Origin of the sequence: Pelagerythrobacter marinus, assembly GCF_009827515.1 — a bacterium.
GTDB lineage: Bacteria > Pseudomonadota > Alphaproteobacteria > Sphingomonadales > Sphingomonadaceae > Pelagerythrobacter > Pelagerythrobacter marinus.
Genome location: NZ_WTYO01000004.1, coordinates 166584 through 221293, shown reverse-complemented (window position 1 = coordinate 221293; position 54710 = coordinate 166584). Strand labels below are relative to the sequence as shown.

Sequence of the window (54710 nt, the reverse complement as noted above, 5' to 3'; positions counted from 1 at the left end):
CGCGCGCTCGATCTCGGCGCCCATCCGCTGCGCGATTTCGGCCTGCTGGCGGCGGACGGCCGGTTCGGCCGGCGTTTCGTCAGCCGTGTCTTCACCCGGTTGCGATTCTTCGCTGCGCGACTGCGGGGCGGGCGCTTCGGCCTGCCAGGCGGCCGCTTCGGGTTCGTCGGAGCCGACGCCGAGCTGGTCCTTCGCCTCGTGATCGATCTCGCGCGCCTCGGCCGCGGTGGCCGGGTTCGCGGGCGACGGGGTCAGTTGCAGGACATCGGCCTCGCGCGGGGGCTCGGGCTCCTCGCCCATGTCGTTCCAGCCCAGGTCCTCGATCCCCTCGGCCGGCATCTGCCCGCCGACCAGGGCCGACTGGGGGCGCATGGCCGGGCGCGCGCCGCCCTTGCGTGCGAGCAGCGAGGAATTGAGGGAGGCGAAGTTGGCGTCGCTCATGGCCGGTTCGCGGTCCTACTGCGCCACGCGGCGGCCGAAGCCGCCTGCCGGGCGATAGACCCCTGGGGCCGGAGAGACCGCGTTGGGCGCGGCAAAGACGGTGCGGCGGAAATTCTTCTCCAGCCGGTCGGCGACATAGTTCCACAGCGCCGTGACCTCGGCCGCGCTGCGGCTGTCGGGATCGACCTCCATCACCGTCCGGCCGTCGATCATCGAGGCGGCATAATCGGTTCGCTGGTGCAGGGTGATCGGGGCCACGGTGCCGTGCTGGCTCAGCGCGACGGCGGCCTCCGACGTGATCTTGGCCTTGGGTGTCGCCGCGTTGACGACGAAGACGAGAGGCTTGCCCGCCCGTTCGCACAAGTCGACGGTCGCGCCCACGGCGCGCAGGTCGTGCGGGCTGGGGCGGGTGGGGACGACGATCAGTTCCGCCACGCCGATCACCGACTGGATCGCCATGGTGATGGCCGGCGGGGTGTCGATCACCGCCAGCTTGAAGCCCTGCTGGCGCAGGATCTGCAGGTCGCTGGCCAGGCGGGCCACGGTGGTCTGGGCGAAGGCGGGATATTCAGCCTCGCGCTCGTTCCACCAGTCGGCGAGCGAACCTTGCGGGTCGATGTCGATAAGCACGACCGGCCCCGCGCCGGCGCGCTGGGCCTGCACGGCCAGGTGGCCCGAAAGCGTGGTCTTGCCCGAACCCCCTTTTTGTGACGCCAATGCCAATACTCGCACAGGCTGGTCCCCCTGCTGTTCCTGTCCTGTCCACCGCATGAAAGCGGGCCGGGTATGCAGATCGCAGGATACCCCTAATTTTGGGTTAACGAGCGGCCTGCGGAGGGCGGCGCGCCGGGGGCTGATCGTTAGAAACCCTTTGCTAACGGAGTGTTCACTATGTCAGGCTTCCGTCGAGGAAACCGAGGACGCGCCCGATCATGAGGTTCGCACGAAGATTGCCGCTGTTCACCGCGCTGGCCGCGCTTGTCGCAAGCCCCGCGCTCGCCGACGTCAAGGCGGGGGTCGATGCGTGGAGCCGCGGGGACTATGCCGCCGCCGTACGCGAATGGCGCGCCCCGGCCGAAGAGGGCGACCCCGACGCGCAGTTCAACATGGCCCAGGCCTATCGCCTCGGCCGCGGGGTCGAGCGCGATCCCGCCCGGGCGGAGGTGTTCTATGCCCGCGCCGCGGCGCAGGGGCACATCAAGGCGGCGGACAATTATGGCCTGATGCTGTTCCAGGCCGGGCGCCGCGAAGAGGCGCTGCCCTATGTCACCGCGGCCGCCGAACGCGGCGATCCGCGCGCGCAGTACCTGCTGGGCATTGCCCATTTCAACGGCGACCTGGTGGCGAAGGACTGGGTCCGCGCCTATGCGCTGCTGACGCTGGCCAATGCCGCCGGCCTGCCGCAGGCCGCGCCTGCGATCCGGCAGATGGACGATTACGTCCCGCTGGCCCAGAGGCAGGAGGCGCAAGTCATGGCGCAGTCGCTGAAGCGCGAGAGCGACGCGACGCGCGCGCAGCAACTCGCCGCGGCCGACCTCGCGCTGGGCGGGGGCACGGGGGCGGCCACCGCCCCGCCGCCCGCGGCCAGCGCGCCGCCGGCCGTTCCGGCGACTTCGGGCCGCGTGCCCGGCCCGATCGCCAGCGCCGGTATCTCCCCCTCGGTCGCCGCGGCGCGTGCCGCGATCGCGGAGGCAAGCCGCGTGACGGGCACGGGCAGCCCGGCCGAGGCAGGGGCCGACTATGCCCGCCCCGCCACGGCGAGCGCGCCGGCCGAGCCGCCGGCAGCTTCCACGCCGGCCGCCGCACGGCCTGCAGGCGCCGCGCCGCCCGCTGCGCCGGAACCGCCGCGCGAGGCCGGGGGCCCGTGGCGGGTGCAGTTGGGCGCGTTCTCGGTCCGCGGCAATGCCGACCGTCTCTGGCGCCGGCTGGGCGGGCTGCCGGCCCTCGCCGGGGCGTCGAAGATGCTCGTCCCCGCCGGCCGCCTGACAAAGCTCCAGGCGGGCGGATTTGCCACCCGGGCGGCGGCGCAGGAAGCCTGCAACCGGCTGAAGGCGGCCGGCCATGCCTGTCTCGTGACCCGCTAGCCCGCGCCCCCGCTGGCGTTGCCGCGCGGGCTAGTCGCCACCTGCGGGCTTTCCACCGCCCGCCGCGGTGCTATGACCGGAGCGGACGAAGGGGAACGGACATGACGGCGGCCAACGACGGGGCAGGCGCGGGGCATACTCCGGACCAGCCGGCGAGCGCGCCGGTGGGCCGGCAGGAGCGGATCGGCAGCCTCGATTTCATTCGCGGGATCGCCGTCCTGGGCATCCTGGCCGCGAACATCGTGGCCTTCGGCCAGCCCCTTGCCGCCTACATGTATCCGGGCGCCTTCACCGTGCCCCACGGGCCGGTGTCGGACTGGTCGTGGGTGGCCCAGTTCATCCTGGTCGACGGCAAGATGCGCGGGCTGTTCACGCTGCTTTTCGGTGCCGGGCTGGTCCTTTTCATGGACAGGGCCTGGGCCCGGGGGGCGAGCCGGTGGCTCCAGGTGCGGCGGCTGCTGTGGCTGGGCCTGTTCGGCCTCGCGCACTTCTTCCTCGTCTGGCGGGGGGATATCCTCTTTTCCTACGCCGTGTGCGGTCTGGTCGCGGTGCTGTGCCTGCGCTGGTCGGCCAAGGCGCAGCTCGTGACCGGCCTGCTCGGCTATGTCACCGGGGCCCTGCTCTATGCCGCGATGATCGGGCCCAGCTATTTCGTCGTCGACACGCCGATGGGCGAGCAGGCTCCCTATACCGAGATGCGCGAGGCGCTGAACGGCGAGATGGCCCGCGAACTGGCCGACGCCGAGGCCGAAACCGCGATCATCGCAGAGGGTTCCTACGGCGACTTCGTGGCCCACAACGTCGGCAGCCATGCCGGGGACCTGGGATTCTACGTCATGCTCTGGCTGCTGGAGACGCTTCCGCTGATGCTGGTGGGCATGGGGCTGTTCCGCCTCGGCCTGTTCAGCGGCGGCTTCGACCCGGCGCGGCAACGCAGGTGGGGCTGGATCGGCCTTCTCGGCGGCGGGCTGCTGACGGCGCTGATCGCACTCTGGGTGAAGGGGGCCGGGTTCACGTATTACGCCACGCTCACGGCTTTCCTCGGCCTTTCGCCCCTGCCGCGCCTCGCGATGACGCTCGGCCTCGCGGCGCTGCTCGCGCTCTGGGGCGCGCGGGCGAACGGATGGCTGGCGGCGCGCCTGTCCGCCGCCGGGCGGGCGGCCTTCACCAATTACCTCGGCACCTCGATCGTCATGCTGTTCGTGTTCCATGGCTGGGCGGGGGGATTGTTCGGCGAGCTGGGCCGTCCCGCGCTCTACGGGATCGTGCTTCTTGCCTGGATCGCCATGCTCGCCTGGTCGCAGCCCTGGCTCCGGCGGTATCGCTACGGCCCGCTCGAATGGCTGTGGCGCTGCCTGACCTACTGGCGGCTGTTTCCGATCGCCCGCTGACAGGACTTGCTATTGCGAAGACTTTGCATAAATTGGCGACTGCGAATCACTCGCAGGAGCTGAAATGTACGTCTGCATCTGCAATGCCATCAGGGAAAGCGACCTGCGCCGCACGGCGCGGCGGTGCCCCGGGGACGCGGAGGCGGTCTATGCCGCGCTGGGCAAGCGGCCCAACTGCGGCCAGTGCCTGGACGATGCCGAGGATATCCTGGCCGAAGAACGTGAAATGGCGTTCCTCCCGGCCTGTGCGGCCTGACTTTCGCGGCTAACGCTAATCGCTCGCAAATGGCGGAATTCCGCCATTTTTTAGCCCTCGTGCCCTTGCCAGCGCGGGTCTCGGGGCGCATATTCGCGGCCCTGTTCCCGACCCATGGAGGCGCCCGGTGAAAGGCGATGCGAAAGTCATAGAGTTCCTGAACAAGGCGCTCACCAACGAACTTACCGCCATCAACCAGTACTGGCTGCACTATCGCGTCCTCAAGGACTGGGGGGTCGAGCGGCTTGCCGAGTACGAGCGGCACGAATCGATCGACGAGATGAAGCACGCCGACATTCTGGCGGAGCGTATCCTGTTCCTGAACGGGCTTCCCAACTTCCAGGCGATCCACAAGCTCAAGGTCGGCGAGACGGTCGAGGAAATCCTCAAGGCCGACTTGGCGATGGAGCAGGAGGCGATTCCCCTGCTGCGCGACGCGATCGAACATTGCGAAAGCGTGCGCGACTATGTCAGCCGCGAGATCTTCGAACGCATCCTCGAAAGCGAGGAAGAGCACGTGGATTTCCTCGAAACCCAGTTCGACATGATCGAACGGATGGGTCTGCAGAACTACGTCCAATTGCAGAGCAAGCCCGCCGGCGAAGAGGACTGACCGCGGCCGGCTTCAAGTCGTTGGCCTCAGGTGCGGTGGTCGCGGGGGCCGCGCTTGGTGCCGCGCGCCGGGCGCACCCCCCTTGCCGCGAGGCGGGTTTCCAGCAGGAAGAAGCCCAGCCCGATAATCAGCAGCACCATCGTGAGGACCCAGGCGATCGCCGTGATCGTGCCGATCTGCGGTTCGATATAGGCGCTGATGAACAGCAGCGCGATGACCACGCTGATCACCGCGGCCGACGCGGTCGAGAACACGACCGCCTTCTGCGCGTGGCGGCGGCGCTGGCCGAGCCACGGCAGCTCGCGCACTTCGCCATCGCCGGCCTTGCCATCTTCGATTCGCCGTTCGATCCGCTCGATCCGTTCGGCGATCCAGATCATCCGCGCCATCATCACGTTCATGATCGCGCCGATGCCGCCCAGCAGGAAGGCGGGGGCGAGCGAAAGCTGCACCATCTGCTGCACGCGCGGGGTGCTGGCGGTGCGTTCCAGCATCTCGATGGCGAGGCTGCCGCCGGAAGAGAGCAAGTCGAACATCAGCCGGCCTTGTAAGGGTTCTTGGGGCTCTTGAGCACCACCCGCACGGGAACCGCCTCGAACCCCAGTTCGCGGCGGATGCCGTTGACGAGGTAGCGTTCATAGCTCTTGGGCAGCATGTCGAGCCGCGTCCCGAAGACGACGAACCGCGGCGGGCGGGTGCTCGACTGGGTGATGTAGCGCAGCTTGATCCGCTTGCCGCCGGGGGCGGGCGGCGGATTGGCCGCCAGGGCATCGTCGAACCAGCGGTTGAGCGCGGCGGTGGGGACTCGCTTCGACCAGGATTGGCGGATTTCGAAGGCGGCCCCCAGCATCGTGTCGAGGCCCTTGCCGGTGCGCGCGCTGACCGCGAACAGGGGCAGGCCCTTGACCTGCGAGAGCCCTTCGTCGAGCGCGGCGCGAATGCCGTTGAACAGCGAAGACGCGTTCTCGGCCACGTCCCACTTGTTGATCGCCACCATCAGCGCGCGGCCTTCCTGCAGCGCCATGTCGGCGATCTTCAGGTCCTGGTGTTCGAGCCCCTTCGTCGCATCGAGCAGCAGGACGACGACTTCGGCGAAATCGACCGCCCGGCGGGCGTCGGCGACGCTCAGCTTTTCCAGCTTCTCGGTCACGCGGGCCTTCTTGCGCATCCCGGCCGTGTCGATCAGGCGAATGTCGCGCACGGTGCCGCTGGACGGATCGGTCCACTGCCAGTCCACCGCGATCGAATCGCGCGTAATCCCCGCTTCGGGCCCGGTCAGCAGGCGGTCTTCGCCCAGGAGGCGGTTGATCAGGGTGGACTTGCCGGCGTTCGGTCGCCCGACGATCGCCAGCTTCAACGGGCCGAGGTCACCGTCCCCGTCTTCCTCGCCGTCCTTGCTATCCTCGGCATCGGGCACGGCAACGCCCTCGCTCACGCCTTCGGCCTTCTCGCCGATGATCGGCCAGAGCGCGCCGAACAGGTCGGCGATGCCTTCGCCGTGTTCGGCCGACAGGGGCACGGGCTCGCCGAAGCCCAGCGACCAGGCTTCCAGCACGCCGGCTTCGCCGGCCTTGCCTTCCGCCTTGTTGGCCACCGGCACGACCGGCACCGTCTGGCTCCGCAGCCAGCGGGCGATTTCCTCGTCCAGCGGGGTCAGGCCCGCGCGGGCATCGACGACGAACAGCGCCGCGTCGGCCCCTTCCAGGCTCACCTCGGTCTGGCGCCGCATGCGGCCGGGCAGGGTCTCGGGATCGTCGTCCTCCCACCCCGCGGTATCCACCACTGTGAATTCCAGCCCCGCGATCGTGGCATCGCCGAACCTCCGGTCGCGCGTGACGCCGGGCTGGTCGTCCACCAGCGCCAGCTTCTTGCCGACGAGGCGGTTGAACAGCGTCGACTTGCCGACGTTGGGCCGGCCGATGATGATGACGTTGGGCTTGCGGGTCATGGTCATGGCAGGTGGCCGCTATCGCCCCGCTTGGCAAGCGGCGCGCGCGATCCTTAACACGCGTTAACCATGACGGGCAGGGCCCCTTTAAGGACAAGGCGGCAAATCCTTGCCGCATGAGGACAATTGCCCTGATCGCCGCGGCTGCCGGCATTTGCGCGCTCCAGGCGCCGGCGCTCGCGGATGCAAGCGCCTCTTTCGATCCCGGTCGTGGGGCGCAGGCCGGCAACGAATTGCCGCCCTACCTGCAATGCGTTCCCTATGCGCGGCAGCTTTCGGGGGTGCAGATCTACGGCGATGCCCATACCTGGTGGGACCAGGCGGCCGGGCGGTACGAACGCGGGAACGAGCCGCGGGTGGGCGCGGTCATGGCCTTCATGCCCCACCGCTCCATGCGGCTGGGCCATGTGGCGACCGTGAGCCGCGTGATCGACAGCCGCACCGTCCTGCTCGATCATGCCAACTGGTCGCCGATCAACGGCCGGCGCGGGCAGATCGAACGCAACGTGAAGGCGGTGGACGTCTCCCCGGCCAACGACTGGAGCCAGGTGCGGGTCTGGTATCACCCGATCGGCGATCTCGGCACGACGCCGTGGCCGGTGCACGGTTTCATCTATTCCGAAAAGCCCAACCTGCCGCAGGTGCGCCTGGCCGATGCGCGCAGCGAGAGCCCGGCCAGCCGGCCGAGCGTGCCGCAGCGCCGTGCGAGCGGCCCCGATAGCCGCGTCGCCGACAGCGGCCCGTCGCGCGCCTTCCTCTCGGCATTCTCCGACATCGCGCCGGCACCGGGCGGCATGGCCGCCGGCCGGGGCGCGGTCCAGGCCGCGCCGCAGCGCAAGGCCCTGCCGCGCCGCAAGCAGGCCGCGGTTCGCGCGGGGAGCCCGGGCGATCCGATCGCTGCCGCGCTCGCCCGTTACGGAAGCTGATCGCCCTCAGGCGCGGGCGACGGGGGGATCTTCGCCCAGGTCTTCGTACCAGGCTTCGACCGGGCCGCTCAGCTTCAGCGTCAGCGGCTGGCCCTTGCGGTCCACCGTCTTGCCGGCCTGAACCCGCACCCAGCCGCCGGAGATCGAGTATTCCTCGATATCGGTGCGCACCCGCCCCTTGAAGCGGATACCGACGCCGCGCTGCAGCTTCTCGGCATCGAAGAACTCGCTGCGCGGGTTGACCGAGAGCCGGTCGGGCGGGGTGTCGGTGCTGGTCTCGTCGCTCATGCTGCGCGCCCTAGTGCGCGGCGCGGGGCCCTGCAATATCGAAATGCCGGCCCGAGGCGTCGGGCGGGCGGGTTTACGGTGACGGGCCGCGGGGCGGCCGGTGCAGGGGCGACTCAGTCGGGCGGGGGCGGCGTTTCCAGCGGGCTGCGGTCGGGCACGTCGGTATCCGGGCCGGGCGGATCGATCTCCCCCGGTTCGCGGATCGGCTGTTCGGGCACCGGCGTCTCGGGCGGGGCCTCGGGGGGCGCCCCGGGCTCGATCGTGTCGGGTGCCGGATCGGGTTGTGTCGCCATGGGATCGTTCCTTTCTGCTCGCCATCGAAACGCGGGCCGCCCCGCCGCCGTTCCGTCGCGGTGCTTCGGATGATCGCGGCGCTTGCCCTTTTCGGCCCGCCCTTCTAAGGGCGCTCCCCTGTTCGTGTGGGTTTCCACGCGCGGCTTCGTTCGGGTTGCGGGCGTGGCGGAACTGGTAGACGCGCTGGTTTTAGGTACCAGTATCGAAAGATGTGGGGGTTCGAGTCCCTTCGCCCGCACCAGTTCTCCGGCCCGGTGTCCCTTCGACAAAACGCGATTTCGAAAAGGCTTAAGTTCGCATCATGCAGATCAAAGAGACCACCAGCAAAGGCCTCAAGCGCGGTTACCAGGTGACCATTCCGGCCAAGGATATCGAGGCGCGGGTCGATGCCGAGGTGAAGAAGATCGCCCCGCAGGTGCGCATGCCCGGGTTCCGCCCCGGCAAGGTGCCGGCCAACCTGATCCGCAAGATGCACGGCGAAAGCGTCCATGCCCAGGTCGTCAACGACACGATCCGCGAATCGGTCGACGGGCTGATTCGCGACAAGAACCTGCGCCCGGCGATGCAGCCGAAGGTTGAACTGGGCGAAGGGTACGAGGAAGGCAAGGACGCCGTGCTCGACGTCGAGCTGGAAGTCCTGCCCGAGATCGAGGCGCCCGAAACCGACAACCTCGCGCTCGAACGCCTGACCGTGCCGGTCAGCGACGAGGCGGTGGACGAGGCGATGGAACGGATCGCCGGCCAGCAGAAGAGCTACAAGGACGCGGCCAAGACGAAGAAGGCGGCCGAGGGCGACCAGCTGATCATCGACTTCACCGGCTCGATCGACGGGGTCGAGTTCGAGGGCGGCAAGGCCGAAGACGCGCCGCTGGTGATCGGTTCGGGCCAGTTCATCCCCGGCTTCGAGGAACAGCTGACCGGTGCCAAGGCGGGCGACGAGAAGACCGTCACCGTCACGTTCCCCGAAGATTATCCGGCCGAGCACCTGGCGGGCAAGGAAGCGCAGTTCGCCGTCACCGTGAAGCAGGTGAAGGTCGAGGACGAGACGAAGATCGACGACGAGTTCGCCAAGAACCTCGGCCTCGAGAGCCTCGACAAGCTGAAGGAACTTCTGCGCGGCCAGCTCGAGCAGGAAACCGCCGGCCTGACGCGCACCCAGATGAAGCGCCAGCTGCTCGACCAGCTGGCTGCTGGCCACGATTTCGAGGTGCCCGAGGGCATGGTCGATGCCGAGTTCGAACAGATCTGGGCCCAGCTCCAGCAGGAAGCCTCGCGCGACGAGGACCCGGCCAAGGCGCTGAAGGAAATCGAGGGCGAGAAGGACGATTACCGCCGCATTGCCGAGCGCCGCGTGCGCCTGGGCCTGCTGCTTAGCGAAATCGGCCAGAAGAACGGCGTCGAGGTGAGCCAGCAGGAAATGAGCATGCTGATCCAGCAGGCCGCCCAGCAGTACCGCGCCGAGGACCGCGAGCGGTTCATGCAGTATATCCAGTCCGAGCCGATGGCCGCCGCCCAGCTGCGCGCGCCGCTCTACGAGGACAAGGTGGTCGATTTCCTGTTCGAGAAAGCGGAGATCACCGATCGCGAAGTGACTCGCGAGGAACTGGAGGCCGCGATCGAGGCCGAGGAAGACGAAGCGGCGGCGAAACCCGCGGCGAAGAAGAAGGCCCCGGCCAAGAAGGGCGCGACGAAGAAGGCGCCTGCCAAGAAGGCCGACGATGCCGAGGGCGAGGCGAAGAAGCCCGCCGCCAGGAAGGCGCCTGCGAAGAAAGCCCCGGCCAAGAAAGCCCCCGCGAAGAAGGCTGACGCGGACAAGGCCGCCGACGAGAAGCCGGCGGCGAAGAAGAAGGCTCCTGCCAAGAAGGCGCCGGCGAAGAAGGCACCGGCCAAGAAGGCGGCGACCAAGTCCTGACCGCGCCCCGGCGACGGTATCGAGAGGGCGGCGAACGACCGGGTTCGCCGCCCTTTTTCATGCCCGCTCGCCGGCCTGTGCGGTCAGGGCACCCGCGCGGGCGTGGATCAGTCGTCCGGGTCCTTCGTCGGCTCCTCGTCGTCGCGCGGGGGCGGCGAGAGGGCGAGCATCTCCGCCGCGCTGCCGACATGGATGTGGTCGCCGCGCCGCTCTATCAGGGTGATGATCGGGCCCGACACGACGCCGTGGACGAGGATCGAGACCAGGATCACGAAGCTGGCCGTGGCCCATAGCGTGCTGAGGCCGGTGAACGACGCGTGCGACTGGCCATAGGCCATGTAGTAGATCGAACCGATCCCCCGCACGCCGAGGAAGGCCACCGCGAGCTTGCCCGCCAGCGGCAGGCTGGACAGGCTTTCCGCGCAGAGCCCGGCCAGCGGGCGGATGACGAAGATCAGGGCCAGCCCGACGAGCGCCGCCGGCCAGGTCAGCGCGTCGAGCACGCCGCTGGCCAGCATGGCGCCGAAACCGAACAGGACGACGACCAGCACGATCTGTTCGATCTGGTCGATGAAATGGTGGCTGATCTTGTGATAGCGGCTGGCGTTTTCCCGCTGGCGCGCGGTCACCGCGCCGACGAACACGGCCAGGAACCCGTATCCGCCCACCAGTTCCGCGGCGCCATAGGCGAGCAGCAGCGTGCCGAGCACGATCAGCCCTTCGCTGGTCGAATAATAGGGCCGGTCGCTGTCGATATCGGCGAGCGGCGCGTCGGCTTCGCGTTCGAAGACGTACCAGGCGCCGCCGCGCCCGACCGCCCAGCCGACCGCGACCCCCGCCGCGATCCGCCAGACGAGATCGAGCGCGGCCCATTCCAGCGTCCAGCTGCCCAGCGCGGTCATCCCGACCGCGGCGATGGCGAGGTAGGTGAAGGGGAAGGCCAGCCCGTCGTTCAGCCCCGCCTCTGCCGTCAGGCTGAAGCGCAAGTCGTGCCGCTGGTTCTCGCCCGGCGGGCCGACCTGGACGCTGCGCGCCAGCACCGGGTCGGTCGGCGCCAGGGCCGCGCCGAGCAGGATCGCGCTGGCGGGGGCCAGGCCGAGGGCCCACCAGCCGAGGAAGGCGACCGCGGCGATCGTCAGCGGCATGGCAATGCCCAGCAGCGGCCAGATCTGGCGCCAGTTGATCCAGCTCACCGGCCTGTCGATCGCGATCCCCGCGGCCATCAGCGAGGCGATCACGATGAACTCGGTCACGTATTCCAGCGTCAGCGCGTCGAACCCGTCGCGCGCCGGATTGATCGCGGGCAGGCCGAGCGGGAGCGACCACAGGAGATAGCCGGCCGCGACGTAGACGATCGGCACCGAGAGCCAATATCGGCCCAGCTTGCGTTCAAGCGGGACCGCCGCGATCAGCGCCAGGCCGAACACCGCGAACAGGAAGATCCGCGGATCGAGCTCGATCATGCCGGGCGCGCTCCCGCCGCCGGGCGGGGGACTCGGCCCGCGCGGTGGCGGTGCATATGGGGGCCGTGGCTCATCCGCCCACCCTGCCACTGCGCCCGGGCAAAGCAAGCGGTAGCATGCATCGGCGGACAAATCGCGCCGCGAAGGTTAATCCCCTTGAACATCGCGCCCGCTATCGCGACATAGCCCGTCGCACTTCTGACGAGAGGAACTTTTGCATGATCGACCTGTTCGGCACTGATGCCCACGCTTCGCAGGGACAGTTCACCCGCGATCCGGTGACGGGCGCGCTGGTGCCGGTGGTGGTCGAGCAGACCAGCCGCGGCGAGCGCAGCTTCGACATTTTCAGCCGCCTCCTGCGCGAGCGGATCGTTTTCGTGACCGGCCAGGTGGAAGACAACATGGCCAGCCTGATCGTGGCCCAGCTGCTCTTCCTCGAAAGCGAGAACCCGTCCAAGCCGATCAGCATGTACATCAACTCGCCCGGCGGTGTGGTGACGGCGGGCATGGCGATCCACGACACCATGCAGTACATCAAGCCGCGCGTTTCGACCGTCTGCGTGGGGCAGGCGGCCTCGATGGGCAGCTTCCTCCTGGCCGCGGGCGAACCGGGCATGCGGATTGCGCTGCCGAACGCGCGGATCATGGTTCACCAGCCTTCGGGCGGCGCGCGCGGCATGGCGAGCGACATCGAGATCCAGGCGCGCGAGATCCTGCGCATCCGGCAGCGGATGAACGATCTTTACGTCAAGTATACCGGCCAGAGCCTTTCCGACATCGAGAAGGCAATGGACCGCGACACCTTCCTCGAGGCCGACGAGGCGATGAAGTTCGGCATCGTGGACAAGGTGTTCGAAACCCGGCCCGAGAACGAGGAGCCGGCCGAGGATTCGGGCTCCGGCGGCGCGCCGGAGTAACGCCCCGCGGGCAAGCCGCCCCGCCATGGGACGTTAACCGTAGCATTTGGGCAACCCTGCCGCTTCAGGCTGTGGCAACGTGCAAATGCTAGGACCCGATGTGTTGATTAATGACCAACCGGCTTTAGAGTCGGCCGAATCCGGCGCGGATTGCGCGCGGGGTTCGGGAACTACGGGAAATGACCAAGTTGAGCGGAACCGATAGCAAGTCCACGCTGTACTGCAGCTTCTGCGGCAAGTCGCAGCACGAGGTGAGGAAACTCATCGCCGGACCCACCGTGTTCATCTGCGACGAATGCGTCGAGCTGTGCAACGACATCATTCGCGAAGAGACGAAGGCCGGGCTGACCGGCCGCAAGGAAGGGGAAGTTCCGACCCCGAACGACATCTTCGAAACGCTGAACGATTACGTGATCGGACAGGACCGCGCCAAGCGCGTGCTCTCCGTCGCGGTGCACAACCACTACAAGCGGCTCAAGCATTCGGGCAAGGCCGGCGATGTCGAGCTGGCGAAATCGAACATCCTGCTGGTCGGCCCGACCGGTTCGGGCAAGACGCTGCTGGCCCAGACGCTGGCGCGCACGTTCGACGTGCCGTTCACGATGGCCGACGCGACCACCCTGACCGAGGCCGGCTATGTCGGCGAGGATGTCGAGAACATCATCCTCAAGCTGTTGCAGTCGAGCGATTACAACGTCGACAAGGCCCAGCACGGCATCGTCTACATCGACGAGATCGACAAGATCACGCGCAAGGCCGAAAACCCCTCGATCACCCGCGACGTCTCGGGCGAGGGGGTGCAGCAGGCGCTGCTGAAGCTGATGGAAGGCACGACCGCCAGCGTTCCCCCGCAGGGCGGGCGCAAGCATCCGCAGCAGGAATTCCTGCAGGTCGACACGACGAACATCCTGTTCATCTGCGGCGGGGCCTTCGCCGGGCTGGAAAAGGTCATCGCCGACCGCCTTCAGAAGCGCTCGATCGGTTTCGGCGCCCACGTCGCCGACCCGGACAAGCGCCGTGTCGGCGAGCTGCTGGAAAAGTGCGAGCCGGAAGACCTCCTGAAATTCGGGCTGATCCCCGAATTCGTCGGCCGCCTGCCGGTGATCGCCACGCTGCGCGATCTCGACATCGACGCGCTGGTGCAGATCCTCAGCGAGCCGAAGAACGCGCTGGTCAAGCAGTATCGCAAGCTGTTCGAGCTGGAAGAGGTCGAGCTGACCTTCACCGAGGACGCGCTGCGCACGATCGCCGAGAAGGCGATCCAGCGCAAGACCGGCGCCCGTGGGCTGCGCTCGATCGTGGAAGGCATCCTGCTCGACACGATGTTCGACCTGCCCGACATGGAAGGCGTCAGCGAGATCGTGATCGACCGCGAAGTGGTCGAAGGCCGCAAGGACCCGATCCGCGTCCTGGGCGGCGAGGAAAAGGAAGAAGCAGCCTGACGAACGGGCTGCCGGGCGCAGGCCAGGTGGCCTGGCGCCTGCATGGATCGGCCCACTGGCGGCCGACATAGCCTTTAGCAGAGGCGTTCGATGCGCGGCACACGGTCGCGCGACGGGCCGGGGGCATCATCCGCCGGCCCGCCTGTTGATGCGAATACGAGGAATTTCCACCCATGGCCACCAACGCACATCTCGCCGCGAAGCTTCTGCGCGACGCGAGCGGTTTCTTCCGCAACGTCGGCGAGCAGAATCCCCCGCTGCAGCAGCAGATGGAAGACAACGCCCAGGTCTACGACCAGGTCGCCGAACTGGTCGAGAGCGACCCGAACGGCGAACTGCCGACCCAGGACGAAGCTGCCGCGGGCGACGCCCAGCCGCAGTAACCGGCGCACCTGCCGCCACCCGGCCAGCGGGCAGCAAGCGCTGCCCGCGCGCACGGGTGGCGGTAAGGGGCGGCGCGGGCCGTCCCCGAAGGCGACGGAAGCGGACTCAGGTGCAGGTGGCGCAATGGGCGTCGGCGGCCTGCTCGATCTGCACCGTCGTGTGATCGATGCCGAACCGTTCGCGCAGGTCGCGCCCGATCTGCCGCAGCAGGGCATCGCCCGCGTGGCCGCCGGGCATGACGAGGTGAGCCGTCAGCGCGGTCTCGGTCGTGCTCATCGGCCAGATGTGCAGGTCGTGGACGGCCTCCACACCCGGCAGTCCGGCCAGGTAGGCCCGCACTTCCCCCTCGTCGATCTCCTCGGGGACGGCGAGCAGGCTCATTTTCACGCTGTCCTTCAGCAGGCCCCAGGTCCCCCACGCGATGACGGCCACGATCACCAGGCTGGTCAGGGGATCGATCCAGGTTGCCCCGGTCAGCAGGATCGCCGCGCCGGCGATCACCACCCCCAGCGAAACCAGCGCATCCGCCGCCATGTGCAGGTAGGCGCCGCGGATGTTCAGATCGTGGTGGCGGCCGCGCATGAACATCAGCGCGGTCGCGCTGTTGATGACGATGCCGATGCCGGCGATCACGATCATCGTCGCGCCTTCCACCACGACCGGATCGGCCAGGCGGCGGATCGTTTCGAACAGGATGGCCCCGATCGCGACCAGCAGCAGCCCGGCATTGCCGAGCGCGGCGAGAATCGTCGAGCTCTTGAAACCGTAGGTGAACCGCTCGGTCGCCGGGCGCCGGGCGGCGGTGGCCGCGGCCCAGGCGAGCAGCAGACTCAGCACGTCTGACAGGTTGTGCCCGGCGTCGGCGACGAGCGCCATCGACCCCGACAGGAAACCATACGCGGCCTCCACCACGACGAAGGCGGTATTGAGCGCGACCCCGATGGCAAAGGCGCGGCCGAAATCCGCCGGCGCATGGTGGTGGCCCCCGTGATGGTGGACCCCGTGATGGTGGACCCCGTGGTTACCGCTCACGATCCGCCTCCGCGCTCGCGGTGCATCGCGGTACCGGGCAGGCGCATCGGGGCGTCGAGGCGCGGCCGCCCGTCATGGATAGACGCAGGCGTCGAGCCCTTCGCGCCGCACGACCGCCATGCGCGCGGCGATCGTGTTGCCGTAGCGGCGGGTGAAACCCGTCGGGTTCACCACCGCGCGCCGCTTGGGCTGGGGGAGGGCGGCGGCCATGCGCGCGGCCTCGATGCGGGTGAGGCGCGCGGCCGAATGCTGGAAATAGCGCTGGGCACCGGCCTCGGCGCCGTAAGTGCCGATCCCCGTTTCCGCCACGTTCAGATAGACTTCCATGATCCGGCGCTTGCCCCAGACCTGCTCGATCAGGAAAGTGAACCAGGCCTCGAACCCCTTGCGAACATATCCGCCGCCCTGCCACAGGAACACGTTCTTGGCCGTCTGCTGGCTGATCGTCGAGCCGCCCCGAATGCGCCCCCCCTTGGCATTGTGGGCCATGGCGTCCTCGATCGCTTCGCGGTCGAACCCGTCGTGGCTGCAGAACTTGCCATCCTCCGCCGCGATCACCGCGGTCACCAGGTTGCGGTCGATACCCGCCAGCGGCTGCCAGTCCTTCGTATAGCCGTTCTCGTCCATCAGCATCGTCGCCGTGACCGGCGGCGGGACGAACTTGAACAGGAGGACGAGCGCGAGGCTGAGGGCCGCGAAACCCACGACGATCTTGGCCAGGAGCGTGAGAAGCCAGCGCATCGACCGTGCGGATAGGCGTCTGCGCGCCGCGGCGCAACGCCATGTCGCCAGGGCCGGTTCTGGCGCAGCGGGCAGGGGCGGCCAGGCGGAAACGACACGGGGCCGCCCGGTCCGTGACCGCGCGGCCCCGCATTCGGGTATCAGGCCTTCGCCGGGATCAGGCGACCCCGGGCAGCAGCCTTTCGCCGGCGATGCGCTGCATCGCCTTCTGCAGTTTCTCGAACGCGCGCACCTCGATCTGGCGGATACGCTCGCGGCTGACGTTGTAGACCTGGCTCAGCTCTTCCAGCGTCTGCGGGTTCTCGGTCAGCCGCCGTTCGGTGAGAATGTGCTTCTCACGCTCGTTCAGGCTGTCCATCGCCTCGACCAGCATTTCATGCCGGACGTCGGCTTCTTCCGCCTCGGCGACGGTTTCGTCCTGCAGCGGCCGCTCGTCGGTCAGCCAGTCCTGCCATTCGCCCGAACCTTCCTCGCCGCCGCGCATCGGGGAGTTGAGCGACCCGTCGCCGCCCATCATCATCCGGCGGTTCATGTTGATCACTTCCTGCTCGGGCACGCCGAGATCGGTTGCGATCTTCGCCACGTCGTCGGGATGAAGGTCCGAATCCTCGTAGGCGTCGAGGTTGCGCTTCATCCGCCGCAGGTTGAAGAACAGTTTCTTCTGGGCCGCGGTCGTGCCCATCTTCACCAGCGACCACGAGCGCAGGATGAATTCCTGGATCGAGGCCTTGATCCACCACATGGCGTAAGTCGCCAGGCGGAACCCGCGATCGGCCTCGAACTTCTTGACGCCCTGCATCAGCCCTACGTTGCCTTCGGAGATGAGGTCGCTGACCGGCAGGCCGTAGCCGCGGTATCCCATGGCGATCTTGGCCACCAGGCGCAGGTGGCTGGTCACCAGTTGCGCGGCTGCCTCGGGATCGTCGTGTTCCTCGTAACGCTTGGCGAGCATGTATTCCTGCTCGGCCGTCAGCACGGGGAATTTCTTGATTTCGGAAAGATAGCGGTTGAGGCTCTGCTCACCGCCGAGCGTCGGAACGCTCAATGCCTTGTTGTTGCTCACTTTACCCTGACCTTTCTCATGTCGACCGCGCGTGCCGGGACCCCTGCTGGGCACCCCGTGGTGCGGGCCACACGTTCACATATAGGACGCAAGGTGCGCGGGTTGAACCGCATTTCATCGATTTCAACGAGTGGTTTGGTCGATGAGTTCCCGCATGTCGGCGGGCAGTTCGGCCCGGAATTCCACCCGCTCGCCGGTGACCGGATGATCGAAACCGAGCGACGCGGCATGGAGCGCCTGCCGTGCAAAGCCGATCTGCCTGAGAAGCGGGCGCAGGGCCGCGGGTGTGCGTCCATAGACAGGATCACCCAATAGCGGATGGCCGATTGACGAACAATGAACGCGCACCTGGTGGGTCCGCCCCGTTTCGAGCCTGCATTCGATCAGCGCGCAGCCGTCCAGCAGCTTGACGGTGCGGTAATGGGTGACGGCGTGCTTGCCGCGCTGCGAATCGGGGGGGAGGACGGCCATCTTCTTGCGGTTCGCGTCCGACCGCCCGATGCGCCCGGACACGGTGCCGGCCGCCGGGTTCGGGTGCCCGGCGCAGACGGCGAGATAGCTGCGATCGATCGAATGGTCGGCGAACTGCCGGGCCAGCCCCTCGTGCGCGGTATCGGTCTTCGCCACGACCAGCAGGCCCGACGTGTCCTTGTCGATCCGGTGGACGATCCCGGGCCGCACGACCCCGTTGATGCCCGACAGGCGCCCGCGGCAATGATGCAGCAGGGCGTTGACGAGCGTGCCGTCGCGATTTCCCGCCGCCGGGTGCACGACCATGCCCGCCGGCTTGTCGACGATCACGAGGTGTTCGTCCTCGAACACGATGTCGAGAGGGATCGCCTGGGGTTCGGCGGCGAGCGGCTCGGGCGGCGGGACCTCGATCGCGAACGCGGCCCCCGCACCAACCCGCGCCGAGGCGCTGCGTACGACCGCGCCCGCCACGGCCACCTTTCCCTGCGCGATCAGGGTCTTGATCCGCTCGCGCGAGAGGCCGGAGGCCTTTGCCAGCGCCCGATCGGCCCGGTCGCTCTCGTCGAGCGTGCCCGTGAGTGTCCCGGGAACGCTTGTGCCGGTGAATTCGCTGCCAGCCATGCTAAGGGCCATGCGTGATGACGATCGAAGTCACAAGGGGCGTGCTCGCCCGGATACTGGACGAAGCCGCGCGGGCGCATCCGCGCGAATGCTGCGGCATCCTGCTGGGCGGGGGCGACGCGATCCGCGCGCTCGCGCCCGCCGCCAATGTCCATCCAGCGCCCGAACGCCATTTCGAGATCGACCCGCAGGCGCTGATCGACGCGCACCGCGCGGCGCGGGCCGGCGGGCCGGGGGTGACCGGTTATTACCACTCGCACCCCGCCGGACCCGCTTCGCCATCCGCGGTCGATCGCGCCCTGGCGGCCCACGACGGCCGCATCTGGGCGATCGCCGCCGATGGCGAGGTGCGCTTCTGGCGCGACCGGGAAGCCGGCTTCGAACCGCTTTCCCTGCGAGTCATAGAACGGTAAGGCTGCCCGCGACGGGAATTAACCACGCGAAACCGGCAGGGCCATTCAACCGATGAACAATTCCGACGCCATCGATCTTGCCAGCATGCTCTGTTCGCGGCTGTGCCACGACATGCTCAGCCCCGTCGGGGCGCTGTCCAACGGGCTCGAGCTGCTGGCGGAAGAGAAGGACCCGGAAATGCGCCAGCGGTGCTTCGAACTGCTGGAACAGAGCGCCCGGATCAGTGCCGACAAACTGAAGTTCTTCCGTCTCGCCTATGGCGCGGCCGGCGGCTTCGGCGACGCGGTGGACGTGTCGGAAGCGAAGGCGGTGGTCGATGCACTGGCCGGCGATGCCAAGCGGGTCGAGGTCAACTGGGCGCTTTCCGAAAGCCACCTGCCGAAGCCCGCGGTCAAGGTCCTGCTGAACTTCGCCCACATCGGCATCGATTCGCTGGTGCGCGGCGGGACGCTGGATATCGGGGCCGAGATCCGCGACGGGGCGAGCGAGATCGTGGTCCGCGCGGCGGGCGCGAAAGTCGCTTTCGACGAATCGATCGGTGCCGCGCTGGAAGGGAACCTGCCGCGGGAAAAACTGTCCAGCCGCACCGCGGCCGCGCACCTGCTCTATCTCCTGGCCGACCATGCCGGGGGCGGGCTGCAGTACAAGCTGACCGGTGACGCCCTCGTGCTCGGCGCCGTCCTGCCCAACGGCTGACATGGACGAACTCGTCCACCACGAGCGGCCTTCGCCCAACTGGAACGAGCGCACGCTGCCCGTGTCCATGGTGGTCATCCATTACACCGAGATGGAAAACGCGCAGGCCGCGCTCGATCGCCTGTGCGATCCCGAGGCGGGTGTCAGCGCGCATTACCTCGTTTCCGACGCGGGCGAGGTCACCCGCCTCGTGCCCGAAGAAAAGCGCGCCTGGCACGCCGGCGTTTCTTACTGGCGCGGGCACAAGGACGTGAATTCCGCCAGCATCGGGATAGAGCTCGATCACCCGGGCCACGCGCTCGGCTATCGCGCCTTTCCCGAGGCGCAGATCGCCGCTCTCGTGCCGCTGGTCGCGCGGATCGTGAAGCAGTACGACATTCCCCGCGCCAACGTCGTCGGCCATTCCGACGTGGCGCCTGCGCGCAAGATCGACCCCGGCGAACTGTTTCCGTGGGAACGGCTGGCCGGATACGGCCTGTGCCTGCCGCGCCCGGCCAGGCTGGAACGCGGCGACCCGTTCGACAACGATGCCGCCTTCTACCTCGCGCTCGAACGCTTCGGCTACGACGTCACCGACGGGCGCAAGGCGGTGGAGGCCTTCCAGCGCCGCTGGCGCCCGGAGCGGATCGACGGCCGGATCGACGGACAGGTCCGGGCGATCCTGTTCCAGTTGCTCTTGGATCGCGACCGCGGAATCGCTAGATAGGCGGGGCCAGGGGGCCGGGCAGCCGCGGACGCGCAAGCGTGCGAGGAAAGTCCGGGCTCCACGAAACGAGGGTGGCGGGTAACGCCCGCCGGGCCGGCTTCGCGCCGGTTCAGGGAAAGTGCCACAGAGAGAATACCGCCGACGGCCCGGCAACGGGCCGGGCAAGGGTGAAAGGGTGCGGTAAGAGCGCACCGGGGTTCCGGCAACGGCGCCCGCACGGCAAACCCCACCCGGAGCAAGGCCGAATAGGGGCGGCGCGCCCTCGCAAGAGGGCAGGGGTGTTTCGCCCCCGACCGCCCGGGTTGGCTGCTCGAGCGCACGGAGCAATCCGTCGCCAAGATGAATGGCTGCCCTCGCGGGGGCCGGTCTCTCCCGAGGAAACGAGGGCGGGATACCGCCCGCGAGACAGAACCCGGCTTACAGGCCCCCTGGCATTATCAGCAACGACCGACGCTGACGTACTCGAACCCCGCGGCCCGCATGTCGTCGGGCTTGTAGATGTTCCTCAGGTCCACCATCACCGGCGCATTGGCGAGCGACTTGACCCGTGTCAGGTCGAGCGCGCGGAAGGCGTCCCACTCGGTGACGATGGCCACTGCGTCGGCACCTTCGATCGCCTCGTAGGGGCTGTCGCACATCCGCACTTCGGGCATCAGCGGCGCGGCCTGTTCCATCCCTTCGGGATCGTAGCCGGAGACATCGACCCCTGCGTCCGCCAGCGCCTGGGCGATCGCGATGGCCGGGCTGTCGCGCATGTCGTCGGTGTTCGGCTTGAAAGTCAGGCCCAGCAGCGCGACTTTCCTGCCGCGCGCGGCCTCCAGCCCGCCGAGCGCCTCGATCACCTTGCGGCCCATGGCCCGCTTGCGGCTGTCGTTGGTCTTGACCACGGCCTCGACGATCCGCACCGGGCTGTCGTAATCCTCCGCCGTCTTCAGCAGGGCCAGCGTGTCCTTGGGGAAGCACGACCCGCCATAACCGGGGCCGGCGTGGAGGAACTTGGGCCCGATCCGGTTGTCCATGCCGATGCCGCGGCTGACGTCCTGGACATTGGCGCCGACCTTCTCGCACAGGTCCGCCATCTCGTTGATGAAGGTGATCTTCGTCGCGAGGAAAGCGTTCGCGGCATACTTGATCAGCTCGGCGCTGCGCCGGCTGACGAAGAGGATCGGCGATTCGTTGAGGAACAGCGGCCGATAGACTTCGCGCATGACCTCGCGGCCGAAATCGTCCTCCGCGCCGATGACGATCCGGTCGGGGCGCTTGAAATCGCCGATGGCGGCGCCTTCGCGCAGGAACTCGGGGTTGGAGACGACCGAGACCCGGTGGGTGCAGCCGGTTTCGGCGATGATCCGCTCGACCTCGTCTCCGGTCCCGACCGGGACGGTGGACTTGGTGACGACGACCGCCTCGCCGGCCAGGTTCTCGCCCACTTCGCGCGCCACGGCGTGGACGAAGGAAAGGTCGGCGTGGCCGTCGCCGCGGCGGCTGGGCGTGCCGACCGCGATGAAGATCGCCTGGGCCCCTGCAATGCCTTCGGCAAGGTCGGTGGTGAACGAGAGACGGCCTGCCTTCACGTTGTTTTCCACCAGCGCGTCGAGCCCGGGTTCGTAGATCGGCATTTCGCCTTCGCGCAGCCGGTCGATCTTGGACTGGTCCTTGTCGATGCAGACGACCTCGTGGCCGAAGTCCGCAAAACATGCGCCGGACACCAGGCCGACATAGCCCGAGCCGACCATCGCGATTTTCATTGTGCAGTCTCCAGATGGCTTACCGACAGGCTGCCGGCGTCTTCACTCGCCTGAATATAGCGGCGCGACTGGCCTTCAAGGACCAGCGCCGTCAAGCGCCCGGTGCGATAGGCACCGGTGTCGATGCCGATGCGGTTCCCGCGCTCTTCCACCGACGGGCAGATCGTATGCCCGTGGACGACGACATGCGGATGACGGCCGGGGTACTTGAGGAAACGGTCGCGGATCCACAGCATGTCGTGGCGCGACTGTTCCTCCAGCGGAACCTCGGGCTGGATACCGGCGTGCACGAACAGGTAGTCGCCGATGACGACGAATTCCTCGGCAGCGCGCAGGAAGGCGCGGTCTTCCTCGGGCACGACTTCGTTCATCAGCGCCTGCAGTTCGTCGAGCGTGCTGTCGTTGTAGCGCTTGCGCGGGACGCCATAGCTCAACAGTGTTTCACGCCCGCCGTGTTTCAGGAAATGACGCAGGAGACGCCGGTCCCCGAACGAGTCGAGGAACATTTCCTCGTGGTTGCCGGCCAGGACGCGGGTCGGGCGCCTCTGTTGCAGCTCGCGGGCGCGGCGGACGACGCCGGCACTGTCGGGGCCGCGATCGACCAGGTCGCCCAGCAGCACGATCGTGGTTTCCGCGGGGCCTGCCGCGCCATCGTCGCGCTCGATCGCCGCGATCAGTTCGTCGAACAGGTCGAGCCGGCCGTGGATGTCGCCGATCACGTAGACGCGCTGCCCCTCCGGCACCGCGGGGGCCGGGTGGTGCGCGCGTTTGCGGAAGATCTTGCGTAGTGGTTCGAGCATTGTCGTGTTCCGGCACCGGACGGCACGCCCGATAGGCCAGCGGCCGAAGCGCGGCAACCGGTGTCTGCATGCGCCCCCGCCACAGGGGTGGTGCATGAAATCAACAGTAAGATGACTGATTCATGATTGAGGAAATATTTCTTGTGCGCTGCAACACGATGCTGCACGATTGTTTCGTGCCTGCAAGAGCGTGCTCGACAAAACGAAGCACCCGGCGGGCCGGCAGGTGGGACGAAGCACAACTGCAAACGCAAGGAAGTTTGTCATGCTCACGTCCATCCGCGGCCTTGCGGCCGCAACTTTCCTATCATCCGCTGTCCTCCTGGCCGCGCCGGCACAGGCGCAGGACGAGACCGATCCGCCCGCCGCGGTGGAAGTTTCGGGCAATGTCGCGATCACCAGCGACTATCGCTTTCGCGGGGTATCGCTTTCGGGCGGCGACCTGGCGATCCAGGGGGGCATCGACCTTGCCCACGAAAGCGGCTTCTACGTCGGCACCTGGGGCAGCTCGATCGACGACGGCGGCACCGATCTGCTCGGCGACGTCGAACTCGATCTCTACGGCGGCTGGAGCGGCGAGGTGGCCGAGGGCGTAACGCTCGACGTCGGCCTGCTCTACTACATGTACCCGACCGAGGACCTGGGCGCCGACACCGATTATTTCGAGCCTTACGCCTCGCTCGGCTTCACGCTGGGCCCGGCAGAGGCGACCGTCGGTGCCGCCTATGCCTTCGACCAGAGCGCGCTGGGCGACAGCGACAATCTCTATCTCTACACCGATTTCGGGGTCGGCATTCCGAATTCGCCGATCAGCCTCAGCGCGCACCTCGGCTATACCGACGGCGTCCTGGCGCCGCCCGCGCTGGCGGGTTCGACCGACGACAGCGGGCTGGACTGGGCCCTGGGCGCCAGCGCGACCGTGCTGGGCGGGCTGGAGTTCAGCGTCGCCTATGTCGGGACCGAGGGGCCTTCGGTCGACGGGCTGACCGACGACGCCGTCGTCGCGACTCTGGGGATGAGCTTCTGACGGGGGGGACCGGGTCGTCCGCTGGGGGGTGGACGACCCGCTTTCGCAGCCGCGTCGCTCCCTGCCCGCGCGCGGGTTAAGCGCGCGCTGCCGGGTCAGTCGAGCGAGAAATCGATCGTCGTGACTACGCGGACTTTCTTGTACGGGGTATCGGAAACGCCCCAGCCGCCCGCTTCGCCGTCGCGCGCCTCGATCGAGAAGTACCCTTGCGTCGCGCGGCGGATCGCGCCGACATCGGCGCCGCTGTCCTTCGCGAACTGTTCTGCCGCCGCGCGCGCATCGCGCGTCGCATCGGCGACCATTTCCGGCTTGATCGCGTCGAGCCCGGTGAAGGTATAGGCCATGGCCGAGCCGTCCTCCAGCACGACGCCGCGGCGCACCAGTTCGACCTGGCGCCGGGCCGCCGCCTGCGCGCGCTCGACGTCATCGGTGCGCAGCGACAGGCGCTGGCGCACGGTATAGCGGCCGACACCTTCGCTATCGGTATAGTGGTTCACGTTGACGCCGGTGGGCTGGAGCGCCTCCGCCGCGAAGCCGAGATCGTCGAAGAAGGCCTCGATCGAGGCAGTGTCCCGGTCCACCGCGGCCTGGGCGCTGGCAAGGTCCGTCGCCGTGGCGGAGTAGGAAATCGTCCAGGTGGCGAGGTTGGCGACCACTTCGCGCTCGGCCAGCCCGCGAACGGTCACCGAGCGGTCGGCATGCTTCGCGCGGACCAGCCCGTCGCCGAGGAGAAATCCGCCGAGGACCAGGCCCGCCGCGACGATCGCCGACCCCGCCAGCCAGGATCGCGCGCGCCGGTCGGGCAGAACGGGGGTGGATGGGGAAACGGCAGGGGCGCTATTGTCGGCCATGGCAATCCTTCCCAAATGCGCGCGGGCCCAAATGCGCGCGGGCCCAAATGCGCGCGGGCCCAAATGCGCGCGGGCCCAAATGCGCGCGGGCCCAAATGCGCGCGGGCAATGGCGCCACCGATAATGTGCGCGCGATGAACCGTGCTTTAATAGCGATAAATGGAGCTTCCCTTCCGATGACCAAGTATCTTCACACGATGATCCGCGTTTCCGACATCGATGAAACCGTCGCCTTCTTCCGCCTGATCGGGCTGGAGGAAGTGCGCCGGTTCGATCACGAGAAGGGGCGTTTCACGCTGGTCTTCCTCGCCGCCCCGGGAGAAGAAGGCGTGGCGGAGGTCGAGCTGACCTACAACTGGCCGGCGGAAGACGGCAGCGCGCCGGAAGAATACACCGGCGGGCGCAACTTCGGCCATCTCGCCTACCGGGTCGAGAACATCTACGAGACCTGCCAGCGGCTGATGGACGCGGGCGTGACGATCAACCGGCCCCCGCGCGACGGGCACATGGCCTTCGTCCGCTCGCCCGACGGGATCTCGGTCGAGCTGCTGCAGGACGGCCACCTGCCGCCGCAGGAACCGTGGGCGAGCATGGAGAACACCGGGACCTGGTGATCCCGGCGGCGAAACGGCGCCTCAGCCTTCGTTGGCCAGGCCCCTGGTGTCGCCAGGGTGCCTGGTCGTCATCCGCAGGATCGTATAGCCGAGGATCGCCGAGCAGGCCGATCCCAGCAGGATGCCGATCTTGGCCTCGTCGATCAGCAGGCGATAGCCCGGGAACGCCAGTTCGCCGATGAACAGCGACATCGTGAAGCCGATGCCGCACAGGATCGACACGCCCCAGATCTCCGCCCAGCTGGCGCCGTGGGGCCGCGGGGCGAACCCGACCTTGTCGGCGGCGAAGATCGCGGCGACGATGCCCACCTGCTTGCCCAGGAACAGGCCGGCGGCGATCGCCAGCGGCAGCGGCGCAAAGATGCCGGCCAGGCCCAGGTCCGACAGGTCCACCCCGGCATTGGCAAAGCCGAAGACCGGCACGATCAGGTAGGCGCTCCACGGCGCCAGGCCGTGTTCGAGCTTCTCCAGCATCGTGTTGTCGTCCTTGCCGACCATCGGGATCATCAGCGCGGCGACGACGCCCGCGATCGTCGCGTGGACGCCCGAATTGAGCACGAAGAACCACAGGGCCACGGCCAGCAGCAGGAAGGGCACGACGGTCTTCACCTTCATGCGGTTGAGCGCGAGCATGATCCCGGCGACGACGATCGCGCCGATCAGCCAGCCCAGCTTGATCCCGGCGGTGTAGGCGATTGCGATGATCAGCACCGCGCCGATGTCGTCCACGATCGCGACCGTCAGCAGGAACAGGCGCAGCGAGCCCGGCACGCGGTTGCCCAGCAGCCCGAGCACGCCCATCGCGAAGGCGATGTCGGTCGCGGCCGGGATCGCCCAGCCCTGGGCCAGCTGGGGCGCTTCGCCCTGGACGAAGAAGAGATAGACGACGGCCGGAATCACCATGCCGGCGACCGCGGCGAGCACGGGCAGGCGGCGCTGGTCGGCGGAGCTCAGCTGCCCCTCGATCCATTCGCGCTTCACCTCCAGCCCGACGACGAAGAAGAAGATCGCCATCAGCCCGTCGTTGACCCACAGGTGCAGCGTATCGAGCTTGGGCACCGGCGTGAACGGCAGCGTGCCGTGGAACAGCTCGTGATATTCGTGCGCCAGTGTCGAATTGGCGAGCAGCATGGCAGCCGCGGCGACGAGGATGAGCAGGATGCCTGCGGATGCGTCGCCGACGAACAGGGCACGAACGGGGGCGAACAGGGCTCGGATCGGTTGCGGTGCTTTTGCCATCGGAAGGCTCCATTTCGGATTTCGTCGCGCGTTGCAAGGGCGGCGGTGGTTAGTTAGGTAAGTTGGCCGGGGGGAAAGGGGATGGGACCGGCGGATTTCGCGCTGTTCGACTGGCTCGTGCTGCTTGAGCGCGAGCTGCTGCTGTTCGCCGGGGTGTTCTTCCTCATCGGCGCGCTCGACGAGTTCGCGGTCGATCTCGCGTGGATCTGGCTGCGGCTGAGCGGGTGTGCGCGGACGCGGGTGTTCGATCCGGGTGCCGGCGGTGCCGGCGGCGGTGCCGTCGATGGCGATGGCATCGGCACGAGCATGGACACTGGCACTGGCGATATCCGGGGCGGTGTCGGTGGTGGCGTAGCGGTGGCGCGGCAGACGGGCGGTAACGCCGCGCGCCCGGGGACCGCCGCGGTCTTCGTGCCCGTCTGGCGCGAAGAGGCCGTGATCGGCGCCACGATCGGCCACATGCTGCGCGCCTGGCCGGACCGGGCGCTGCGGATCTACGTCGGCTGTTACGCCAACGATCCGGCGACGATCGCCGCCGCTGCCCGGGCGGCCGGCAACGACGGGCGCGTGCGAATCGTCGTGCACGAGGCGCTGGGCCCGACGACCAAGGCCGATTGCCTGAACCGCCTCTATCGCGCGCTGGAAGACGATGAGCGGCGCAGCGGCGCGCGCGCCGCCATGGTCGTGCTTCACGATGCGGAGGACATGGCCGATCCCGACGCGCTGCACCTGATACGCCGGGCGATGGCCCGTGCCGACCTGGTGCAGTTGCCCGTCCTGCCGCTGCCGCAGCCGCGCTCGCGCTGGGTCGGCAGCCATTATTGCGAGGAATTCGCCGAAGCCCACGGCAAGGCGCTGGTCGTGCGAGACGCGTTGAAGGCGGCCATCCCGCTGGCGGGGGTCGGCTGCGCGATCGGGCGCGAGGCGCTGGCGAGCCTGGCCGCGCTGCGCGGCGGCAATGCGCCCTTCGCGGCCGAATCGCTGACGGAGGATTACGAGATCGGTCTCGGCATCGCGGCGATGGGCGGGCGAACGCGGTTCGTGCGGCGGCGCGCGCGCGACGGGCGCCTGATCGCCACGCGCGCCTATTTCCCTTCGCACCTCGGCCCCGCGGTCCGGCAGAAGACGCGCTGGGTCTTCGGAATCGCCTTCCAGGGCTGGGAACGGCTCGGCTGGAAAGGCTCCGCGGCCGAAGTCTGGATGCGCCTGCGCGACCGGCGCGGGCCGTTCAACGCACTGATCCTCGCGATCGCCTATCTCGTGCTGCTGCTCTTCGCGGTCGGGCTGGCCGCCGAACTGGCCGGGCTGGCCCGGCGGCCCGCGCTTTCGCCGCCGCTCGTCGCGATCGTCTGGGCCAACTTCGCCTTCCTCTTCTGGCGCTGCGCCTTTCGCTTCGCCTTCACCGCGCGCGAATACGGGCTGCGCGAAGGGGGCCGCGCGGTCCTGCGGCTGCCGCTGGCGAACATCGTCGCGATCATGGCCGCGCGCCGCGCGCTCTTCGCCTATGTCCGCAGCCTCGGCGGGGAGACGCCCCGGTGGGACAAGACCGAACATCGCCTCCATCCCGCGATGACGCGGACGGAAACGGCGTGATCGCCCCGGGCGGACAGCGCCGGGGGCAGCCGCTCGTCGTCCTGGCCGTGCTGCTCGCCTGCTGGGTGGGCGGTCGCGCGGTGACCTGGCAATCGCCGTTCGCCGTGCCGGTGGCGGCGCTGGGCAGCCTCGGCCAGGCCGCGGCCGGGGTCGCGGCGGCCGGGTCCCTGCCGCTTGCCGCGGGCGGTGGAGCGTCCGAGGGCGCGCGCGCCGCACTCTCGCCGGCCCCCGCGGCCTGGCACCGGGCAATCCTGCCGAAAGCGCGTTCACGCCCGGGCATCGGCGCACGGCCGGCGCAGGGCGGGGGCGCCGAGGGGGCGGCACCCGGAGCGCCCGGAATGCCGGGTTCGGTCATGGCCAGCCACCAGCTCCTCTGGCTGGCGGCGATGGGCAGCCTGCCCGTTCCCGACGACGTGGCCGGCATGTTTGGCCAGAACGCCGCCGCCCGCCCGCCCTGGGCCGGGCTGGAGCGCGCGGAAGCGGGCGGGCCGTGGGTGCAGGAAGTGGGGCCCGACCGCCCGGATCGCTGGTCGTTCGATTCGTGGCTTCTCCTCCGGCCCGGGGCCGGGGGTGCGCAGGGGACGGGCGCCGCGCCGGGCAGCACTTATGGGGGGAGCCAGGCGGGGGCAGTGGTCCGCTACCGCCTCGATCCCGGCGCACCGCGCGGGCCCGCCGTCTACTTGCGCGCGAGCCGCGCGCTCGCCGCGGGCCGCGAAGGCGAACTGGCCGCCGGGCTGGCCGCCCGGCCGCTGCCGGCAGTGCCCCTGGCAATCCAGCCCGAACTGCGCCTGGCGCGTCATGCCGACGGGCGGACCGAAGTGCGGCCCGCCGTCGTGGCGGTGACCGCGCTGCCGCCGGCCGATCTGCCGGCGGGGCTGCGCGGCGAAGCCTATGCCCAGGCCGGTTATGTCGGCGGCACGTTCGCGGCCCCCTTCGTCGACGGCCAGGCGCGGATCGACCGCGAGCTTGCGCGGTTCGATCTCGGCACGGTCAGCGCCGGCGCCGCGGCCTGGGGCGGGGCGCAGGAAGGCGCGGCGCGGCTGGACCTGGGGCCGAGCGCGCGCTTCGATCTCGCGGTGGGGCCGGTGCCTGCGCGCCTCGCGGTCGATTACCGCCTGCGCGTGGCCGGCGACAGCGCGCCGGGTTCGGGCGTGGCGATCACCCTCTCGGCGGGGTTCTGAACCGCCCGCTCCGCCGCCGCGGCAGCGCCCCTGCGGGCCGGCGCGACGGCTATGGCATTGCAGGTTCCTTGCCCGGGGCTTAGTGCGTCAGCATGGACGTCTACCTCCCCATTGCGAACCTCTCGGTCAACGGGCTGGTCATCATCGCACTGGGGGCGCTGACGGGCGTGCTGTCGGGCCTGTTCGGGGTGGGCGGGGGCTTTCTCACCACGCCGCTGCTGATCTTCTACGGCGTTCCGCCGACCGTGGCGGCCGCCTCCGCCTCCACCCAGGTCACAGGCGCGAGCGTCTCGGGCGTGCTCGCCCACGGGCGGCGCGGCGGGGTGGACTACCGCATGGGCGCGGTCACCGTCGGCGGGGGCGTGATCGGGGCGGGCATCGGCGCGCTCCTGTTCCGCTTCTTCCAGGCGATCGGCCAGATCGATACGGTCATCAGCATCCTTTACGTCGTGATGCTGGGAACGATCGGCTCGCTGATGGCGCGCGAGGCGTGGGAAGCCGTCCGCCCGGGCGAGGCGAGCGAGAAGCCGCCAGCGCGCAAGCGGCGGCATCACCGGCTGATCGCCGTCCTGCCGCTGCGCTGGCGCTTCTACGGCTCGGGCCTCTACATTTCGCCGATCGCGCCCCTGCTGCTGGGCGTGGCGGTCGGCGCGCTGACGATGCTGATGGGCGTGGGCGGCGGGTTCATCCTCGTCCCCGCCATGCTCTATATCCTCGGCATGAGCGCGAACGTCGTCGTCGGCACTTCGCTGTTCAACATCCTGTTCGTGACGATGGCGACGACGATGATGCACGCGCTGACCACCCACGCGGTCGATATCGTGCTGGTCGCGCTGCTCCTCATCGGGTCGGTCACCGGGGCCCAGTTCGGCACGCAGATCGCGCAGAAGTTCAAGCCCGAGTACCTGCGCCTCGTGCTCGCCGCGATCGTGCTGCTGGTGGCGCTGCGCATGTTCTTCGGCCTCTTCGTCCGGCCGGACGAGATCTACACGGTGGTGCCGCTGTGAAGCGGGTGTTCCTCCTCTTCGCCCTGCTGATGCTGTCGGCCCAGCGCGACCCGATCCTCGTGCCCGAGGTCTCGCAGGACGATATCCAGGTCCAGCAGGGTTTCACCGGGACCGAGCTGCTGCTGTTCGGCGCGATCCTGGACCCGACCGGGGCGCGGGCGGGGCAGGACTACGATATCGTCGTGGTCCTGAAGGGCCCGACCGAGCCGATCACCGTGCGCGAGAAGGCGCGCGTCGGCGGGATCTGGGTCAATGCCGACAGCTCGGCGTTCCAGTCCGCGCCCTCGTTCTTCGCGATCGCCTCTTCGCGCCCGATCGACGACCTCGTCGACGAGCGCACGGCCGTGATCTACGAACTGGGCCTCGATCATCTCCAGCTCTCCCCCAGCGGCACGATCGATCCCGAAGAACAGGCGCGCTTCACCGCCGGGCTGGTCGACCTGCGCCGCCGGCAGGGGCTCTACAAGGAAGTGACCGACGGGGTGCAGATCAGCGAACAGGTGCTCTACCAGGCGCGGATCAGCCTGCCGTCCAACGTGCAGACGGGCACCTACACGGCGGAGACGTTTGCCATCACCCGCGGGCGCGTGATCGCCTCGGCCATTGCCGAGGTGGAAGTGCGCAAGGTCGGCTTCGAGCGCTTCGTCGAAGTCTTCGCGGAGCGCCAGTCGCTGCTCTACGGCCTGCTCGCCGTGCTGATGTCGGTCGGCACGGGCTGGATCGCGGGCCGCCTCTTCGCGATGATCTGACGCGCCCTTTCGCCGCCCGTTCGCCGCCCGTTCGCCACCCTCTTCACGCCCCGGCGTTGACCCGATCTTAACCTAGCGCGGGCTAGCCACGCGGGCGGGGAAGAGCGAAGGAAACGACCATTCCATGACCGATCTTGGCCACGGCAGTCCCGCCCGGCGCCGGCCGTCCACCCACGCGGACGCCGGCAGTCCCACCGCCGCGCCGCTGCGCGCGGTCGGCCAGGCGCAGCCGGCGGCACCGCAAAGGCCCGCGTCCCCTCCGCCCGACTCGCCCCGGCCCGCCCGGTGCGCCGACGACAACGCGGCGCTGCCCATCGGGGTAGTGACCGAGGTCGCCGGTGCGGGGGCGCAGGTCGCGCTCGATATCGGGCGCCTCAACCAGTGCATGTCGGACGAGGACCCCTCGGTCGCGCTGGCCGGCCAGGTCGGCAGCCAGATCAAGATCCGCATCGGCAACGCCTGGCTGCTCGCCAGCGTGCGCAACCAGCGGCAGGATCGCCGTTCGGGCGGGGGCATCCTGGCCGATGTCGATTTCCTGGGCGAAGGGACCGAGGAGAAGCTGACCGGCCGCGTCCGGGGCTTCCGCCGCGGCGTCACCCGCTTTCCCGTCCCGGGGGCTAAGATCTACCCGGCCAGCACCGCCGACTTGCGCCAGATCTACTCCAGCGACGGCCGCGCCAGCATCGAGATCGGCACCGTCTATCCCACGCGCGACATCCGCGCCGGGCTCTATGTCGATGCCCTGCTGGGCAAGCACTTCGCGCTGCTCGGCTCGACCGGGACCGGCAAGTCCACCGCCGCCGCGCTGATCCTCCACCGGATCTGCGAATCGGCGCCCGACGGGCATGTCGTGATGATCGATCCCCACGGCGAATATGCCGCGGCGTTCGGGCAGGGCGGCCTGATCCTCGACGTCTCGAACCTCCAGCTGCCCTACTGGCTGATGAACTTCGAGGAACACTGCGAGGCGTTGCTGACGTCGAGCGGGAACGAGCGCCAGGTGGACATGGACATCCTGGCCAAGTGCCTGCTGGCCGCGCGGTCGAAGAACCGCATGGCCGAAGCGATGGGCAAGATCACCGTCGATTCGCCGATCCCCTATCTCCTGTCCGACCTCGCCGCCGAGCTGCAGAACGAGATGGGCCGGCTCGACAAGGCGACGTCTTCCGCGCCCTACATGCGGATCAAGACCAAGCTGGAGGAACTGCGCGGCGATCCGCGGTACCAGTTCATGTTCTCCGGGATGCTGGTGGGCGACACGATGGCGGAATTCATCGGCAAGATCTTCCGCATGCCGGGGGAGGGGAAGCCGATCTCGATCATCGACGTGTCCGGCGTCCCGTCCGACATCACCGCGACGGTGGTGGCGGTGCTCAGCCGGCTGGTGTTCGATTTCGCGATCTGGGCCCGCGACGAGGAGACCCGGCCGATCCTGCTGGTGTGCGAGGAAGCGCACCGATACGTGCCGAGCGAGGCCAATGCCGAAGGGTCGTCGGTGGGCAACATCCTGGGGCGGATCGCGAAGGAAGGGCGCAAGTACGGCATCAGCCTGGGCCTGATCACGCAGCGCCCGTCGGACCTTGCCGAAGGGGTCCTGTCGCAATGCGGCACGATCCTGTCGATGCGCCTCAACAACGAGCGCGACCAGGCCTTCGTCAAGGCCGCCATGCCCGAGGGCGCGCGCGGGTTCCTCGATTCGATCCCGGCGCTGCGCAACCGCGAATGCATCATCTGCGGCGAAGGCGTGGCGATCCCGATGCGGGTCAACTTCGACGCGCTGGAAGACGCTAAGCGCCCCGCTTCCGAAGACCCGAGCTTCGTCGAGCTGTGGCGCAGGGGCGGCGGCGAGGACGAAGTGGTCGAGCGGGTCGTGCGCCGCTGGCGTTCGCAGGGGCGCTAGCCCGCTCACGTCCCCCGCGTATCGCCGTAGAGGTGGATATGCAGGCGGTCGCTCATCCGGAAACCGTGTTCGAGGCATAACGGCGCGAGCCATTCGGCGCGCGCGCGCAAGGTCGCACTGTCGGTCCCCTCGGGCATCAGGAACACGCGGCCCGGGCGGAAGCGATAGCGCGCCTGGAGGGCGAGCACCTCGTCCACGTCGCCCGGCGCGGCGATCACGAACTTGAACCAGGCTCGCGGATCGGTGGCATAGGCATCCAGCCGTTCGGGCAGCAGGGCGAGGTCCGCCGGGTTGCCGCTATGCGCCAGCTTGGGGCTGACGTTGTACTGATCGATCCTGACGTCGAGCCGGGGCGGCGCGGCGACCGTGCCGTTGGTTTCCACTTCCACCGCGATATCGGGCAGGTGTTCGAGCATCCGCGCCAGCGCGCCGCCCTGGAGCAGCGGCTCGCCCCCGGTGATCACCAGGCGCCCCTGGCCCAGCGCGGCGATCCGGCTCGCGACGTCCGCTTCCCCCAGCACGAGCTGGTTCGCCTTGCGGTCGAACGTCTCGCCCGAGCGATGCGGGCGCTCGTCGCCGGCGAAGTGCCAGGTATAGGCGGTGTCGCACCACTGGCAGGCAAGGTTGCAGCGCGACAGCCGCAGGAACGCCACCGGCATCCCCGCGCTCGGCCCTTCGCCCTGCAGCGAGGCGAAGATCTCCGGCTCCCCCGGCGATTGCGTCGCCAGCGTCAGCGGCATCGCCCGCGCCGATGATATGTTGAGACATGGACCGCATGGACCACTGTCCTGGGGCAAAAAAATCCACCCTGCGCGCGCCCGGCAGAACCGGCGGCGGGGAAGGGGATGGGGCGAGTCATGCCCACCCCATTGCACAATCCGCCGATGTAGGAAAATCCTCGCTGCCCGGCAGGGAGGAAGCCGCTGCGGCGCGGTCGGCGCCACGAGCGCCGTCACACTGAACTTGTTTGGCCTTGGGCCAGCTTCGCCCCAGGGTCCATTCCTCCTCCGGCACCGACGGTACACGGAGGCGCGATGGATGCTGAAACGAGTTCAGCATGACGGTGGGTTGGGTGGTGCGTTCTGACCGGTGCGCCGCCTAGCCCAGCCGTTCGAGTGCCGCCTTCAGCCGCGCGGCCTCGGCGGTGTGGTGGGCGTGGTCGGCGCGGGCTTTTTCGACCGCTTCGGGCTTGGCGCGTTCGACGAAATTGGCGTTGTTCAGCCGCCCTTCGAGCGACTTCGCCTCTTTCTCCGCCGCGGCGAGCGCCTTTGCGAGGCGCGCCTTTTCCGCGGCGATGTCGATCAGCCCTTCCAGCGGGATCACCAGCGCGTCGCGCCCTGCACCGACCTGCAGCGCCGCGCCGTCGGGGGCGGGCCGGGTGTGGACCGCGGAAAGGCGCGCCACGCGTTCGAGCGCGGCGGCATTGCCCGAAAGGACCTTGCCCGCCACGTCCGACGGTTCGGGCAGCCAGGCTTCCAGCTTCGCCCCCGGCGCAATGCCGACTTCGTTCTTCGCCCCGCGCAAGTTGCGCGTCAGGTCGATCAGCCATTCGACTTCCGCCTTGGCCGCGGCATCGCACTGCGCTTCGGGCGCGGGCCACTTGGCGAGGATCAGTTCGTAGGGGCGCGGCTGGCCCGCGGGGGCCAGTTCGTGCCACAGCTCCTCGGTAATGAAGGGCATGAACGGGTGCAGCATGACGAGGATCTGGTCGAGCGCCCAGCCGGCGACGGTGCGCGTTTCCTCGTCCACCTGGCCCTTGATCAGTTCCAGGTACCAGTCGCAGAACGTGTCCCACACGAAGTGATAGATCGCATTGGCCGCCGCGTCGAAGCGCAAGTCGGCCATCGCCTTGTCGAGCAGGGCCAGCGTTTCGACCACTTCGCCGACGATCCAGCGGTTGACCGCTAGCTTCGCTTCTGGCGCGGCGATCGTGGCGCTGCCGCCGATGCCGTTGGCCTGGCAGAAGCGGGCCGCGTTCCACAGCTTGGTGGCGAAGTTGCGATAGCCCTCCACCCGGCTTTCATCCATCTTGATATCGCGGCCCTGGCTTTCCATCGCCGCCATGAAGAAGCGCAGGGCATCGGCGCCGTACTTGTCGATCAGGCCGAGGGGATCGACCGTGTTCCCCTTGGATTTCGACATCTTCGAACCGTCCGCCGCGCGGACGAGCCCGTGGAGATAGAGCCGCTTCCACGGCGCTTCGCCCAGGAAATGCATCCCCTGCATGGCCATCCGCGCATCCCAGAAGAACAGGATGTCGAAGCCGGAAATCAGCAGGTCGTTCGGATAGTGCTTGGCGAGCAGGTCGGTCTCTTCCGGCCAGCCGAGCGTGGCGAAAGGCCACAGCGCGGAGGAGAACCAGGTGTCGAGCACGTCGGGGTCGCGCGTCAGGCCGACGCCCTCGCCGGCCTGGGCCTGGGCTTCCTCTTCGCTGGTGGCGACGTAGGCCCGGCCTTCGGCATCGTACCAAGCCGGGATTCGGTGGCCCCACCAGAGCTGGCGGCTGACGCACCAGGGCTGGATGTTCTCCATCCAGTTGAAGAATGTCTTTTCCCAGCTTTTCGGCACGATCTCGATCGCGCCCGAACGCACCGCCTCGATCGGGGCCTGGGCCAGCTTCTCGGCATCGACATACCACTGGTCGGTCAGCCAGGGTTCGATCACCACGCCGCCGCGGTCGCCGAAGGGGGTGGCGATCACGCGCGGTTCGGCATCGTGTTCGACCGCGTTGCCGTCCTTGTCCTTCGCGACGTGCGGGATCAGGCAGCCCAGTTCCTTCAGCCGGCGGACCACCAGTTCGCGCGCGCCGTCCTCGCCATCCTTGCGGAAGCGGTGGAGGCCGAGGAATTCGTCGGGCACGCGGCCGTCCGCCGTCTGGCACACGTTGCCTTCGGCATCGAGCATGTTGAGCATGTCGGCAGGCGCGATCCCGGCGCGCTTGCCGACTTCGAAATCGTTGAAATCGTGCCCCGGCGTGATCTTCACCGCGCCGCTGCCCAGTTCGGGATCGGCGTGTTCGTCCGCCACCACCGGCACGCGGCGGCCGGTGATCGGCAGGATCACGTGCTTGCCGACCACGCCCTTGTAGCGTTCATCGTCGGGGTGGACGGCCACGGCCATGTCGGCCAGCATGGTTTCGGGGCGCGTGGTCGCGACCTCGATGAAATCCCGCCCGTCGTCGAGCGTGACCCCGTCGGCCAGCGGATACCTGAAATGCCAGAAATGGCCCTTCACGTCGCGCGTTTCGACTTCCAGGTCGCTGATCGCGGTCTTCAGCTTCGGGTCCCAGTTCACCAGCCGCTTGTCGCGGTAGATCAGGCCCTTCCGGTGCAGGTCCACGAAGACTTTCGTGACCGCGCGGCTGAACTCGGGGTTCATGGTAAACTGTTCGCGGCTCCAGTCCATCGAACAGCCCAGGCGGCGCAGCTGGCGCGTGATCGTGCCGCCGCTTTCCTCCTTCCATTCCCAGACTTTCTTCACGAAGTCTTCGCGCGAATAGTTGGTCCGCTTGTCCTGCTGCGCCTCCAGCTGGCGTTCGACCACCATCTGGGTGGCGATGCCGGCATGGTCGGTGCCCACGACCCACAGCGCGTCCTTGCCGCGCAGCCGCTCGTACCGCACGACGATGTCCTGCAGCGTGTTGTCGAGCGCGTGGCCGATATGCAGGCTGCCCGTGACGTTGGGCGGCGGGTTGACGATCGTGAACGGCTCCGCATCCGGGCGCTCTGGCCGGAACAGGCCGCCCTTTTCCCAGTGCGCGTACCAGCGCGCCTCGATGTCGGCCGGGTCGAATGTCTTGGGAAGCTCGGTGCTCATAGGCCCGGGCCTTTGCCAGCGGGTGCGCGGCGGCGCAACATGTCACGAATGGCGGCTTGTAGTGGCCCGCGTTTGCCCGCATAGGTCGCTGACGATGCACGAAGGGGCGCTCTACGAGGTCGAAGACAGGGGCGGCGAGGGCGCGCGCCTCGTCCTTTCGGGGCCTTACCTGGTGTCCACGATCGGCGCGGTGGACCAGGACTTGCGCGGGATAGAGCGCGAGCTTGCCGTGATCGACCTTTCCGGGGTGAGCGAGATCGACACCGTCGGGGCCTGGATCGCCAGCAGCCTCGCCGCGCGCCACGGCGCGCAGATCACCGGCGCCAGCGAACGCGCGCAGCGCCTGCTCAAGGCCGTCGGCCAACTGGGCGAAGGGGCCGAGATCCGGCCCGAGCGGGTGCCGGTGTACCTGCGCTTCCCGTCCGAAGTGGGCGCGATCGTGCGCGAACTGGGCAGCGGCTTCGTCGGCATCGTCGGCTTCCTGGGCCAGATCCTGGTCGCGGCGCTGGGCATCGTGCGGCACCCGTCGCGCTTTCGCGGGCGCGCGCTGGTGCGCCAGATGGAGCTGGTCGGCGTGTCGTCGCTGCCGATCATCGGGCTGATGAGCTTCCTGATCGGGATCGTCATCGCGCAGCAGGGCGCGGTCCAGCTGGCGCAGTTCGGGGCCGAGACGCTGACCATCAACCTCGTCGGCCGGATCACCTTGCGCGAACTGGGCGTGCTGATGACGGCGATCATGGTCGCCGGCCGTTCGGGCAGCGCCTTCGCCGCGCAGCTGGGCACGATGAAACTGACCGAGGAAGTCGATGCCATGCGCACGATCGGCATTTCGCCGATAGAGGCGCTGGTGATCCCGCGCATCCTGGCCGCCGTGGTGATGATGCCGCTGCTCGGCTTCTTCGCTTCGTGCATCGCGATCGTCGGCGGGGCGGTGATCGGCGACCTGATGCTGGGCATCCCGTTCTTCACCTTCCTCAGCCGGATCCAGGAAGTCGTGCCGCTCTACGATCTCTACGTCGGGCTGGCCAAGGCGCCGGTCTTCGGCCTGATCGTCGCGCTGACCGGCTGTTACCAGGGCCTGCAGGTCCAGGGGAATTCGGAACAGGTCGGGCTGAAGACGACCAAGGCCGTCGTCCAGGCGATCTTCATGGTCATCGTGCTCGATGCCTTCTTCGCGGTATTCTTCACCGAGATCGGATGGGGATGAGCGAGGACGAAAGCGAACGGGAGGCCCGGGGCCTCGGCCGGTACGAGCGGTTTCGCGGCGATCACCCGATCGTGGTGGAAGGGCTGGTGAACCGGTTCGGCGAGCAGACGATCCACGAGGATCTCTCGCTCACCGTCAACCGGGGGGAAATCCTCGGCGTGGTCGGCGGATCGGGCACCGGCAAGTCGGTCCTCATGCGGTCGATCATCGGGCTGCAGACGCCCGATGCGGGCGATATCGAGGTCTTCGGACGATCGATCACCGATGCCGAGCCGGACGAGAACCTGGGCCTGCGTAACCGCTGGGGCGTCCTGTTCCAGGGCGGCGCGCTGTTCTCCACCCTCACCGTGGGGGAGAACGTCGAGGTCCCGCTCAAGCAGTTCTATCCCGAGATAGAGCCCGACCTGCTGCACGAGATCGCGCGGTACAAGGTCGTGCTCTCCGGCCTGCCGGAAGACGCGGTGAGCAAGTACCCGTCGGAGCTTTCGGGCGGGATGCGCAAGCGCGCCGGGCTCGCGCGCGCACTGGCGCTGGACCCGGAACTGCTGTTCCTCGACGAGCCGACCGCCGGGCTGGACCCGATCGGCGCGGCCAAGTTCGACCGCCTGACCCGCGAACTGCAGCAGACGCTGGGGCTGACGGTGTTCCTGATCACGCACGATCTCGATACGCTTTACGAGATCTGCGACCGGGTGGCGGTGCTCGCCGATCGCCGGGTGATCGCGGTCGGCACGATTCCCGAGCTGCTCGAAACCGACCACCCGTGGATCGACGAATACTTCAACGGCCCGCGCGGCCGCGCCGCGCGCGACAGCAAGCAGCGCCAGTCGGACGCCGAAACGATGGACAATCCCCCGCCAGGCGGGGCATAGGGGCGCGAGGTAGCTTGCTTACATGGAAACACGCGCAAATCATGTCTGGGTAGGGGCCGTGACGCTGGCGTTGCTGGCCGGTGCCGCGCTGTTCTTCGTCTGGCTCGCCCGCCTGGGGCAGGGCGCGCAGGACGAATACGACATCTTCTTCAAGCAATCGGTGGCCGGGCTGGCAAACGGCTCGCAAGTCTCCTTCGCCGGCGTCCCGGTGGGGCAGGTGAGCCAGATCGCGCTGTGGGAAACCGATCCCCAGTTCGTGCGCGTGCGCGTCAAGGTGAAGGACGAGGTGCCGATCCGCGTCGGCACGACCGCGACGATCCAGGGCTCGTTCACCGGGGTTTCGACGATCCTGCTCGACGGCGCGCGGCGCGATGCCCCGGCGCTGACCTGTGCCGAGGGGGCGGGCCATACTGCCTGCCCCGAAGGCGTGCCGGTGATCCCGACCAAGCCGGGCGGCCTGGGCGAACTGCTCGCCAATGCGCCCCTGCTGCTCGAACGGCTCGCCACGCTGACCGAGCGGCTGACAATGCTCCTCTCGGACGAGAACCAGGGCGAGATCGCGGGCATCCTGCGCAACACCAACCGGATGACGGCCGACCTCGCGCAGACCGCGCCGCAGATCGAACGCACGATGGCCGAACTGCAAGTGACCTTGCGCGAATCGAGCGAGGCGCTGGACGCGTTCGAGAAAGTCATGGGATCGACCGACCGCCTGCTGAACCAGGAAGGGCAATCGCTGGCGACGCAGCTGCGCTCCACCCTCACTTCGGCCGAGACGGCGGCCAATGCCCTGACCCAGACGATGGAACAGGCGCAGCCCGCCACGCGCCAGCTGAGCGAAAGCACGCTGCCCGCGGCGGAGGCCGCGTTGCAGGACTTGCGGGCGACCAGCAAGGCGCTGCGCAAGGTGACCGAGAAGATCGAAACCCAGGGCGCCGGCTCGCTGATCGAGGGGCAGAAGCTGCCCGATTACGAACCATGACCGGCGCCGGACGACAGGGGAAGGCCATGCGCGCGACAACCAGGACCTTTCCGGCGCTCGCGGCGCTCGCCGCGCTGGCCGGGTGCGTCAGCTTCGGCAGCGAACCGCCCGAAAGCCTGCTGACGCTGACGCCGACGGCGCAGGCCCCGGCGGGATCGGGCGCGGCGGGCACGGCCGCGGGCTCGCTCGCGATCATCGTGCCCGATGCGCCCGCGCGGCTGGACGTCGTGCGCGTGCCGGTGCGGGTGGACGATGCCAGCCTCGCCTATCTGAAAGACGCGGTCTGGGTGGACAAGCCGGCCCGGCTGTTCCGCACGCTCCTGGCCGAAACGATCCGCACCCGCACCGCGCGCGTGGTGATCGATTCGGACGATCCGGCGCTGACGCCGAGCACCCAGCTGCGCGGCGTGCTGCGCGATTTCGGCTACGATGCGGCCACGTCCTCGGTCGTCGTGCGCTTCGACGCGATCCGCGACACCGCCGACCGGGGAATAGAGACGCGCCGGTTCGAAAGCGTGATCCCCGCCGTCGCGCCCGAGGCGGCCGAGGTCGGCCCCGCGCTCAACCGCGCGGCCAACGACGTCGCCGGCCAGGTCGCCGACTGGCTGGGCTAGCAACGCGCGCGTTTCGGCTTCGGGCTGCTGCGTTTGCTCCGTCCTGGAGATGGCGCGTTACATCTCGGTCTGCGTCGGCTCGAACACATGCTTGACCGGGGGCCTTCCCACCCATCTCTGGGCAATCCAATCGCCCCAGGACTGTGTTCGACGCGCAACCATGCGACGAGGGTCTTCTCGTCCGTCGGCTTCACGCCGTTCACGCGGTGGCCCTGGCCCCGGGCGATCAGGTGTTCGAGAGCCTGCGGCCATGAGCGCGGCTGACTGCCGAAGTACCAGGCCGCTTGCCAGTCGAACAGAAGGACATTGCCCTTCATGTCCTTGGCCTGCTGGTCGTGTTCGGGGTGATACCATGGGGCTCGCCCGGGAATACGCTCCAGCAAGCCGGTGTCACCCAAGCGGTAGAGGGCGTCCTCCCGCTTCGGGTGCCGGCGTGAGTAGTCGGCAATAGGTAAGATCTCGGAAATCCTGCCAGCCCAGACGACCTGGTCGTTGTGAGGCGATCCGCGGTTGGCCACGACCCAGTCGCCTTCCTTCGCAGATTTGCGGATTGCCGGCTTGCAGGTAGCAAGGGACAGAAACTCTCCCCGCGGATTGGGAGCCATTCCGCCATCGACCACCATGACATACCTATAGATCTTGGTCGCCCGTACCATGGACGAACAATCTATGCGGAAACCAATAAACAGTGGTAAAACGTCACTGCGCCTTGGGCAGGTCAGGCGTTATCGCGTATTCCATTCGCGCCGCGCCAGTGCGGCGAACTCGCTGGCGGCCAGGAAGCGGGTGCGGCGCTGGTCGCGGCGGGCGGCGGCTTCCTCGTCGCGGCCCCACAGCTCGGCCTGCCAGTCTTCTTCCAGGTTGGCCGCGTTCCACAGCGCCTCGGCATCGGCATCGTCGTGCAGCGCGGCCAGCGCGACGCAGAGCGAGGCGGCGAGCGATGCCATCGCGTGGACGCCCGACAGGGCGAAGTCGTCCGCCCCCTCCAGCCGGGCGCGCAGGGCGGCCAGTGTCGGGGCCGGCTGCGGACGGTGGATCACCCCGCTGACCCGTTCGAGGCGCACCCCCTCGCGCGCCTCCAGCGCGGTCACCAGCGGTTCCCAGACCTCGTGCTGGCGGCGATAGAGCGCGTCCTCGGGATCGGCGCGGTAGCACAGCGTATCGGTTTGCGCGAAAGCGAGCAGGCCGTCGATCGCGGCCGCGCGATCGCCCCGGACGACGTCGATCGCGTAATCGGCCAGGTCGCGCAGGACGAAGCCGGCGGTATCGATCGTTTCCCCCTGCCGGCGCCATTCGTCCGCCATCGCCTCCGCCAGGGCCCGCGTGGGCACGACCTGCGGGGCGCCGAGCGGGGTCCTGATCGCCCGCCCGTCGAGCGCGACGCGCCAGCCGTCCGCATGCGGCGCGACCGAGACTTCGCGGTAGAAACGCTTCATTGCCGCGGCGTCCTCCACCGGCGGACGAGGATCATCGGCACGAGGAAGACCTCGAGCAGGCCGACCGCGATCAGGACGTAGCCGGCCCCGTCGGCAAGATCGATCGCCCCGCGCAGCGCGAGAATGCCGAGGAGGATGAAGGCAATGCCGGTGAAACGGACCGCGACGATCGCGAAATGGCGCCCCATGGCGGGATCGTTCATGGCAGCAGCTCCTCCAGTTCGGCGGGGTGGGAGGCGACCAGCGCGGCCCCCGCCTCGCGCAGTTCGTCTTCGCTGTGGTATCCCCAGGCGACCCCGACCGCGCGCACGCCCGCGGCGCGGGCCATTTCCATGTCGAACGTCGTGTCGCCGATCATCACCGCGTCGTCTGCCAGCGCGCCGGCTTCGGCCAGGGCGGCTTCCAGCATGGCAGGGTGGGGCTTGGAGGGGTGCCGGTCGGCGGTCTGGAGAGTCACGAAACGTTCGGCCAGGCCATGGGTGGCAAGGCAGCTCGTCAGCCCCCGGTCGGACTTGCCGGTCGCGACCCCCAGCGTCCACCCGCGCCCGGCCAGGCCGGCGATCGCTTCGGCAATGCCGTCGAACAGCGGCTCTTCCAGCGTGCCGTCGAGCCGGCAGGCGCGAAACGCCTCCTTGTAAGCCTCGACCGCGTGGCGGCGGCGCTCTTCCTCCGCCTCGGGCGCGAGCAGGCGCACCGCCTGCGGCAGGCTGAGGCCGACGATCCGCCGGATCGTGTGCCGTTCGGGCGCGGGCAGGCCGGCGCTGGCGAAGGCGGTTTCCATCGAGTTGCAGATCGGTGCCTGCCCGTCGACCAGCGTGCCGTCGCAATCGAATACCGCGAGCCGCACCGTCACTTGCGCCGCCCCTTTCCGCCGCCGGGCCGCTTAGGCCTGCCGCCCGCGTCGCCGCGCTGGCGCCGCTCGCCGCGCCGGGCCTTGCGATATTGCTTGGCGTGCTGGCGGGCGGCCTGCTTCTTCTCGGCGCGCGAGCGTTCGGGCGGTGCCTCGCGCAGCGGCTCGGCCGGGCTCGCCGCGGGATCGAAGCCGAGCTGTTCCATCGAGGCGGCGAAGTGTTCGGGCAGTTCGGCGGTCACGTCCAGCTTGCCGCCGGGTTTCCCGCCGCTGGCGGGCTGATCGATGATCAGGCGGCGCGCGTGCAGGTGCATCTTGCGGCTGACGCTGCCGGTCAGGAAGGCTTCCTGACCGCCGTACTTGCCGTCGCCGACGATCGGGTGGCCGATCGCGGCCATGTGCACGCGCAGCTGGTGGGTGCGCCCGGTCAGCGGCTCCAGCTCCACCCAGGCCGCCTTCTTGCCCGCCCGGTCCACCACGCGATAGCGGGTGACCGCGCGCTGGCCGCCTTCCTCGTCGACATGCATCTTCTCGCCCCCGGTGCCCGGCTGCTTGGCCAGGGGGGCGTCGATCGTTCCTTCGGCCACGTCGGGCACGCCGACGACGAGCGCCCAGTAGACTTTCTTCGCGCTGCGCCCTGCGAACCGCTTGGAGTAAGACGCCGCGCTGCCCGGGGTGCGCGCGACCAGCAGGACGCCGCTGGTATCCTTGTCCAGCCGGTGGACGAGGCGCGGGCGCGGATCGTCCTCCCCCGGGGCGAAGGCGTCGAGCAGGCCGTCGACGTGGCGGTGGGTCTTGCTGCCGCCCTGGGTGGCGAGGCCGGGCGGCTTGTTGAGCACGATCGCCGATTTCGTCTCGGCGATGACCATGGCCTGCGCCTCGGCAATCTCGGCCTCGGTCAGCGGGCGCCGGGCGCGCGGCCTGCGATGCGGCGCCTCGCCTCCCGGGGGCACGCGCACCGTCTGCCCGGCGGCCAGGCGATCTTCGGGCCGGGCGCGGCCGCCGTCGACGCGGACCTGCCCGGTGCGCGCCCACTTCGAAATCGTCGCGAAGCCGACTTGCGGCAGGTGCCGCTTGAACCACCGGTCCAGCCGGATGCCGTCGTCGTCGGGATCGACGGTGAACTGGCGGACCTTGTGCGATTCGGCGCGCGCGCCCGAACGCGGGGGAGAGCGCCGATCGGGGGCGTCGCGCTCGCTCATGCCGCGATCCGCATCGCGATCAGGCCGATGTAGAGCGCGGTCAGCCCGGCGAGGACCGAGACCAGCGCGTAAGTCGCCGCCAGCCAGGGCTGGCCCCGCTCGATCAGCAGCATCAGCTCCAGGCTGAAGGCGGAAAAGGTGGTGAAGCCGCCCAGCAGGCCGACCCCGGCGAGCAGGCGCCACTGTTCGCCCGCCGAGCCGCCGCCGTGGCGCGCCAGCCATCCGGCGAGCAGGCCCATCGCGCAGCCGCCGATGACGTTGACCGCCAGCGTGGCCCAGGGGAAGGCGGTCACGGCCTGGGGGCCGAGCAGGTGGGTCAGCAAGCGGCCGGCCTGGTAACGCAGGATCGCCCCGGCGCCGCCGCCGACGAAGACGTAGAGGCTGGCCGCGATCGGTGAAACGCTTGTCATGCGCCGCCCTTAGGGTCAAAACGGGGCGAGGTCGAGGATCGAGATGGCCGCGGGCGCGGCTTTCGCCGCGCCGGCCGGGGGCCTTCGCCGCCGCGTGCGCGCACCACCTGCCATGGGGGGTGCCATGGGGCCTGCCATGGGGGTTGCCGCGCCGATCACGCGGGCGGCTTGCCAATTCGCGCGGATTTGCCTATGTGCCCGCTGGTTCGAGCCGGTCCGGAACGGATTCGGCGCGTTTTTCGTTCGATTCGTAAAGGCGCATCCCCCGCGCTGTGCGGGCTCTGCGCCGTTGCTGTGAGGTGTTTGAATTCATGCAGATCATCGTTCGCGATAACAACGTCGACCAGGCCCTGCGCGCGCTCAAGAAGAAGCTGCAGCGCGAAGGCGTCTATCGCGAGATGAAGCTGCGCCGCCATTACGAGAAGCCCAGCGAAAAGCGCGCGCGCGAAAAGGCCGCCGCCGTGCGCCGCGCGCGCAAGCTGGAACGCAAGCGGGCGGAGCGTGACGGCGCCAAGTAAGGTGCGGCCCGCGCCCCCGGCGGGGCGCGCGGCGATGCTTCGCGCTTGAACCCACAGCAGCGTTAAGCCTACAGGGCGCGGGAAGCGATTCCCGCGCCCTTTCGCATTTCAGGAACCTTGCATGACCGAAGTAACCCGCGTTCCGATCCAGCCCATCGCCAGGGGCAGCCTGATCAAGCTGTGGCTGGGCGTCCTCGTCGCGATCCTGCTCGCCGGCGGGCTCGCCTGGGCGGCGGTGCCGCAAGGCGTCTCGGTCGAGGTGGTCGAGGCGGGCGAAGGCGCGAGCCCCGCGCCCGACGACGTCGTCCTGGTCAACTATACCGGCAAGCTGGCCGACGGCACGGTCTTCGACGAAGGCCAGGCGACCCCGCTGCCGCTGGAAGGGATGATCGAGGGGTTCCGCGAAGGCGCGGTGAAGATGCAGAAGGGCGGCAAGTACCTGGTCGAGATCCCGGCCGAGAAAGCCTATGGCGGGGACGAGAAGGTCAACCCGATGACCGGCGAAGTCGCCATTCCGGCGAACAGCGACCTGGTGTTCGAGGTGGAGCTGCTCGACTTCATGCCGTTCGAGCAGTTCCAGCAGCGGATGCAGGCCATGCAGCAGATGATGCAGATGCAGCAGCAGGGCCAGGGCGCCGGCGCGCCGCAACCGGGCGAGTAACCGCCGCCCGGCGCTGCGCCGCGGTGCCGCCCCCGGCACCGGCATGCCAGCTTGAATGCCGCCCGGCGCGCTGCTAGCGCCCCGGCTATCCGCAATCCTTTCCAGCACGAAGGGCAAATCCGCATGTCCGTCGACCAGACCACCGTGGCGAAGATCGCCTCGCTGGCCCGCATCAAGATGAGCGAGGACGAGCTGGCGCGCATGGCGCCCGAGCTGTCGCAGATTCTCGACTGGGTCGAACAGCTCGGCGAAGTCGATACGTCGGAGGTCGAGCCGATGACCGCCGTGATCCCCAACAGCCTGCGCCTGCGCGCGGACGAGGTCGACGCGGACCCGCTGACCGGGGGCAACCGGCGCGACGACGTGCTGGCCAATGCCCCGGCGGCGGAACACGGTTTCTTCGGCGTGCCGAAGGTGATCGAGTGACGATGCCGGCGCTTGCCCCCGATCGTCCCGCGCCGCGGTTCAACCGCGAGCGTTTCGGGAACCGCCAAGTCCAGGACCACGCATCATGACCGAACTGACCGAACTCGGCGTCAAGGCGATCCGCGACGGGGTCGCGGCCGGCGATTTCACCGCCCGCGAAGTGGCGGAAGCCTTCAACGCGGCGGTCGCGGGCGCGGGCGCGCTCAATGCCTTCATCGTCGCCACGCCGGACAAGGCGATCGAAGCGGCCGAGCGGGTCGATGCCGATCGCGCGGCGGGCCGCGAGCTGGGGCCGATGGCCGGCGTGCCCATCGGGATGAAGGACCTGTTCGCGACCGAGGGGGTGCAGACCACCGCCGCGAGCCACATCCTCGAAGGCTTCGTCCCCCGCTACGAAAGCACGGTGTCGCAGAACCTGTGGAATGCCGGCGCGGGGATGCTGGGCAAGCTCAACCTCGACCAGTTCGCGATGGGCTCGTCCAACGAAACGAGCTATTTCGGCAACGTGGTCAGCCCCTGGCGGCGCAAGGACGGCGGGAACAGCCCGCTCGCGCCGGGCGGCTCGTCGGGCGGCTCCTCGGCCGCGGTCGCAGCCCGCATCGCGGCCGCGGCGACCGGCACCGACACCGGCGGCTCGATCCGCCAGCCGGCGGCCTTTACCGGGATCTGCGGGATCAAGCCGACTTATGGCCGGTGCAGCCGCTGGGGCGTGGTCGCCTTCGCCTCCAGCCTCGACCAGGCCGGGCCGATGGCGCGCGACGTGGCCGATTGCGCGATCATGCTGGGCGCGATGGCGGGTTTCGACCCGAAGGATTCGACCAGCCTCGACCTGCCGGTGCCCGCGTGGGAAGCCGGCCTGTCGGACGATCTGCGCGGCAGGAAAGTCGGCATCCCGCGCGAATACCGGATGGAGGGGACCGACCCGGAAATCCTCGACAGCTGGGAACGCGGCAAGCAGTGGCTGCGCGATGCCGGGGCGGAGATCGTCGATATCTCGCTGCCGCACACCAAGTATGCGCTGCCCGCCTATTACATCATCGCCCCGGCCGAAGCCTCCAGCAACCTCGCCCGCTATGACGGCGTGCGGTACGGACTGCGCGAGCTGCCGGCAGACGCAGCGGGCAAGGCCGCGGGCCTGCAGGACATGTACGCCGCGACCCGTGCCGAAGGGTTCGGCGACGAGGTGAAGCGGCGCATCCTGATCGGGACTTACGTGCTCTCGGCCGGGTTCTACGACGCTTATTACAACCAGGCGCAGAAGATCCGCACGCTGATCGCGCGCGATTTCGAACGGGCCTGGGCCGAATGCGACGTGATCCTGGCGCCGACGACGCCGACCGCCAGCTTCCCGCTGGGCGAAAAGGCCGACGATCCGCTGGCGATGTACCTGAACGATGTCTTCGCCGTGCCCGCCAGCCTCGCCGGCCTGCCGGCGATGAGCGTGCCCGCCATGCTCAACCGCGACGGCCTGCCGCTGGGCCTGCAGCTTGTCGGCAAGCCGTTCGACGAACAGGGCGTGCTCAACGCCGGCCTCGCGATCGAACGGCGCGCGGGCTTCGCCGCGAAGCCGGAGAAGTGGTGGTGACGATGGACCTGGCGACCCCGGGCGAGTGGATCGCATGGGGCGGCGTGGTTGTGCCCCTGATCGCGCTGGCCTGGTCGGCCGTGACATATGCCCTCGCCAAGCGGCGCGAGGTGCGCCACCAGCAGTATCAGCGGTTCTTCCAGATCATGGATCACCTTGGCCGGGCGGACAGTTCCATCGCGTCCAAGATGGCGGCAGCTTACGAGCTGCGGAAGTATCCCGAATATGCCGAAGTCATTATCAACGTGTGCGAAAAGGCGGAAGTCGAAGGCCCCGCCACGCAGATGCTGAAAGAGGAAATGGCGGCGACCGCCGCCCACATGCGCGGAATCACATGATGAGCACTTATCGCATCCAGGGCGCAACCGGCGAATGGGAGGTCGTGATCGGCCTCGAAGTCCACGCGCAGGTGACCTCCAACGCCAAGCTCTTTTCCGGCTCCTCCACCGCCTTCGGGGCGGAGCCGAACACGCAGGTCAGCCTGATCGACGCGGCAATGCCGGGGATGCTGCCGGTGCCGAACCGCGAATGCATCCGCCAGGCGGTCCGCACCGGCATGGCGATCGAGGCGCAGATCAACGCATGGAGCCGGTTCGACCGCAAGAACTACTTCTACGCCGACCTGCCGCAGGGATACCAGATCTCGCAGCTCTACCACCCGCTTGTCGGCGAAGGTTCGCTGACGATCGAGGCGGACGAGAAGGCCGGTATCGGCGAAGACAAGGTGATCGGGATCGAGCGTATCCATGTCGAGCAGGATGCGGGCAAGCTGATGCACGACCAGCATCCGACGATGTCCTACGTCGATCTCAACCGCTGCGGCGTGGCGCTGATGGAAATCGTCAGCCGCCCCGACATGCGCAGCCCGGCCGAAGCGGGCGCCTATCTTCGCAAGCTGCGCACGATCCTGCGCTATGTCGGGTCGTGCGACGGGAACATGGAAGAAGGATCGATGCGCGCCGACGTGAACGTCAGCGTGCGCAAGCCGGGCGAGGAGTTCGGCACCCGGACCGAGACGAAGAACGTCAACTCGGTCCGCTTCGTCATGCAGGCGATCGAGCACGAGGCGCGCCGACAGGTGGACCTGATCGAGGATGGCGGCACGGTGGTGCAGGAAACGCGGCTGTTCGATCCGAACAGCGGCACGACCCGCTCCATGCGCAGCAAGGAAGACGCGCACGATTACCGCTATTTCCCCGATCCCGATCTCCTGCCGCTCGAGCTGGACGAGGATTTCCTGGCCGAGTGCCGGGCCTCGCTGCCCGAATTGCCCGATGCCAAGCGCCGCCGGTACGTCGAGGAACTCGGCCTCAGCGATTACAACGCGCGCGAACTGACGGCCGAGGTGGAAACCTTCGCCCGTTTCGAAACCCTGCTGGCGGCGACCGCCCGGGGCATAGGAAAGGGGGAGAAGGACGTCGCGACCCAGGTTGCCAACTGGTCGCTTTCGGTCGCGCCGGGGGTGATGAACGCGCTGGGCGACGAGGCGAACCCCGCCCATGCCACGGCCGAGGCCCAGGCCGCGATCCTGGCCATGCAGGCCGGCGGCGAGATTTCGGGCGGACAGGCGAAGGAGATCTTCGAAATCGTCCTCAGGACCGGCCGCGAACCGGGCGAGATCGCGGAGAGCGAGGGCCTGAAGCAGGTCAGCGACACCGGCGCGATCGAGGCCGCGATCGACGAGATCCTGGCGAAGAACGCCGACAAGGTGGAGGAATACCGCGGCGGCAAGGACAAGCTCTTCGGCTTCTTCGTCGGCCAGACGATGAAGGCCATGCAGGGCAAGGCCAATCCGGCGGTCGTCAACCAGCTGCTGAAGGCGAAGCTGGGGTAAGGGTAGCCGGGGCCCGCCGGCCCCGCGCCGGCCCCGCGACGCAATCCGATGCAACGAAAAAGGGCCGCCGGAAACGCTCCGGCGGCCCTTCGGTTTTCGGTGATCGTGCGGATCAGCCGGTGCGCTGGCCGGTCATCGGCATGGCGCCGAACGCGCCGGCGTTGACGGTGCCGGTCAGCTGGTCGCCTTCGACCGTCGCCTTGCCTTCCAGCGTCATCGGCATCGGCACCGTCATGTCCATCTTCCAGGTCAGCGTGTTGCCGTCGATCTTGCCGTCCTTCACGTCCATCGAGCCGAGCGTGCCGGCGTTCTGGCCGGTGAAGGTCGTGCCGTCGTCGCTCGGGACCACGGTGAACGTGCTCTTCTGTTCCCCCATCGGGGTCTTGGTTACGCAGTCGTAAGTGCCGCCAACAGACATTGTCATCTCCTCGGTTGAAATCGAACCTAGCAATCGCCCCTGCTTACATCAATGTCAACAAGGTCATTCGCCCTCGGCGGTCTCGGCCCGGCGCACCTCGACCGGCAGGCCGACCGCCTCGAGCTGGGGCTCGACCACCGAGGCGTCGCCGACGACCACGAAGACCAGGTCCTCGCCCAGGAAGGCCGCCCGGGCCTGCTCGTCGAGCTGGGGCGCGGTCAGGCCGGCGTATTTCTCGGCCAGCGTCTCGTAATAGTCGTCCGGCCGGCCGTAGGTCACGATGTTGACCATGCCGCCCAGCACCGCGCGCGAGGTTTCGAACCGGCCCGGCAGCTCGCGCACGTTGCCATTGACGAGGCGGGTCAGCTCGGCCGCGGTCACGCCCTGGTCGTCGGTATAGGCCGACAGGTCCTTGCGCAGCTCGGCGATCGAATCCGCCGTGCGGTCGGCCTGGACCGGGGCGTAGATCAGGAAGCTCGACCGGTCGAGCGGCTGCTGCAGCAGGCTGCGCACGCCGTAGGACCAGCCTTTCGTCTCGCGCAGGTTCATGTTGATCCGGCTGAGGAAGCTGCCGCCGAACACCTCGTTGGCGGCGCCCAGCACGACCAGGTCGTCGGTCCCCTTCTGCTCGAGCACGCGCCCGGCGAGGATCACCGACTGCGGCGAATTGGGCCGGTCGATCAGGATCACGCGCGATTCCTGCTGCGGGATCGGCGCGTCGAAGTTCTTCTCCGGCGCGGGTTCGGCCGGGGCCTGCCAGTCGCCGAAGCTCGCCTCCAGCAGGCGGGTGACTTCGCCCAGCGTGGTGTCGCCCACGACGAAGACGCGCGCCTTGTCGGGCCGCAGCCAGGTGCGGTGGAAATCGCGGATCTCGTCGACGGTGAGCGTCTCGATCACCTCGGCGTGGCCGGTGCCGGAGGGCGGGATGCCATAGGGATGGCGCTCGCCGAACAGGATCGGGGCGAGCGCGCGCTGGGCGATCGCGCCGGGATTGTTCAGCTCGTTCTGGATCCGCGTCAGCTGCCGGGCGCGAACCCGCTCCAGCTCCTGCGGGTCGAAGGCGGGGTGGCGGATATATTCGGCCATCAGCTCCAGCGAGGGCGCGAGGTTGGGGGCCAGCGCGTCGAGCCCGACCGAGGTCGTGTCGGCATCGGCCGAGGCATAGAGGCTGGCGCCGAGCCGTTCCCTGGCGATCGCCAGCGCGGTCGAATCGAGCCGCCGCGTCCCTTCGTCCATCAGCGAGAGCATCAGCGACTGGGTGCCCAGCCGGTCCTTCGGATCAGCCGAATAGCCGGCGTCGAAGTTCACCCGCACGGAAACGGTCGGCACCGCGTCGCGGCGGGCGAAGAAGACTTCCATCCCGTTCGACAGGGTCGCGCGCTCGATATCGGGGAAGTCGAGCGGCTTCAGCTCGCCCACTTCGGGCAGGCTCGACCGGTCCGCCTCGGCCGCCGCGGCGGCGGCCTGCATGGCGAAGGGGCCGGAATAGAACGCCGGGCCGGCCAGGCCGCCGCTGCCCGCCTCGGCCCCTGTGAAGAAGCCGCCGCGATGCTCGCCGCCTTCCTGCCGGTCGCCCGGCTCCACCGTCAGCGCGAAGACCGGCCGCGAGAGCCAGCGCGCCGTCACCTCGCGCACGCGCTCGGGCGTCATCGCGGCGGCCGCCTGCAGCACTTCGCGGTATTCGGCCGGGTTGCCCGAATAGAGCAGGCCCTGGGCCAGCGTCGGCGCCTTGCCATTGAACCCGCCGACCTGCTCCAGCCCGCGGATCTCGCCGGCGGCATAGGTCGTGGTCGCGCGCTGCAACTCGTCGGCGGTCGGCCCTTCGGCGATGAAGCGGGCGATCTCCGCGTCCAGCGCGGCGGCCAGCTCGTCCTGGTCCACCCCGGGGCGGGCGTCGGCATAGACCATGAACTGGCCCGCCTGGGCGAAGATCTGCGCGCTCGCGACGACCCGCACGGCCAGCTGCTTTTCGCGCACCAGCACGTTGTCGAGCCGCGAACTGGCGAGGCCGCCCAGGACCGTCGCCCCCATGCTCAGCGGCAGGTAGTCGGGGTTGTCGAGGCCGGGCACGGCCCAGGTGCGGTAGAGGCGCGGGCTGGCGATGCGATCGTAGATCGTCTTCGCCTTGGGTTCGGCCAGGGTCGGCACCGGCGCCTCGACCGGCTCGATCGCCGGGCCGGCGGGGATCGCGCCGAACCACTTCGTCACTTTCTCGCGCGCGGTCGCGGTGTCGATGTCGCCCGCCAGCACCAGGATCGCGTTGTTCGGCCCGTAGTGGTCGCGGAACCATTTGCGCACGTCCTCCAGCGTCGCGCTCGACAGGTCTTCCATCGAGCCGATCGTGGAATGGTGGTAGGGATGGCCGGAGGGGTAGAGGTTCTCCAGCTGCTCGTACTGGACGAGGCCGTAGGGCTGGTTGTCGCCCTGCCGCTTCTCGTTCTGGACCACGCCGATCTGGTTATCGAGCTTCTCCTGCGTCACCGCGCCCAGGAGATGGCCCATGCGGTCGCTTTCCAGCATCAGCGCCAGGTCGAGCGCGCCGGTCGGCACCGTCTGGAAATAGTTGGTCCGGTCGAACCAGGTCGTGCCGTTGAAATCGGTCGCGCCGACTTGCTGCAGCGGCTCGAAGAAATCCCCTGGCGCGTTCTCGCTGCCGTTGAACATCAGGTGTTCGAACAAGTGGGCGAAGCCGGTCTTGCCCTCCGGCTCGTGCTTGGAGCCGACACCGTACCACACCGAGACCCCGACCACGGGGGCCTTGCGGTCCTCGTGCACCAGGACGGTCAGCCCGTTGTCGAGCTGGAACTGCTCGTAAGGGATCGAAACGCTTTCGATCAGCTCGGCGACCGGTGCCGGCTCCCCGATCACGGCGGCGGCTGCGGCGGCGGGATCGGCGGCGGCCGGTTCGGCGACGGTGCGGGCCTGGGCCGCGGTGCCGGCGGCCAGCGCGAGCGCGGCGAGGCTGACTGTGGCGAGCTTGAATTTCATGGCTTTCCCCCGGAAGCGATTCGAAAAAGATCGCGCGATCCTAGGCCCGGGCCCGCGATTCGACACGTTTTTTCGGCCAACTGCATGACCGGGCGGACCGGTGCCTGCCGCCCGGGCGCGCGACCGGGGAAGGGGCGGCAACTTGCCTCGGGATAACTCGGCCTGCCCCCTTCCGGCGCGGGGATTCGGCCCGCTACCCCCGGGGGCGTGAAAGCGACGATCACCATCGGCCATGATGCGGGCGGGGCGCCGGTCGACTTCGACGTCGAGGAGCTTCTCGCCACGCGCCTGCTCGTCCAGGGCAATTCGGGCAGCGGCAAGTCGCACCTGCTGCGCCGCCTGCTGGAAGAAAGCGCGCAGATGGTGCAGCAGGTGGTGATCGATCCGGAAGGGGACTTCGTCTCGCTGGCCGAGCCGTTCGGCCATGTCGTGATCGACGGCGCGGCCTATTCGCCGGCGGAGATCGAGGCACTCGCCCGCCGCATCCGCGCGCACCGCGCCTCGGTCGTCCTCGCGCTCGAAGGGCTGGAGGTCGAACAGCAGATCCGCTGCGCCGCCCAGTTCCTGACCGCGCTGTTCGATGCCCCGCGCGAGCACTGGTACCCGGCGCTGGTGGTGGTGGACGAGGCGCAGATGTTCGCCCCCTCGGTGGCGGGCGAGATCGCCGAGGATACCCGCCGGATGACGCTGGGCGCGATGACCAACCTCATGTGCCGCGGGCGCAAGCGCGGGCTGGCCGGGATCGTCGCGACCCAGCGCCTGGCAAAGCTGGCCAAGAACGTCGCGGCCGAGGCGTCCAATTTCCTCATGGGCCGCACGTTCCTCGACATCGACATGGTCCGCGCGGCGGACCTGCTGGGGATGGAGCGGCGCCAGGCCGAACGTATCCGCGAGCTGGAACGCGGCCATTTCCTCGCCCTCGGCCCGGCGATCAGCCGCCGGCCGCTGGCGGTGAAGATCGGCCCGGTCAAGTCGGGCAGCGCGGCGCGCAAGGACGGGCTGATGCCATTGCCCGATGCCGCGCCGGAGGAGATGGAATCGCTCCTCCTCGGCGATCTCGCGAGCGAGGCGGCAAAGCCCGTTCCCGCCCCGCCGCCGCCGCCCCCGGCCCCCGCGCCCGAACAGCTGGTGGAGGCGATGGCGGCGGCCGGGCAGCAGGGCGCGTCCCCTGCCGGCGAAGGCAGCGGCGAAGGTGCCGGCACCCGGGGCGGGGAGGGTGACGGCGCGCCCGCGCCCGATGCGGGCGGCACGTCGGAAGACATTGAGGGCGTGATTGCCGCGATGGCACGCGAGGACGGGGCGACGTTCCAATCCGCCTCCGCCCTCTACCAGGGCTTCCTGCTGCGGTGCCGCAAGCTGCGGCTGGTCGGCCCCCTGCCGGACATGACTGCCTTCCGCCGCCGTTTCGCCATTGCCAGCGCCGGGCTCGACCGGCTCGACGAGGAGATGCGCGCGCGCATCCTCGGGCTCGCGCAGAACGTGCCCGACGACGTGCTCGCCCCCTATCTCGCGATCGCCGCCGCCGCGGCGGAGGGGCTGGCTGCGCCCGAGGACGAGGAACTGGCGCGGGTCTACGGCTCGCGTTCGCCGGGCCGCATTCGCCGCCTGCTCGAACACATGGAGCGGTTGGGCCTCGTCGTCGTGCGGCAGGATTTCGGCGGTGGGCGCAGCCTCCTGGTCCCGGGGATCGAGAGCGTCGCCAGCGACTGAGCGCGCGCCGCCGCCGCCGGCCCGGCGCGCCATCGGCCCGCGGGCGGCAAGATTTTCGCCTTTTCCCTCGCCACGCGCCCCGGCGGTCCTATATCTGGGTAACACACCTTTCCGCGCTGGTGCGGGGAGGGCTTGTGTTGCAAACGGGCAACACCATATCGAGCCGGTACTCAGGACAAGGGATCCGTGATGAATCTCGAAAAATTCACCGATCGCGCCAAGGGCTTCCTCCAGTCGGCGCAGACTATCGCCATCCGCATGAACCATCAGCGGATCAGCCCCGAACACCTGCTCAAGGCCCTGCTGGAAGACAGCCAGGGCATGGCCTGGCAGTTGATCGAACGGGCCGGCGGCAATCCGCGGCTGGCG

56 protein-coding genes, 1 tRNA gene and 1 other RNA gene (2 of these 58 cut by a window edge) are annotated in these 54710 nt (G+C 68.8%); 33 read left to right on the top strand and 25 right to left on the bottom strand.

Annotated features, from left to right (window positions below; translation table 11 throughout):
- Positions 1–441 carry the 5' portion of a hypothetical protein gene (locus GRI72_RS10550; RefSeq protein ID WP_160733886.1) on the bottom strand. The gene continues 231 nt to the left of window position 1, outside the view, so 441 of the gene's 672 nt are visible here — the first part of the coding sequence; it begins with the start codon at positions 439–441; its stop codon lies beyond the left edge, outside the window.
- A 15-nt stretch (positions 442–456) separates the two neighbouring features.
- The gene (locus GRI72_RS10545; protein ID WP_160733978.1) at positions 457–1173 is read right to left on the bottom strand and encodes a ParA family protein; all 717 of its coding nucleotides are present in this window, start codon (positions 1171–1173) and stop codon (positions 457–459) included.
- A gap of 200 nt (positions 1174–1373) precedes the next feature.
- On the opposite strand from GRI72_RS10545, the gene GRI72_RS10540 reads away from it, so the two are divergent.
- The 4 genes from GRI72_RS10540 to bfr all read left to right on the top strand — a co-directional run bounded on the left by GRI72_RS10540 (position 1374) and on the right by bfr (position 4785).
- On the top strand, positions 1374–2525 hold the full coding sequence (locus GRI72_RS10540; protein WP_160733885.1) for an SPOR domain-containing protein: 1152 nt from the start codon (positions 1374–1376) through the stop codon (positions 2523–2525).
- Positions 2526–2626: 101 nt separating this feature from the next.
- The gene (locus GRI72_RS10535; protein ID WP_160733884.1) at positions 2627–3916 is read left to right on the top strand and encodes a DUF418 domain-containing protein; all 1290 of its coding nucleotides are present in this window, start codon (positions 2627–2629) and stop codon (positions 3914–3916) included.
- Positions 3917–3980: 64 nt separating this feature from the next.
- Positions 3981–4172, top strand: a complete 192-nt coding sequence (locus GRI72_RS10530; RefSeq protein WP_160733883.1) for a (2Fe-2S)-binding protein — start codon at positions 3981–3983, stop codon at positions 4170–4172.
- Positions 4173–4299: 127 nt separating this feature from the next.
- Positions 4300–4785 carry a bacterioferritin gene (gene bfr / locus GRI72_RS10525; protein ID WP_160733882.1) on the top strand — a complete coding sequence of 162 codons (486 nt, stop codon included), beginning with the start codon at positions 4300–4302 and terminating at the stop codon, positions 4783–4785.
- 26 nt (positions 4786–4811) lie between these two features.
- On the opposite strand, the gene GRI72_RS10520 is transcribed toward bfr, so the two are convergent.
- Complete coding sequence (locus GRI72_RS10520; RefSeq protein WP_160733881.1) at positions 4812–5321, bottom strand: DUF2721 domain-containing protein; 510 nt, start codon at positions 5319–5321, stop codon at positions 4812–4814.
- Positions 5321–6739: a ribosome biogenesis GTPase Der gene (der, locus tag GRI72_RS10515; RefSeq protein ID WP_160733880.1), complete on the bottom strand. Its 1419-nt coding sequence runs from the start codon at positions 6737–6739 to the stop codon at positions 5321–5323. The genes GRI72_RS10520 and der overlap by 1 nt, the downstream gene beginning before the upstream one ends.
- Positions 6740–6849: 110 nt before the next feature.
- On the opposite strand from der, the gene GRI72_RS10510 reads away from it, so the two are divergent.
- Positions 6850–7659 carry a CHAP domain-containing protein gene (locus GRI72_RS10510; RefSeq protein WP_160733879.1) on the top strand — a complete coding sequence of 270 codons (810 nt, stop codon included), beginning with the start codon at positions 6850–6852 and terminating at the stop codon, positions 7657–7659.
- 6 nt (positions 7660–7665) lie between these two features.
- Here GRI72_RS10510 and GRI72_RS10505 read toward each other — a convergent pair whose 3' ends face one another.
- Both GRI72_RS10505 and GRI72_RS10500 read right to left on the bottom strand, forming a co-directional pair.
- The gene (locus tag GRI72_RS10505; RefSeq protein WP_160733878.1) at positions 7666–7947 is read right to left on the bottom strand and encodes a DUF3297 family protein; all 282 of its coding nucleotides are present in this window, start codon (positions 7945–7947) and stop codon (positions 7666–7668) included.
- 113 nt (positions 7948–8060) lie between these two features.
- Positions 8061–8240 (bottom strand): hypothetical protein, encoded by a 180-nt coding sequence (locus GRI72_RS10500; RefSeq protein WP_160733877.1) that lies wholly within the window; start codon positions 8238–8240, stop codon positions 8061–8063.
- 157 nt (positions 8241–8397) lie between these two features.
- Between GRI72_RS10500 and GRI72_RS10495 the strand changes: the two genes are divergently transcribed.
- Both GRI72_RS10495 and tig read left to right on the top strand, forming a co-directional pair.
- Positions 8398–8482 (top strand) — tRNA-Leu (locus GRI72_RS10495).
- 60 nt (positions 8483–8542) lie between these two features.
- A complete protein-coding gene (gene tig, locus GRI72_RS10490; RefSeq protein ID WP_160733876.1) occupies positions 8543–10153 on the top strand; it encodes a trigger factor in 1611 nt (536 codons plus the stop codon).
- A 107-nt stretch (positions 10154–10260) separates the two neighbouring features.
- On the opposite strand, the gene GRI72_RS10485 is transcribed toward tig, so the two are convergent.
- The gene (locus GRI72_RS10485; RefSeq protein WP_160733875.1) at positions 10261–11616 is read right to left on the bottom strand and encodes a cation:proton antiporter; all 1356 of its coding nucleotides are present in this window, start codon (positions 11614–11616) and stop codon (positions 10261–10263) included.
- A 218-nt stretch (positions 11617–11834) separates the two neighbouring features.
- Between GRI72_RS10485 and GRI72_RS10480 the strand changes: the two genes are divergently transcribed.
- The 3 genes from GRI72_RS10480 to GRI72_RS10470 all read left to right on the top strand — a co-directional run bounded on the left by GRI72_RS10480 (position 11835) and on the right by GRI72_RS10470 (position 14358).
- Positions 11835–12533 carry an ATP-dependent Clp protease proteolytic subunit gene (locus tag GRI72_RS10480; RefSeq protein ID WP_160733874.1) on the top strand — a complete coding sequence of 233 codons (699 nt, stop codon included), beginning with the start codon at positions 11835–11837 and terminating at the stop codon, positions 12531–12533.
- 179 nt (positions 12534–12712) lie between these two features.
- Positions 12713–13975, top strand: a complete 1263-nt coding sequence (gene clpX / locus GRI72_RS10475; protein WP_160733873.1) for an ATP-dependent Clp protease ATP-binding subunit ClpX — start codon at positions 12713–12715, stop codon at positions 13973–13975.
- Positions 13976–14148: 173 nt separating this feature from the next.
- Positions 14149–14358, top strand: coding sequence for a hypothetical protein (locus GRI72_RS10470; protein ID WP_160733872.1), 210 nt, complete (start codon positions 14149–14151; stop codon positions 14356–14358).
- A gap of 106 nt (positions 14359–14464) precedes the next feature.
- On the opposite strand, the gene GRI72_RS10465 is transcribed toward GRI72_RS10470, so the two are convergent.
- From GRI72_RS10465 to GRI72_RS10450, 4 genes are all read right to left on the bottom strand, one after another.
- Positions 14465–15391 (bottom strand): cation diffusion facilitator family transporter, encoded by a 927-nt coding sequence (locus GRI72_RS10465; protein WP_160733871.1) that lies wholly within the window; start codon positions 15389–15391, stop codon positions 14465–14467.
- A gap of 72 nt (positions 15392–15463) precedes the next feature.
- Positions 15464–16132, bottom strand: a complete 669-nt coding sequence (mtgA, locus tag GRI72_RS10460) for a monofunctional biosynthetic peptidoglycan transglycosylase (RefSeq protein ID WP_160733870.1) — start codon at positions 16130–16132, stop codon at positions 15464–15466.
- A 157-nt stretch (positions 16133–16289) separates the two neighbouring features.
- Complete coding sequence (gene rpoH, locus GRI72_RS10455) at positions 16290–17195, bottom strand: RNA polymerase sigma factor RpoH (RefSeq protein ID WP_251105150.1); 906 nt, start codon at positions 17193–17195, stop codon at positions 16290–16292.
- Between the two features lie 123 nt (positions 17196–17318).
- Positions 17319–18287 carry an RluA family pseudouridine synthase gene (locus tag GRI72_RS10450; protein ID WP_160733869.1) on the bottom strand — a complete coding sequence of 323 codons (969 nt, stop codon included), beginning with the start codon at positions 18285–18287 and terminating at the stop codon, positions 17319–17321.
- A gap of 17 nt (positions 18288–18304) precedes the next feature.
- Here GRI72_RS10450 and GRI72_RS10445 point away from each other — a divergent pair, with 17 nt between their 5' ends.
- The 4 genes from GRI72_RS10445 (at position 18305) to rnpB (ending at position 20539) form a co-directional block, all read left to right on the top strand.
- Complete coding sequence (locus tag GRI72_RS10445) at positions 18305–18700, top strand: M67 family metallopeptidase (RefSeq protein ID WP_160733868.1); 396 nt, start codon at positions 18305–18307, stop codon at positions 18698–18700.
- A 52-nt stretch (positions 18701–18752) separates the two neighbouring features.
- Entirely contained in the window at positions 18753–19397 is a 645-nt protein-coding gene (locus GRI72_RS10440) for a histidine phosphotransferase family protein (RefSeq protein WP_160733867.1), read from the top strand.
- A 1-nt stretch (position 19398) separates the two neighbouring features.
- A complete protein-coding gene (locus tag GRI72_RS10435) occupies positions 19399–20103 on the top strand; it encodes an N-acetylmuramoyl-L-alanine amidase (protein ID WP_160733866.1) in 705 nt (234 codons plus the stop codon).
- A 6-nt stretch (positions 20104–20109) separates the two neighbouring features.
- An RNA gene (rnpB, locus tag GRI72_RS10430) (RNase P RNA component class A) lies at positions 20110–20539 on the top strand.
- 1 nt (position 20540) lies between these two features.
- Here the strand turns inward: rnpB and GRI72_RS10425 are convergent.
- Positions 20541–21851 (bottom strand): UDP-glucose dehydrogenase family protein, encoded by a 1311-nt coding sequence (locus GRI72_RS10425; RefSeq protein WP_160733865.1) that lies wholly within the window; start codon positions 21849–21851, stop codon positions 20541–20543.
- Positions 21848–22651: a metallophosphoesterase family protein gene (locus GRI72_RS10420; RefSeq protein ID WP_160733864.1), complete on the bottom strand. Its 804-nt coding sequence runs from the start codon at positions 22649–22651 to the stop codon at positions 21848–21850. Before GRI72_RS10420 ends, GRI72_RS10425 begins: the two co-directional genes overlap by 4 nt.
- A gap of 265 nt (positions 22652–22916) precedes the next feature.
- Between GRI72_RS10420 and GRI72_RS10415 the strand changes: the two genes are divergently transcribed.
- Positions 22917–23678 carry a TorF family putative porin gene (locus tag GRI72_RS10415; RefSeq protein WP_160733863.1) on the top strand — a complete coding sequence of 254 codons (762 nt, stop codon included), beginning with the start codon at positions 22917–22919 and terminating at the stop codon, positions 23676–23678.
- Positions 23679–23773: 95 nt separating this feature from the next.
- Here GRI72_RS10415 and GRI72_RS10410 read toward each other — a convergent pair whose 3' ends face one another.
- Positions 23774–24529, bottom strand: a complete 756-nt coding sequence (locus GRI72_RS10410) for an SIMPL domain-containing protein (RefSeq protein ID WP_160733862.1) — start codon at positions 24527–24529, stop codon at positions 23774–23776.
- A gap of 176 nt (positions 24530–24705) precedes the next feature.
- Here GRI72_RS10410 and GRI72_RS10405 point away from each other — a divergent pair, with 176 nt between their 5' ends.
- A complete protein-coding gene (locus GRI72_RS10405) occupies positions 24706–25143 on the top strand; it encodes a VOC family protein (protein ID WP_160733861.1) in 438 nt (145 codons plus the stop codon).
- 21 nt (positions 25144–25164) lie between these two features.
- On the opposite strand, the gene nhaA is transcribed toward GRI72_RS10405, so the two are convergent.
- Entirely contained in the window at positions 25165–26382 is a 1218-nt protein-coding gene (gene nhaA / locus GRI72_RS10400) for a Na+/H+ antiporter NhaA (RefSeq protein ID WP_160733860.1), read from the bottom strand.
- An 81-nt stretch (positions 26383–26463) separates the two neighbouring features.
- Between nhaA and GRI72_RS10395 the strand changes: the two genes are divergently transcribed.
- The 5 genes from GRI72_RS10395 (at position 26464) to GRI72_RS10375 (ending at position 32812) form a co-directional block, all read left to right on the top strand.
- Positions 26464–27975, top strand: coding sequence for a glycosyl transferase family protein (locus GRI72_RS10395; protein WP_160733859.1), 1512 nt, complete (start codon positions 26464–26466; stop codon positions 27973–27975).
- Positions 27972–29156 (top strand): hypothetical protein, encoded by a 1185-nt coding sequence (locus GRI72_RS10390; protein ID WP_160733858.1) that lies wholly within the window; start codon positions 27972–27974, stop codon positions 29154–29156. The genes GRI72_RS10395 and GRI72_RS10390 overlap by 4 nt, the downstream gene beginning before the upstream one ends.
- 92 nt (positions 29157–29248) lie before the next feature.
- Positions 29249–30163: a sulfite exporter TauE/SafE family protein gene (locus tag GRI72_RS10385; RefSeq protein ID WP_160733857.1), complete on the top strand. Its 915-nt coding sequence runs from the start codon at positions 29249–29251 to the stop codon at positions 30161–30163.
- Positions 30160–30912 (top strand): TIGR02186 family protein, encoded by a 753-nt coding sequence (locus tag GRI72_RS10380; RefSeq protein ID WP_407675029.1) that lies wholly within the window; start codon positions 30160–30162, stop codon positions 30910–30912. Before GRI72_RS10385 ends, GRI72_RS10380 begins: the two co-directional genes overlap by 4 nt.
- Positions 30913–31036: 124 nt before the next feature.
- Positions 31037–32812, top strand: a complete 1776-nt coding sequence (locus GRI72_RS10375; protein WP_160733856.1) for an ATP-binding protein — start codon at positions 31037–31039, stop codon at positions 32810–32812.
- A gap of 5 nt (positions 32813–32817) precedes the next feature.
- Here the strand turns inward: GRI72_RS10375 and GRI72_RS10370 are convergent, their stop codons facing one another.
- Positions 32818–33552: a 7-carboxy-7-deazaguanine synthase QueE gene (locus GRI72_RS10370; RefSeq protein WP_160733855.1), complete on the bottom strand. Its 735-nt coding sequence runs from the start codon at positions 33550–33552 to the stop codon at positions 32818–32820.
- A 358-nt stretch (positions 33553–33910) separates the two neighbouring features.
- Positions 33911–36628 carry a valine--tRNA ligase gene (locus tag GRI72_RS10365; protein ID WP_160733854.1) on the bottom strand — a complete coding sequence of 906 codons (2718 nt, stop codon included), beginning with the start codon at positions 36626–36628 and terminating at the stop codon, positions 33911–33913.
- A 94-nt stretch (positions 36629–36722) separates the two neighbouring features.
- Here GRI72_RS10365 and GRI72_RS10360 point away from each other — a divergent pair, with 94 nt between their 5' ends.
- The 4 genes from GRI72_RS10360 to GRI72_RS10345 are packed head-to-tail and all read left to right on the top strand — an operon-like array spanning position 36723 to position 40303.
- Positions 36723–37835 carry an ABC transporter permease gene (locus tag GRI72_RS10360; RefSeq protein WP_160733853.1) on the top strand — a complete coding sequence of 371 codons (1113 nt, stop codon included), beginning with the start codon at positions 36723–36725 and terminating at the stop codon, positions 37833–37835.
- Positions 37832–38707 carry an ABC transporter ATP-binding protein gene (locus GRI72_RS10355; RefSeq protein WP_160733852.1) on the top strand — a complete coding sequence of 292 codons (876 nt, stop codon included), beginning with the start codon at positions 37832–37834 and terminating at the stop codon, positions 38705–38707. Before GRI72_RS10360 ends, GRI72_RS10355 begins: the two co-directional genes overlap by 4 nt.
- A gap of 22 nt (positions 38708–38729) precedes the next feature.
- On the top strand, positions 38730–39689 hold the full coding sequence (locus GRI72_RS10350; protein WP_160733851.1) for an MlaD family protein: 960 nt from the start codon (positions 38730–38732) through the stop codon (positions 39687–39689).
- 26 nt (positions 39690–39715) lie between these two features.
- The gene (locus tag GRI72_RS10345; RefSeq protein ID WP_160733850.1) at positions 39716–40303 is read left to right on the top strand and encodes an ABC-type transport auxiliary lipoprotein family protein; all 588 of its coding nucleotides are present in this window, start codon (positions 39716–39718) and stop codon (positions 40301–40303) included.
- On the opposite strand, the gene GRI72_RS10340 is transcribed toward GRI72_RS10345, so the two are convergent.
- The 6 genes from GRI72_RS10340 to crcB all read right to left on the bottom strand — a co-directional run bounded on the left by GRI72_RS10340 (position 40300) and on the right by crcB (position 44201).
- Positions 40300–40959 (bottom strand): Nmad2 family putative nucleotide modification protein, encoded by a 660-nt coding sequence (locus GRI72_RS10340; protein WP_160733849.1) that lies wholly within the window; start codon positions 40957–40959, stop codon positions 40300–40302. The genes GRI72_RS10345 and GRI72_RS10340 overlap by 4 nt on opposite strands.
- A 69-nt stretch (positions 40960–41028) precedes the next feature.
- Positions 41029–41739, bottom strand: coding sequence for an ATP12 family chaperone protein (locus GRI72_RS10335; protein WP_160733848.1), 711 nt, complete (start codon positions 41737–41739; stop codon positions 41029–41031).
- A complete protein-coding gene (locus GRI72_RS10330; protein WP_160733847.1) occupies positions 41736–41942 on the bottom strand; it encodes a hypothetical protein in 207 nt (68 codons plus the stop codon). The genes GRI72_RS10335 and GRI72_RS10330 overlap by 4 nt, the downstream gene beginning before the upstream one ends.
- The gene (locus GRI72_RS10325; protein WP_160733975.1) at positions 41939–42586 is read right to left on the bottom strand and encodes an HAD-IA family hydrolase; all 648 of its coding nucleotides are present in this window, start codon (positions 42584–42586) and stop codon (positions 41939–41941) included. The genes GRI72_RS10330 and GRI72_RS10325 overlap by 4 nt, the downstream gene beginning before the upstream one ends.
- A gap of 2 nt (positions 42587–42588) precedes the next feature.
- Positions 42589–43791 carry an RluA family pseudouridine synthase gene (locus tag GRI72_RS10320; protein WP_160733846.1) on the bottom strand — a complete coding sequence of 401 codons (1203 nt, stop codon included), beginning with the start codon at positions 43789–43791 and terminating at the stop codon, positions 42589–42591.
- Positions 43788–44201, bottom strand: coding sequence for a fluoride efflux transporter CrcB (gene crcB, locus GRI72_RS10315; RefSeq protein WP_160733845.1), 414 nt, complete (start codon positions 44199–44201; stop codon positions 43788–43790). Before crcB ends, GRI72_RS10320 begins: the two co-directional genes overlap by 4 nt.
- A gap of 311 nt (positions 44202–44512) precedes the next feature.
- Here crcB and rpsU point away from each other — a divergent pair, with 311 nt between their 5' ends.
- From rpsU to gatB, 6 genes are all read left to right on the top strand, one after another.
- Positions 44513–44719 (top strand): 30S ribosomal protein S21, encoded by a 207-nt coding sequence (rpsU, locus tag GRI72_RS10310; protein ID WP_047807610.1) that lies wholly within the window; start codon positions 44513–44515, stop codon positions 44717–44719.
- A 121-nt stretch (positions 44720–44840) separates the two neighbouring features.
- Entirely contained in the window at positions 44841–45380 is a 540-nt protein-coding gene (locus GRI72_RS10305; RefSeq protein ID WP_160733844.1) for an FKBP-type peptidyl-prolyl cis-trans isomerase, read from the top strand.
- A gap of 123 nt (positions 45381–45503) precedes the next feature.
- A complete protein-coding gene (gene gatC, locus GRI72_RS10300; protein WP_160733843.1) occupies positions 45504–45806 on the top strand; it encodes an Asp-tRNA(Asn)/Glu-tRNA(Gln) amidotransferase subunit GatC in 303 nt (100 codons plus the stop codon).
- Between the two features lie 85 nt (positions 45807–45891).
- Positions 45892–47391, top strand: coding sequence for an Asp-tRNA(Asn)/Glu-tRNA(Gln) amidotransferase subunit GatA (gene gatA, locus GRI72_RS10295; protein ID WP_160733842.1), 1500 nt, complete (start codon positions 45892–45894; stop codon positions 47389–47391).
- Positions 47388–47729, top strand: a complete 342-nt coding sequence (locus GRI72_RS10290) for a hypothetical protein (protein WP_160733841.1) — start codon at positions 47388–47390, stop codon at positions 47727–47729. The genes gatA and GRI72_RS10290 overlap by 4 nt, the downstream gene beginning before the upstream one ends.
- Complete coding sequence (gene gatB, locus GRI72_RS10285) at positions 47729–49225, top strand: Asp-tRNA(Asn)/Glu-tRNA(Gln) amidotransferase subunit GatB (RefSeq protein ID WP_160733840.1); 1497 nt, start codon at positions 47729–47731, stop codon at positions 49223–49225. The genes GRI72_RS10290 and gatB overlap by 1 nt, the downstream gene beginning before the upstream one ends.
- Before the next feature lie 112 nt (positions 49226–49337).
- Here the strand turns inward: gatB and GRI72_RS10280 are convergent, their stop codons facing one another.
- Positions 49338–49643 (bottom strand): hypothetical protein, encoded by a 306-nt coding sequence (locus GRI72_RS10280; protein ID WP_160733839.1) that lies wholly within the window; start codon positions 49641–49643, stop codon positions 49338–49340.
- Positions 49644–49706: 63 nt separating this feature from the next.
- Positions 49707–52631 (bottom strand): M16 family metallopeptidase, encoded by a 2925-nt coding sequence (locus GRI72_RS10275; RefSeq protein ID WP_160733838.1) that lies wholly within the window; start codon positions 52629–52631, stop codon positions 49707–49709.
- 207 nt (positions 52632–52838) lie between these two features.
- Here GRI72_RS10275 and GRI72_RS10270 point away from each other — a divergent pair, with 207 nt between their 5' ends.
- Both GRI72_RS10270 and clpB read left to right on the top strand, forming a co-directional pair.
- A complete protein-coding gene (locus tag GRI72_RS10270) occupies positions 52839–54341 on the top strand; it encodes a helicase HerA domain-containing protein (RefSeq protein ID WP_160733837.1) in 1503 nt (500 codons plus the stop codon).
- A 189-nt stretch (positions 54342–54530) separates the two neighbouring features.
- Positions 54531–54710, top strand: the 5' end (the start) of a protein-coding gene (clpB, locus tag GRI72_RS10265; protein ID WP_160733836.1) for an ATP-dependent chaperone ClpB. 2400 nt of this gene lie beyond the right edge of the window; only the first 180 of its 2580 coding nucleotides appear in the window; the start codon lies at positions 54531–54533; its stop codon lies off the right edge, out of view.

Bases quoted from the DNA above. Each gene is read 5' to 3' on its own strand.
- GRI72_RS10540 (WP_160733885.1), top strand. From the start codon at position 1,374: ATGAGGTTCGCACGAAGATTGCCGCTGTTCACCGCGCTGGCCGCGCTT.
- GRI72_RS10535 (WP_160733884.1), top strand. From the start codon at position 2,627: ATGACGGCGGCCAACGACGGGGCAGGCGCGGGGCATACTCCGGACCAG.
- GRI72_RS10530 (WP_160733883.1), top strand. From the start codon at position 3,981: ATGTACGTCTGCATCTGCAATGCCATCAGGGAAAGCGACCTGCGCCGC.
- GRI72_RS10520 (WP_160733881.1), bottom strand. From the start codon at position 5,321: ATGTTCGACTTGCTCTCTTCCGGCGGCAGCCTCGCCATCGAGATGCTG.
- der (WP_160733880.1), bottom strand. From the start codon at position 6,739: ATGACCATGACCCGCAAGCCCAACGTCATCATCATCGGCCGGCCCAAC.
- GRI72_RS10510 (WP_160733879.1), top strand. From the start codon at position 6,850: ATGAGGACAATTGCCCTGATCGCCGCGGCTGCCGGCATTTGCGCGCTC.
- GRI72_RS10505 (WP_160733878.1), bottom strand. From the start codon at position 7,947: ATGAGCGACGAGACCAGCACCGACACCCCGCCCGACCGGCTCTCGGTC.
- GRI72_RS10500 (WP_160733877.1), bottom strand. From the start codon at position 8,240: ATGGCGACACAACCCGATCCGGCACCCGACACGATCGAGCCCGGGGCG.
- tig (WP_160733876.1), top strand. From the start codon at position 8,543: ATGCAGATCAAAGAGACCACCAGCAAAGGCCTCAAGCGCGGTTACCAG.
- GRI72_RS10485 (WP_160733875.1), bottom strand. From the start codon at position 11,616: ATGATCGAGCTCGATCCGCGGATCTTCCTGTTCGCGGTGTTCGGCCTG.
- GRI72_RS10480 (WP_160733874.1), top strand. From the start codon at position 11,835: ATGATCGACCTGTTCGGCACTGATGCCCACGCTTCGCAGGGACAGTTC.
- clpX (WP_160733873.1), top strand. From the start codon at position 12,713: ATGACCAAGTTGAGCGGAACCGATAGCAAGTCCACGCTGTACTGCAGC.
- GRI72_RS10470 (WP_160733872.1), top strand. From the start codon at position 14,149: ATGGCCACCAACGCACATCTCGCCGCGAAGCTTCTGCGCGACGCGAGC.
- mtgA (WP_160733870.1), bottom strand. From the start codon at position 16,132: ATGCGCTGGCTTCTCACGCTCCTGGCCAAGATCGTCGTGGGTTTCGCG.
- GRI72_RS10450 (WP_160733869.1), bottom strand. From the start codon at position 18,287: ATGGCTGGCAGCGAATTCACCGGCACAAGCGTTCCCGGGACACTCACG.
- GRI72_RS10445 (WP_160733868.1), top strand. From the start codon at position 18,305: ATGACGATCGAAGTCACAAGGGGCGTGCTCGCCCGGATACTGGACGAA.
- GRI72_RS10440 (WP_160733867.1), top strand. From the start codon at position 18,753: ATGAACAATTCCGACGCCATCGATCTTGCCAGCATGCTCTGTTCGCGG.
- GRI72_RS10435 (WP_160733866.1), top strand. From the start codon at position 19,399: ATGGACGAACTCGTCCACCACGAGCGGCCTTCGCCCAACTGGAACGAG.
- GRI72_RS10425 (WP_160733865.1), bottom strand. From the start codon at position 21,851: ATGAAAATCGCGATGGTCGGCTCGGGCTATGTCGGCCTGGTGTCCGGC.
- GRI72_RS10420 (WP_160733864.1), bottom strand. From the start codon at position 22,651: ATGCTCGAACCACTACGCAAGATCTTCCGCAAACGCGCGCACCACCCG.
- GRI72_RS10415 (WP_160733863.1), top strand. From the start codon at position 22,917: ATGCTCACGTCCATCCGCGGCCTTGCGGCCGCAACTTTCCTATCATCC.
- GRI72_RS10410 (WP_160733862.1), bottom strand. From the start codon at position 24,529: ATGGCCGACAATAGCGCCCCTGCCGTTTCCCCATCCACCCCCGTTCTG.
- GRI72_RS10405 (WP_160733861.1), top strand. From the start codon at position 24,706: ATGACCAAGTATCTTCACACGATGATCCGCGTTTCCGACATCGATGAA.
- nhaA (WP_160733860.1), bottom strand. From the start codon at position 26,382: ATGGCAAAAGCACCGCAACCGATCCGAGCCCTGTTCGCCCCCGTTCGT.
- GRI72_RS10395 (WP_160733859.1), top strand. From the start codon at position 26,464: ATGGGACCGGCGGATTTCGCGCTGTTCGACTGGCTCGTGCTGCTTGAG.
- GRI72_RS10385 (WP_160733857.1), top strand. From the start codon at position 29,249: ATGGACGTCTACCTCCCCATTGCGAACCTCTCGGTCAACGGGCTGGTC.
- GRI72_RS10375 (WP_160733856.1), top strand. From the start codon at position 31,037: ATGACCGATCTTGGCCACGGCAGTCCCGCCCGGCGCCGGCCGTCCACC.
- GRI72_RS10370 (WP_160733855.1), bottom strand. From the start codon at position 33,552: ATGCCGCTGACGCTGGCGACGCAATCGCCGGGGGAGCCGGAGATCTTC.
- GRI72_RS10365 (WP_160733854.1), bottom strand. From the start codon at position 36,628: ATGAGCACCGAGCTTCCCAAGACATTCGACCCGGCCGACATCGAGGCG.
- GRI72_RS10360 (WP_160733853.1), top strand. From the start codon at position 36,723: ATGCACGAAGGGGCGCTCTACGAGGTCGAAGACAGGGGCGGCGAGGGC.
- GRI72_RS10355 (WP_160733852.1), top strand. From the start codon at position 37,832: ATGAGCGAGGACGAAAGCGAACGGGAGGCCCGGGGCCTCGGCCGGTAC.
- GRI72_RS10350 (WP_160733851.1), top strand. From the start codon at position 38,730: ATGGAAACACGCGCAAATCATGTCTGGGTAGGGGCCGTGACGCTGGCG.
- GRI72_RS10345 (WP_160733850.1), top strand. From the start codon at position 39,716: ATGCGCGCGACAACCAGGACCTTTCCGGCGCTCGCGGCGCTCGCCGCG.
- GRI72_RS10340 (WP_160733849.1), bottom strand. From the start codon at position 40,959: ATGGTACGGGCGACCAAGATCTATAGGTATGTCATGGTGGTCGATGGC.
- GRI72_RS10335 (WP_160733848.1), bottom strand. From the start codon at position 41,739: ATGAAGCGTTTCTACCGCGAAGTCTCGGTCGCGCCGCATGCGGACGGC.
- GRI72_RS10330 (WP_160733847.1), bottom strand. From the start codon at position 41,942: ATGAACGATCCCGCCATGGGGCGCCATTTCGCGATCGTCGCGGTCCGT.
- GRI72_RS10320 (WP_160733846.1), bottom strand. From the start codon at position 43,791: ATGAGCGAGCGCGACGCCCCCGATCGGCGCTCTCCCCCGCGTTCGGGC.
- crcB (WP_160733845.1), bottom strand. From the start codon at position 44,201: ATGACAAGCGTTTCACCGATCGCGGCCAGCCTCTACGTCTTCGTCGGC.
- rpsU (WP_047807610.1), top strand. From the start codon at position 44,513: ATGCAGATCATCGTTCGCGATAACAACGTCGACCAGGCCCTGCGCGCG.
- GRI72_RS10305 (WP_160733844.1), top strand. From the start codon at position 44,841: ATGACCGAAGTAACCCGCGTTCCGATCCAGCCCATCGCCAGGGGCAGC.
- gatC (WP_160733843.1), top strand. From the start codon at position 45,504: ATGTCCGTCGACCAGACCACCGTGGCGAAGATCGCCTCGCTGGCCCGC.
- gatA (WP_160733842.1), top strand. From the start codon at position 45,892: ATGACCGAACTGACCGAACTCGGCGTCAAGGCGATCCGCGACGGGGTC.
- gatB (WP_160733840.1), top strand. From the start codon at position 47,729: ATGAGCACTTATCGCATCCAGGGCGCAACCGGCGAATGGGAGGTCGTG.
- GRI72_RS10280 (WP_160733839.1), bottom strand. From the start codon at position 49,643: ATGTCTGTTGGCGGCACTTACGACTGCGTAACCAAGACCCCGATGGGG.
- GRI72_RS10275 (WP_160733838.1), bottom strand. From the start codon at position 52,631: ATGAAATTCAAGCTCGCCACAGTCAGCCTCGCCGCGCTCGCGCTGGCC.